Annotated in this window: 51 protein-coding genes, 1 tRNA gene and 1 other annotated feature (1 of these 53 running past the window's edge); of the genes, 41 read left to right on the top strand and 11 right to left on the bottom strand. The window is 29.5% G+C overall.

The annotated features are described in order from the left end of the window. Positions 1 to 389: 389 nt before the first annotated feature. Complete coding sequence (locus tag GOQ27_RS11785) at positions 390 to 2,288, top strand: LTA synthase family protein (protein WP_203367071.1); 1,899 nt, start codon at positions 390 to 392, stop codon at positions 2,286 to 2,288. Here the strand turns inward: GOQ27_RS11785 and GOQ27_RS11790 are convergent. Further along, on the bottom strand, positions 2,285 to 2,779 hold the full coding sequence (locus GOQ27_RS11790; protein ID WP_203367072.1) for a hypothetical protein: 495 nt from the start codon (positions 2,777 to 2,779) through the stop codon (positions 2,285 to 2,287). The genes GOQ27_RS11785 and GOQ27_RS11790 overlap by 4 nt on opposite strands. 106 nt (positions 2,780 to 2,885) lie before the next feature. Here GOQ27_RS11790 and GOQ27_RS11795 point away from each other — a divergent pair, with 106 nt between their 5' ends. The 5 genes from GOQ27_RS11795 (at position 2,886) to GOQ27_RS11815 (ending at position 8,363) form a co-directional block, all read left to right on the top strand. After that, positions 2,886 to 3,140, top strand: coding sequence for a hypothetical protein (locus GOQ27_RS11795; RefSeq protein WP_203367073.1), 255 nt, complete (start codon positions 2,886 to 2,888; stop codon positions 3,138 to 3,140). A gap of 149 nt (positions 3,141 to 3,289) precedes the next feature. Continuing rightward, positions 3,290 to 3,703, top strand: coding sequence for a hypothetical protein (locus tag GOQ27_RS11800; protein WP_203367074.1), 414 nt, complete (start codon positions 3,290 to 3,292; stop codon positions 3,701 to 3,703). Positions 3,704 to 3,809: 106 nt separating this feature from the next. After that, the gene (locus GOQ27_RS11805) at positions 3,810 to 4,325 is read left to right on the top strand and encodes a transcription repressor NadR (protein ID WP_203367075.1); all 516 of its coding nucleotides are present in this window, start codon (positions 3,810 to 3,812) and stop codon (positions 4,323 to 4,325) included. Positions 4,326 to 4,423: 98 nt separating this feature from the next. Continuing rightward, positions 4,424 to 5,446, top strand: coding sequence for a PTS sugar transporter subunit IIC (locus GOQ27_RS11810; protein WP_203367076.1), 1,023 nt, complete (start codon positions 4,424 to 4,426; stop codon positions 5,444 to 5,446). Positions 5,447 to 5,525: 79 nt separating this feature from the next. Further along, on the top strand, positions 5,526 to 8,363 hold the full coding sequence (locus tag GOQ27_RS11815; protein WP_203367077.1) for a UPF0182 family membrane protein: 2,838 nt from the start codon (positions 5,526 to 5,528) through the stop codon (positions 8,361 to 8,363). Between the two features lie 24 nt (positions 8,364 to 8,387). On the opposite strand, the gene GOQ27_RS11820 is transcribed toward GOQ27_RS11815, so the two are convergent. Further along, positions 8,388 to 8,585, bottom strand: a complete 198-nt coding sequence (locus GOQ27_RS11820; RefSeq protein WP_203367078.1) for a hypothetical protein — start codon at positions 8,583 to 8,585, stop codon at positions 8,388 to 8,390. A gap of 236 nt (positions 8,586 to 8,821) precedes the next feature. Then, positions 8,822 to 9,031: a binding site (T-box leader), on the top strand. A 58-nt stretch (positions 9,032 to 9,089) separates the two neighbouring features. Here GOQ27_RS11820 and serS point away from each other — a divergent pair. The 8 genes from serS (at position 9,090) to queG (ending at position 17,443) form a co-directional block, all read left to right on the top strand. After that, the gene (gene serS, locus GOQ27_RS11825; protein WP_203367079.1) at positions 9,090 to 10,367 is read left to right on the top strand and encodes a serine--tRNA ligase; all 1,278 of its coding nucleotides are present in this window, start codon (positions 9,090 to 9,092) and stop codon (positions 10,365 to 10,367) included. A gap of 178 nt (positions 10,368 to 10,545) precedes the next feature. Further along, the gene (locus GOQ27_RS17525; RefSeq protein WP_203367080.1) at positions 10,546 to 12,069 is read left to right on the top strand and encodes a M1 family metallopeptidase; all 1,524 of its coding nucleotides are present in this window, start codon (positions 10,546 to 10,548) and stop codon (positions 12,067 to 12,069) included. A gap of 154 nt (positions 12,070 to 12,223) precedes the next feature. Beyond that, positions 12,224 to 13,753, top strand: a complete 1,530-nt coding sequence (locus GOQ27_RS17530) for a M1 family metallopeptidase (RefSeq protein WP_350445914.1) — start codon at positions 12,224 to 12,226, stop codon at positions 13,751 to 13,753. Positions 13,754 to 13,773: 20 nt separating this feature from the next. After that, positions 13,774 to 14,910 (top strand): D-alanyl-D-alanine carboxypeptidase family protein, encoded by a 1,137-nt coding sequence (locus GOQ27_RS11840; protein WP_203367081.1) that lies wholly within the window; start codon positions 13,774 to 13,776, stop codon positions 14,908 to 14,910. Positions 14,911 to 14,975: 65 nt separating this feature from the next. After that, positions 14,976 to 15,052: transfer RNA gene (locus GOQ27_RS11845), tRNA-Arg, on the top strand. Between the two features lie 87 nt (positions 15,053 to 15,139). Then, complete coding sequence (gene tadA / locus GOQ27_RS11850) at positions 15,140 to 15,592, top strand: tRNA adenosine(34) deaminase TadA (RefSeq protein ID WP_203367082.1); 453 nt, start codon at positions 15,140 to 15,142, stop codon at positions 15,590 to 15,592. Positions 15,593 to 15,712: 120 nt separating this feature from the next. Further along, the gene (locus tag GOQ27_RS11855) at positions 15,713 to 16,510 is read left to right on the top strand and encodes a Cof-type HAD-IIB family hydrolase (RefSeq protein ID WP_203367083.1); all 798 of its coding nucleotides are present in this window, start codon (positions 15,713 to 15,715) and stop codon (positions 16,508 to 16,510) included. A 27-nt stretch (positions 16,511 to 16,537) separates the two neighbouring features. After that, on the top strand, positions 16,538 to 17,443 hold the full coding sequence (queG, locus tag GOQ27_RS11860; RefSeq protein WP_203367084.1) for a tRNA epoxyqueuosine(34) reductase QueG: 906 nt from the start codon (positions 16,538 to 16,540) through the stop codon (positions 17,441 to 17,443). A gap of 9 nt (positions 17,444 to 17,452) precedes the next feature. Here queG and GOQ27_RS11865 read toward each other — a convergent pair whose 3' ends face one another. Next, positions 17,453 to 18,973, bottom strand: a complete 1,521-nt coding sequence (locus GOQ27_RS11865) for an FAD-dependent oxidoreductase (RefSeq protein WP_203367085.1) — start codon at positions 18,971 to 18,973, stop codon at positions 17,453 to 17,455. 133 nt (positions 18,974 to 19,106) lie between these two features. Between GOQ27_RS11865 and nfsA the strand changes: the two genes are divergently transcribed. Then, positions 19,107 to 19,844 (top strand): oxygen-insensitive NADPH nitroreductase, encoded by a 738-nt coding sequence (gene nfsA, locus GOQ27_RS11870; RefSeq protein WP_203367086.1) that lies wholly within the window; start codon positions 19,107 to 19,109, stop codon positions 19,842 to 19,844. Between the two features lie 23 nt (positions 19,845 to 19,867). Here nfsA and GOQ27_RS11875 read toward each other — a convergent pair whose 3' ends face one another. After that, positions 19,868 to 21,178, bottom strand: a complete 1,311-nt coding sequence (locus GOQ27_RS11875; RefSeq protein ID WP_203367087.1) for a helix-turn-helix transcriptional regulator — start codon at positions 21,176 to 21,178, stop codon at positions 19,868 to 19,870. Positions 21,179 to 21,912: 734 nt separating this feature from the next. Between GOQ27_RS11875 and GOQ27_RS11880 the strand changes: the two genes are divergently transcribed. Beyond that, positions 21,913 to 23,241 carry an MFS transporter gene (locus tag GOQ27_RS11880; protein ID WP_203367088.1) on the top strand — a complete coding sequence of 443 codons (1,329 nt, stop codon included), beginning with the start codon at positions 21,913 to 21,915 and terminating at the stop codon, positions 23,239 to 23,241. 15 nt (positions 23,242 to 23,256) lie between these two features. After that, complete coding sequence (locus tag GOQ27_RS11885) at positions 23,257 to 24,243, top strand: phosphotransferase enzyme family protein (protein WP_203367089.1); 987 nt, start codon at positions 23,257 to 23,259, stop codon at positions 24,241 to 24,243. Between the two features lie 9 nt (positions 24,244 to 24,252). Here the strand turns inward: GOQ27_RS11885 and GOQ27_RS11890 are convergent, their stop codons facing one another. Further along, a complete protein-coding gene (locus tag GOQ27_RS11890; protein WP_203367090.1) occupies positions 24,253 to 24,837 on the bottom strand; it encodes a hypothetical protein in 585 nt (194 codons plus the stop codon). 131 nt (positions 24,838 to 24,968) lie between these two features. Then, positions 24,969 to 25,340, bottom strand: coding sequence for a LysM peptidoglycan-binding domain-containing protein (locus tag GOQ27_RS11895; RefSeq protein WP_203367091.1), 372 nt, complete (start codon positions 25,338 to 25,340; stop codon positions 24,969 to 24,971). Between the two features lie 418 nt (positions 25,341 to 25,758). Between GOQ27_RS11895 and GOQ27_RS11900 the strand changes: the two genes are divergently transcribed. The 4 genes from GOQ27_RS11900 (at position 25,759) to msrB (ending at position 29,067) form a co-directional block, all read left to right on the top strand. Then, positions 25,759 to 26,100, top strand: a complete 342-nt coding sequence (locus tag GOQ27_RS11900; RefSeq protein WP_203367092.1) for a hypothetical protein — start codon at positions 25,759 to 25,761, stop codon at positions 26,098 to 26,100. A 138-nt stretch (positions 26,101 to 26,238) separates the two neighbouring features. Beyond that, entirely contained in the window at positions 26,239 to 27,114 is an 876-nt protein-coding gene (locus GOQ27_RS11905; RefSeq protein WP_203367093.1) for a GGDEF domain-containing protein, read from the top strand. A gap of 180 nt (positions 27,115 to 27,294) precedes the next feature. Beyond that, complete coding sequence (locus tag GOQ27_RS11910) at positions 27,295 to 28,599, top strand: cyanophycinase (RefSeq protein ID WP_203367094.1); 1,305 nt, start codon at positions 27,295 to 27,297, stop codon at positions 28,597 to 28,599. An 18-nt stretch (positions 28,600 to 28,617) separates the two neighbouring features. Further along, a complete protein-coding gene (gene msrB, locus GOQ27_RS11915) occupies positions 28,618 to 29,067 on the top strand; it encodes a peptide-methionine (R)-S-oxide reductase MsrB (protein WP_203367095.1) in 450 nt (149 codons plus the stop codon). Between the two features lie 28 nt (positions 29,068 to 29,095). Here msrB and recQ read toward each other — a convergent pair whose 3' ends face one another. Further along, positions 29,096 to 31,231 (bottom strand): DNA helicase RecQ, encoded by a 2,136-nt coding sequence (gene recQ, locus GOQ27_RS11920; RefSeq protein ID WP_203367096.1) that lies wholly within the window; start codon positions 31,229 to 31,231, stop codon positions 29,096 to 29,098. Positions 31,232 to 31,369: 138 nt separating this feature from the next. Between recQ and GOQ27_RS11925 the strand changes: the two genes are divergently transcribed. The 7 genes from GOQ27_RS11925 to GOQ27_RS11955 all read left to right on the top strand — a co-directional run bounded on the left by GOQ27_RS11925 (position 31,370) and on the right by GOQ27_RS11955 (position 40,019). Further along, positions 31,370 to 32,455 carry an NAD(P)-binding protein gene (locus tag GOQ27_RS11925; protein WP_203367097.1) on the top strand — a complete coding sequence of 362 codons (1,086 nt, stop codon included), beginning with the start codon at positions 31,370 to 31,372 and terminating at the stop codon, positions 32,453 to 32,455. Positions 32,456 to 32,663: 208 nt separating this feature from the next. Next, positions 32,664 to 33,257, top strand: a complete 594-nt coding sequence (locus GOQ27_RS11930) for a rhomboid family intramembrane serine protease (RefSeq protein WP_203367098.1) — start codon at positions 32,664 to 32,666, stop codon at positions 33,255 to 33,257. A gap of 161 nt (positions 33,258 to 33,418) precedes the next feature. After that, the gene (locus tag GOQ27_RS11935; protein WP_203367099.1) at positions 33,419 to 34,666 is read left to right on the top strand and encodes a hypothetical protein; all 1,248 of its coding nucleotides are present in this window, start codon (positions 33,419 to 33,421) and stop codon (positions 34,664 to 34,666) included. 114 nt (positions 34,667 to 34,780) lie between these two features. After that, a complete protein-coding gene (locus GOQ27_RS11940) occupies positions 34,781 to 36,397 on the top strand; it encodes a putative manganese-dependent inorganic diphosphatase (protein ID WP_252187826.1) in 1,617 nt (538 codons plus the stop codon). Between the two features lie 44 nt (positions 36,398 to 36,441). Further along, positions 36,442 to 37,329 carry a diacylglycerol/lipid kinase family protein gene (locus GOQ27_RS11945; protein WP_203367100.1) on the top strand — a complete coding sequence of 296 codons (888 nt, stop codon included), beginning with the start codon at positions 36,442 to 36,444 and terminating at the stop codon, positions 37,327 to 37,329. A 93-nt stretch (positions 37,330 to 37,422) separates the two neighbouring features. Next, complete coding sequence (locus GOQ27_RS11950) at positions 37,423 to 38,589, top strand: TraB/GumN family protein (protein WP_203367101.1); 1,167 nt, start codon at positions 37,423 to 37,425, stop codon at positions 38,587 to 38,589. Positions 38,590 to 38,798: 209 nt separating this feature from the next. Next, the gene (locus GOQ27_RS11955; protein ID WP_203367102.1) at positions 38,799 to 40,019 is read left to right on the top strand and encodes a NupC/NupG family nucleoside CNT transporter; all 1,221 of its coding nucleotides are present in this window, start codon (positions 38,799 to 38,801) and stop codon (positions 40,017 to 40,019) included. Positions 40,020 to 40,156: 137 nt separating this feature from the next. Here the strand turns inward: GOQ27_RS11955 and GOQ27_RS11960 are convergent, their stop codons facing one another. Continuing rightward, on the bottom strand, positions 40,157 to 42,517 hold the full coding sequence (locus tag GOQ27_RS11960) for a heavy metal translocating P-type ATPase (protein ID WP_350445915.1): 2,361 nt from the start codon (positions 42,515 to 42,517) through the stop codon (positions 40,157 to 40,159). Positions 42,518 to 42,539: 22 nt separating this feature from the next. Beyond that, a complete protein-coding gene (locus GOQ27_RS11965; RefSeq protein WP_203367103.1) occupies positions 42,540 to 42,902 on the bottom strand; it encodes an ArsR/SmtB family transcription factor in 363 nt (120 codons plus the stop codon). A gap of 131 nt (positions 42,903 to 43,033) precedes the next feature. Here GOQ27_RS11965 and GOQ27_RS11970 point away from each other — a divergent pair, with 131 nt between their 5' ends. The 6 genes from GOQ27_RS11970 to GOQ27_RS17355 all read left to right on the top strand — a co-directional run bounded on the left by GOQ27_RS11970 (position 43,034) and on the right by GOQ27_RS17355 (position 50,658). Further along, positions 43,034 to 45,370 (top strand): ATP-dependent DNA helicase, encoded by a 2,337-nt coding sequence (locus GOQ27_RS11970; RefSeq protein WP_203367104.1) that lies wholly within the window; start codon positions 43,034 to 43,036, stop codon positions 45,368 to 45,370. Positions 45,371 to 45,666: 296 nt separating this feature from the next. Further along, positions 45,667 to 46,578: a thioredoxin domain-containing protein gene (locus tag GOQ27_RS11975; RefSeq protein ID WP_203367105.1), complete on the top strand. Its 912-nt coding sequence runs from the start codon at positions 45,667 to 45,669 to the stop codon at positions 46,576 to 46,578. A 349-nt stretch (positions 46,579 to 46,927) separates the two neighbouring features. Then, complete coding sequence (locus GOQ27_RS11980; protein WP_203367106.1) at positions 46,928 to 47,116, top strand: hypothetical protein; 189 nt, start codon at positions 46,928 to 46,930, stop codon at positions 47,114 to 47,116. Between the two features lie 652 nt (positions 47,117 to 47,768). Further along, complete coding sequence (locus GOQ27_RS11985; protein ID WP_203367107.1) at positions 47,769 to 49,811, top strand: M4 family metallopeptidase; 2,043 nt, start codon at positions 47,769 to 47,771, stop codon at positions 49,809 to 49,811. Between the two features lie 101 nt (positions 49,812 to 49,912). After that, positions 49,913 to 50,047: a hypothetical protein gene (locus tag GOQ27_RS17350; RefSeq protein ID WP_286673030.1), complete on the top strand. Its 135-nt coding sequence runs from the start codon at positions 49,913 to 49,915 to the stop codon at positions 50,045 to 50,047. A 488-nt stretch (positions 50,048 to 50,535) separates the two neighbouring features. After that, positions 50,536 to 50,658 (top strand): hypothetical protein, encoded by a 123-nt coding sequence (locus tag GOQ27_RS17355; protein WP_286673031.1) that lies wholly within the window; start codon positions 50,536 to 50,538, stop codon positions 50,656 to 50,658. A gap of 62 nt (positions 50,659 to 50,720) precedes the next feature. Here the strand turns inward: GOQ27_RS17355 and GOQ27_RS11990 are convergent, their stop codons facing one another. Next, a complete protein-coding gene (locus tag GOQ27_RS11990; protein ID WP_203367108.1) occupies positions 50,721 to 51,572 on the bottom strand; it encodes a hypothetical protein in 852 nt (283 codons plus the stop codon). A gap of 298 nt (positions 51,573 to 51,870) precedes the next feature. Between GOQ27_RS11990 and pyrB the strand changes: the two genes are divergently transcribed. The 7 genes from pyrB to pyrE all read left to right on the top strand — a co-directional run bounded on the left by pyrB (position 51,871) and on the right by pyrE (position 57,545). Beyond that, positions 51,871 to 52,794: an aspartate carbamoyltransferase gene (pyrB, locus tag GOQ27_RS11995; RefSeq protein ID WP_203367109.1), complete on the top strand. Its 924-nt coding sequence runs from the start codon at positions 51,871 to 51,873 to the stop codon at positions 52,792 to 52,794. After that, positions 52,787 to 53,209 (top strand): aspartate carbamoyltransferase regulatory subunit, encoded by a 423-nt coding sequence (locus tag GOQ27_RS12000; RefSeq protein ID WP_203367110.1) that lies wholly within the window; start codon positions 52,787 to 52,789, stop codon positions 53,207 to 53,209. Before pyrB ends, GOQ27_RS12000 begins: the two co-directional genes overlap by 8 nt. A 10-nt stretch (positions 53,210 to 53,219) precedes the next feature. After that, entirely contained in the window at positions 53,220 to 54,368 is a 1,149-nt protein-coding gene (locus tag GOQ27_RS12005; protein WP_203367111.1) for a dihydroorotase, read from the top strand. Positions 54,369 to 54,526: 158 nt separating this feature from the next. Further along, the gene (gene pyrF / locus GOQ27_RS12010; protein WP_203367112.1) at positions 54,527 to 55,384 is read left to right on the top strand and encodes an orotidine-5'-phosphate decarboxylase; all 858 of its coding nucleotides are present in this window, start codon (positions 54,527 to 54,529) and stop codon (positions 55,382 to 55,384) included. Then, positions 55,372 to 56,070, top strand: coding sequence for a dihydroorotate dehydrogenase electron transfer subunit (locus GOQ27_RS12015; RefSeq protein ID WP_203367113.1), 699 nt, complete (start codon positions 55,372 to 55,374; stop codon positions 56,068 to 56,070). Before pyrF ends, GOQ27_RS12015 begins: the two co-directional genes overlap by 13 nt. Beyond that, on the top strand, positions 56,063 to 56,965 hold the full coding sequence (locus GOQ27_RS12020; protein WP_203367114.1) for a dihydroorotate dehydrogenase: 903 nt from the start codon (positions 56,063 to 56,065) through the stop codon (positions 56,963 to 56,965). Before GOQ27_RS12015 ends, GOQ27_RS12020 begins: the two co-directional genes overlap by 8 nt. Positions 56,966 to 56,978: 13 nt before the next feature. Further along, on the top strand, positions 56,979 to 57,545 hold the full coding sequence (gene pyrE / locus GOQ27_RS12025) for an orotate phosphoribosyltransferase (protein WP_203367115.1): 567 nt from the start codon (positions 56,979 to 56,981) through the stop codon (positions 57,543 to 57,545). Positions 57,546 to 57,578: 33 nt separating this feature from the next. Here pyrE and GOQ27_RS12030 read toward each other — a convergent pair whose 3' ends face one another. Continuing rightward, positions 57,579 to 57,671 carry the end of a YitT family protein gene (locus GOQ27_RS12030; RefSeq protein WP_252187831.1) on the bottom strand. It continues 759 nt past the right edge of the window, so the window shows 93 of its 852 coding nt (coding positions 760-852); the start codon falls outside the window, past its right edge — the gene reads right to left on this strand; the stop codon is at positions 57,579 to 57,581.

Consider the following 57,671-nt stretch of genomic DNA (forward strand, 5'->3'; position numbering starts at 1 on the left):
TCAGCGCTGATGGTACTTGGTGGGAGACTGCCTGGGAGAGTAGGACGTTGCTGGTTTTTTTATTTATAAAATAATCCCTTTGCAATATTGCAAAGGGATTATTTTATTTATTAGTAGAAGTCTTATTAATAGAAATTAAGTCATTATATCATAAAGTTGTAACATACTTGTTAAAGTGTAAACGAAATTTAATCTAATATAATTATAAAGTGTTATATAATTATATGGTGGAATTTTTTGAAATTTAAGAATTATAAGGAATATACATATGCTAGGTTACTGAGTAAACCCTAGTAATTGGGGTATTTTTTAATTATAGTAAATTGATTTAAATAATAACTGACTAAACATCAAATACTTTAGCTACAGTAATAAAGGAGAAAAATATTATGTTTAATTTCAAAACTCGATATAATAAAGAAATGAAATCACTATATAAAATAATAAGGGTAATGTTAATTATATCTCTAATAAAAGTATTATTATTGTATAGTTTTACCCATGAAAAAAATATTGTGGTAGCTTTTTTACGGACTGTTCCATGGATTTTATTATTCTATAGTCCATTAATTTTTTTAAAGCAAAAAAAACTAAAGATCTTTAGTTTTTTTATACATGCTTTAGTAGGCATAATACTATTTGTAGACTTAGTATATTATCAATATTATGGATTCCTTCCCTCAGTTACAATGTTACTTTTTGTTGGTAATGTACCTACGGTATGGAAAAGTATATTCTTTATTTTAAGGCCTATATATTTTGCAATGATATTAGATTTGATTCCAATAGGAATACTATTAAACAAAGAATATATAAACTACTCTTTATTTAATAGTAAACATAAAAAGTTATTTAAAATTATAATACCGTTATTAATTATAATTTTGATATTACCTATTATATATATAAAGGGTAATACCACATATGCTTATAATAATTATGGAATATTTACCTATCATATATATGATGCATATACTCAAATAACCAATAAAGAAGAAGATGTTATTGCAGAGGAAGAAATAAATAATGAAGTTGAAAAAATCACCAATAATGATAAAAATGAAGAAGAGCCTCATAAAAAATACGAAGGAATAGCAGAGGGAAAAAATATTATAGTAGTTCAATTTGAATCTTTACAAAATTTTCTTATTAATGATGAATATAATGGTCAGATACTTACACCAAATTTAAATAAATTTATGACTAAAGATAGTATATATTTTAATAATTTTTATCAGCAGGTGGGGCCGGGGAATACTTCAGATGCAGAATTTGTAAGTCATACTTCTTTATATCCCACAAATAATTTATCTATATTTAATCATTATAATGAAAATTACTATTATACTTTTCCTAAAATACTTAAAAACAAAGGATACTCAACTTACTCTTTCCATGGTAATAATGAGGATTTTTGGGGAAGAAATAAGATGTATCCTAAATTAGGAATTGATAATTTTATTAGTTTAGAAGATTTTGATTATGATGAAAAAGAGGATATTATAGATTTAGGATTAAATGATATGGATTTTTACAAGCAAACTGTTGGTTATCTTAAAGAAGCACCAAAACCTTTTTATTCTATGGTTATATCAATAACAAGTCATCATCCTTATGATATGCCTGAAGAATTAAGGAATATAGAACTTAAAGAAGAACATGAAGGAACAATTTTTGGCAACTATATTCAAAGTATAAACTATGCAGATAGGGCCTTTGGTGAATTCATTGAAGGACTAAAAAAAGAAGGATTATATGAAGATTCAATAATAGTAGTATATGGAGATCATGCAGGATTATATCCAGCTAGGGCAGAGAATGAAAAAATAATGACTGAATATCTAGGGAAAGAATATAGGTTTGATGAATTTATGAACATACCTTTAATATTCCATATACCTGGATTCCAAATGAAAGAAACAAATGAAATAGTAGGAGGAGAAATAGATTTATTTCCCACTATGCTAAATCTAGTAGGAATTAAGGATAATAAAGGAAAAAGATTTGGTAAGGACTTATTTAATTCGAAAGAAGGTTTTGTGGCTAATCAATACTATGTTCCAATAGGGTCATTTATAGATGATGAAAAAGTATTTGAGATGTCTAAGGATGGTATATTTGAAAATAGTAAAGCATGGGATAGAAAGACTAAAGAGCCTATAGATATAGAAGAATGTAGAGAAGGATATGAAAGAGCTATATCAGAATTAAAGGAATCAAAGATTATTTTAGATAATGATTTAATAGATGATATTATAGGAGAGCAAAAGAAAAACCAAGATAATTAATTATCTTGGTTTTCTATCTTTTCTATACTTTTTACAGTCATGATAGGAACATTGGTTGTATGACCATGGTCCTCATGAGTTTCTTCAAAAGAATCTTTTATAGATCCCGTTACTTGTACTTTATCAAAATCTTCTAGACCTTCTGGAATTGATCCATCTTCTGTTTGGGCCAATAGTTCAAAGAACTTTTCTTCTCCATTATCTAAAGTAGCAGTAACTCCTAGAGAAAAAATATCTTTATATTCTTCTGACCCCTCTAACGATACGAAGTGTAATTCCATTGACAACTCTTTGCCAATATATTCATTGAGGTTTCTATAAATATCTATTATTTTTAAAGCTGTTTCATCATCGATTTGCTTTGTTATATCTCTTTCTACTGTAGAAGGTGCCATAGCACTGATCACTAAGGATAATACTGGTGAAAGAATCATAACTCCTACTATAATTAAAGCTATTATAGTATATTTCTTCTTGTTTGGTCTTCGCAATATTAAGTCCTCCCTTTAAAAAACATCTATTATAGTATATCATTTTATATATATATATTCTAGTATAGTAATAGGAATATTATTACCATAAAAAGGAGTGATACTAATGGAAAAAAACAAACATGAAGAATTGGAAACATTAGAGCTTCTTCTACATATGTTAAATGAAGAAAATGAGTTTGTTTCAGAAAAAGGAGAAGAAGTTCACTATTTATCATTGAATGATTTAGAAGATAATGGGAAAAATTATATATATATAAATACATTCGATGAAAAAGTAGTCTATTTTAATAACAGTGAGGATATAATAGATAAAATAAAAGATCTTAATTTAGATTTTAAAGAGCAAAAGAAAGGGTAATAAAAAATTAAAGGGTTTTTAATATTAATATAGAATAATATTAATAAGCTTTATTTACTTAAATGAAATACGACTAAAACTAATATGAGCATATTAATAATCACTGATTTCTTTAAATTTTAAAAAAATAAAATGGGAGGCAGATAAAAATGGTTAATTTTATTTGTGGAAAAAAAGGTTCAGGAAAAACTAAGAAGCTCATAAGTATGGCTAATGATGATATTAATAATGTTAATGGAGATATCGTATTTATTGAATCAAAAAAAAGACATACATTAGATTTAAATCATAAAATAAGGTATATTAGTGCCATGGATTTCAATATCAGGAATATTGAGACTTTCCATGGTTTTTTATGTGGAATTATAGCTGAAGATTATGATATTGAAAAAATCTATATTGATGGACTCTACAAAATAGTCGAATTAGACTTTTACTTACTAGAAAAACTAATAGATGATTTAGAGACTATAGAAAAAGATTATAAAATGGAATTTATTATTTCTATGGAATGTTCAGAAGAGGAAGTCCCAAATAAAATGAAAAAATATTTAATGGCATAAAAAATAAGTCAAGGACTAGTCCTTGACTTATTTTAATAGTATATAATATTAAATTGTTATTGTATGATATAATTTTTATAGATAGAATAAAGTAGAGGTGATATATATGGATGGAAATAGAAGGAAAAATAATATTATAAGTATTTTAACTAAAAGTACAACTCCGATAAAAGGAGCTGATATTGCTAAAAGATTCGATGTCAGTAGACAGGTTATAGTACAAGATATAGCAATATTAAGAGCTCAGGGTAATGATATAATAGCTACCCCTAATGGTTATATGATACTAAGCAATATATCCTCAGGTATAAAGAAAACTATAGTATCTCAACATCAAGGACATGATAATATTGAAGAGGAATTGAATACTATTGTGGACTTAGGAGGAAGAATATTAGATGTAATAGTAGAACATCCTATATATGGAGAAATAAAAGGCCATTTGATGATTTCATCAAGAAGAGATGTTGAGGAATTTATAAAAAGATTAAATAAAAATAATGCAGAGCCATTATCTACACTTACTGATGGTGTTCATATTCATACGATTGAAGTACCAAATGAAGATGTATTTAAAAAGATAAAAGATGAATTAATAATAAAAAAATACTTGATTGAATAATAATATCGTGTTATATTTTTAATGATAGGCATTTGCCTATATTTTTTTTAGGACAAGTGACAAGACAGGAGTCTATACAAAATAGATCGGAGGAAAAAATGAAAAAGGAAAATAGTTTCTCTATAAAGGATTATATAATAAAAGTATTAAATGGAATGGCTTTGGGATTATTTTCATCCTTAATAATTGGACTTATATTAAAACAGATAGGAACATTACTAAATATTGATATATTAATTAATATGGGACAAATAGCTCAATATATGATGGGGCCTGCTATAGGAGCAGGGGTAGCTTATAGCATTAATGCTCCAGCATTAGGAATTTTTGCATCTATAATTACTGGTGCTTTAGGAGCAGGAACTGTAAAAATGGTTGATGCTAGTGCTATTATAACAATAGGTGAGCCAGTAGGAGCTTTAGTAGCTTCGTTAATTGGAGCTGAAATTTCTAAGATAATTAAAGGAAAAACAAAAGTAGATATTGTTCTAGTACCAGCTTTAACTATACTATTAGGAGGAATGGCCGGTGTATATATAGCTCCTATAGTATCTAGTATAATGACAGGATTAGGAGAATTGATAAATTTAGCTACAGAACAAGAACCCATACCTATGGGGATATTAGTATCTGTATTAATGGGTGTAATATTAACATTACCAATTAGTAGTGCTGCATTAGCTATATCCTTAGGTCTATCTGGGTTAGCGGCAGGAGCTGCTACGGTTGGATGTGCTACTCAAATGATAGGCTTTGCAGTAGCTAGTTTTAGAGAAAATGGTATTGGAGGACTGATTTCCCAAGGATTAGGAACAAGTATGTTACAAATACCCAATATAGTTAAGAATCCTAGAATTTGGATCCCTCCAATTATAACATCAGCTATATTAGGTCCTATAGCTACTGTAATATTTAGAATGGAAAACAATAAACTGGGGGCAGGAATGGGCACTAGTGGTCTTGTAGGGCAGTTTGGAACTTTAGATGTAATGGGTAGAGAAGGATTAGTAGGTATAGTATTATTACATTTTGTATTACCAGCTATCCTTACATTAATAATCTCAGAAATAATGAGAAGAAAAGGTTGGATTAAAGAAGGAGATATGAAAATAGAAGGTTAATAAATTGATTAATGCATAAATGGGTAGTATAATGGTATAAACATTATACTACTTATTTTTTTTGAAAGGGGTTGTTATTTTGAGAGATAGAACAAAGTTTATACTATTTTTAGTTATAGCTATATTGTTAGTATTATTTAGTTCTTTTACTAGCATTGTAGGGTTTATAACAGACTACAAATGGTTTGATGAGCTAGGCTATACAGAAACGTTTCTGACTAAATTATCCACTCAAGTAAAGATCGGAGTACCTTTATTTATAATTTTATTTGGACTGATATATTTTTATTTTATATCATCTAAGAGAAATTACTATAAAGAAGCAAATATTACACCACCAAAACCGGGAGAAAAGAGATTTAATATAATACTGGCTGTGATATCTGCATTTATATCATTATTAGTATCATCCATATTTGCTGGAGGACTATGGCTGACAACATTAGAATTTATGAATGCATCCTCCTTTGGATTAAAAGATCCAATATTCAATAATGATATAGGATTATATGTATTTAAAATACCATTATTTAAAGAAATAATATCTTTAATCTTATTTTTACTATTTGTACTAATTATAGCAACAGCAGTATTTTATTTATTATTGTTATCTATAAGAAGACCTAATATTGAAAGACCGGAAAACGTATTGGATATGAATAGATTTAAAGATAAGAAAAATATAGTAGAATTATTAAACAAGGAGATATTTAAGAAAGCCATATTTAAAATTGGGATATTTGCTTTTTTTGGATTCTTACTGATAGCAATTAATTATTATTTAAAGACCTTTGATCTTTTATATTCACCTCGAGGAGTAGCTTATGGTGCAAGTTATACAGATGTAACTGTTACTCTATGGGGATATAGAATAATGGCAATATTAGCAATATTATCTGCAATTACTGCTTTAGTAGGTGCATATAAAAGAAATCTTAAAACAGCATTATCAGGACCAGCACTACTGGTTGCAGTGGGAATATTAAGTGCAGTAGGAGCAGGTTTAATTCAACAATTTATAGTAGAGCCAGACGAAATTTCAAAGGAAAGGGAGTTTATTCAATATAATATTGATATGACTCAAGAAGCCTATGGGTTAAATAATATTATCGAGAAGGAATTTCCTGTGGATCAAAAATTAACAAAAGAAGATATATTAAATAATGAAGAAACTATAGAGAATATTAGAATAAATGACTATAGACCTTTAAAACAAGTATATAATGAGCTACAGGGTATAAGATATTACTATAAATTTAACGATGTAGATACTGACAGATATATGATAGATGGGGAATATACTCAAGTGTTTTTATCTGCTAGAGAAATGGATTCTTCTAAGTTAAAAACAAAGACTTGGATAAATGAACATCTTAAATATACCCATGGATATGGATTTGTTTTATCTCCAGTTAACTCAGTAGCCCCTAACGGCCAACCCGAATTATTAGTAAGGAGTATTCCACCAACTACTGATACTGATTTAAGAGTAGATAGACCAGAAATATATTTTGGTGAGATAACAAATAATTATATAGTGGTAAATACAGATGAGACAGAGTTTGACTATCCTCAAGGGTCAGATAATGTAGAGGTAAAATATGAAGGTACAGCAGGTGTCCCTCTTAATGGTTTTAATAAAATATTATTTGCCATTAGAGAAAGGAATTTAAAAATACTTATATCTGGTAATGTTAATTCAGATAGTAAAATTATAATAAATCGTAATATAGTTGATAGAGTTAATAAAATAGCTCCATTTTTAGAATATGATAAAGACCCTTATATAGTTTCCAATCAAGAAAATGGGAAATTATACTGGATAATAGATGCATATACTACTACTAATGCATATCCATATTCTCAACCATATAGTGAAGAAACAAGTACAAACTATATAAGAAACTCAGTTAAAGTTGTTGTAGATGCTTATAATGGAGAAACAAATTTTTATATCTTTGATGAAGAAGATCCTATGGTAAATACTTATAGCAAGATATTCCCGGATTTATTTAAATCTTCCGATAAGATGCCTGAAGGATTATTTAATCATGTAAGGTATCCACAGACATTATTTAGTATCCAATCAAAGGTATATGAAATATATCATATGGATAATCCAGTAGTATTCTATAATTCTGAAGATGCATGGAATGTGGGTAATGAAATATATATGGGAGAAGAGGTTCCAATTGAACCTAATTATATGATGTTCAAGCTTCCCGATTCAGAAAAAGCAGAATTTCTATTAACCCTACCATATACTCCAGCTACAAAACCTAATATGAGCAGTTTATTTGTTGCAAGAAATGATGGAGAAGAATATGGTAATCTATATCTCTATAGATTCCCTAAGGGTATAACGGTAAATGGTCCAATGTTGGTAGAGTCAAAGATAGATCAAGATTCAGATATATCTCCTCAGCTTACTTTATGGAGTCAGGAAGGATCTAATGTATTAAGAGGTAATATACTTACAATACCAATAGAGAATTCATTACTATATGTAGAACCAGTATATATTCAAGCATCAAATAAAAATAACATCCCTGAAATGAAGAGAGTAATAGTGGCATATAAAAATCAGATAGTAATGGAACAAAACCTAGATACAGCCTTATCTAAGATCTTTGGGCAGTTAAATAGACAGAAGAATGAAGATGGGGTAGTTACAGATGTAGAAGATGGAGAAACTTCTAAAAAAATAGAAGGAACCATCCAAAATGCTAACGAAATATTTAAAAAGGCAAAAGAAGCCTCTCAAAAAGGTGACTGGGCAAAATATGGAGAATATATTGAAGAATTAGAAGGTATATTAAATGAATTAAATAAAGAATTAGATATAGAAACAGAAGAAACAACAGATGAATTAGAAACTGAAGATACTGAAACAGAAGAAACAACTGAAGAAGAATAAAAATAGGTTCCCTTTAAAGGGAACCTATTTTTTACTTAATCTCAGTATTCTAAGGTCTTCTAAACTCATAGAATCTAGAACACGAGATTTCTTTGAAATATCATTTCTTTGTATAATACCTTTTTCAACTAAAACTTCAATAATACTTGCAATAGCTAAAGTGTTTTTATAATCTACTTCCTTAAGCTCAGATAGTTTACTATATACATCAATCTCATTCATATGATAGCCCCCTTATAAAAGTATCTATAAGGATTATTGACTGAAGTATAAAAAATATACAATTTTTTAAAAATGTACCTTGAAATAAAAAGTTATATATGCTACAATTAACGATAATATAAAGTAAGACTCAGTCAGATGTATTTCTGATGCGAAGTCGTCTTATCCAGGGACTTTTCAATTCTTTACTCCAGCCTTGAGAGGATGGATTATTAGAATTGTTAGTCATCGGAAAAATATATGCATTGAAGAGAAATAGTAAATAATCTAATTTCTAAAGAGAGTCGATGGTTGGTGTAAATCGATGCTATTAGTTATTGAATCCATCTCTGAGCATTCTACCGAAATAAGGTAGAACCGAGCACCGGTTATAGTGTACCAAGGGGATTATTTATAAATAATCAACTAGGGTGGCAACGCGGGAATTTAAACCTCTCGTCCCTATTTAAATAGGGACGAGAGGTTTTTTATTGTCTAATTAGTATAAAAAAAGGAGTGATAATGATGTTAGATTTAAAAATGATTAGAAATGATTTAGAGAAAGTAAAAAAAGCTCTAAGTACTAGAAAAGGAAACTTTGATGTAGATTCAGTATATAATCTAGATGAAAGAAGAAGAGAAATACTACAGATAGTAGAAGAAATGAAAGCTAGGCAAAATAGTGTCTCTAAAGAGATACCTAAGCTGAAAAAAGAAGGTAAAGATATATCTGAAGTATTAAAAGAGATGAAGGATTTATCAGCAAAAATTAAGGATATAGATGGTGAACTGAAAGAGGTTGAAGAAGAACTAAATAATAGGATATTAGAATTACCTAATCTTCCAAACCTTAACGTAGTTATAGGTGAAAGTGAAGAAGATAATAAAGAAATAAGAAAAAATTTAGAACCTACAAAGTTTGACTTTGAAGCTAAAGCTCATTGGGATATTGGTACAGAGCTTGATATACTAGATTTTGAGAGGGCTACTAAAATAGCAGGAGCAAGATTTACTCTATATAAAGGATTAGGAGCTAGTCTTGAAAGAGCTTTAATAAATTTCATGTTAAATACTCACATCCATGAGGGAGATTATTCTGAAGTAATTCCTCCATTTTTAGTTAATAGAGATAGCATGACAGGGACAGGACAACTTCCTAAATTTGAAGAGGATGCATTTAATATTCCATCTAAAGATTTTTTCTTGGCACCTACAGCAGAGGTACCAGTTACTAATATTCACAGAGATGAAATATTAAATGAAGATGAATTACCGATTAAATATACAGCCTATACCCCTTGTTTTAGACAAGAAGCGGGATCAGCTGGAAGAGATACTAGGGGACTTATAAGAAATCACCAGTTTAATAAGGTTGAGTTAGTTAAATTTGTAAAGCCTGAGGATTCTTATGAGGAATTAGAAAAACTTACAAGGGATGCAGAAAAAATACTTCAACTTCTTAAACTACCTTATAGGGTAGTAGAGCTTTGTACAGGAGATTTAGGATTTTCTTCAGCTAAAACCTATGATCTAGAAGTATGGATGCCTAGTTATGGAAGATATGTAGAGATATCTTCTTGTAGTAACTTTGAAGATTTCCAAGCAAGAAGAGCTAATATTAGATATAGAAATAATGATACAAATAAGCCAGAATTTCTTCATACCTTAAATGGATCTGGTTTAGCTTTGGGAAGAACAACAGCTGCAATACTTGAAAATTACCAACAAGAGGATGGATCAGTAATAATTCCTGAAGTATTAAGACCATTTTTAGGTGGAATAGAAAAAATAGAAAAGAAATAGTCCTATTGGAGAGCAGTTTATCTGCTCTCTTTTTAAATAAAGAATAGAAATAAACTTGTAATATAAACCATCAGGATGTAAAGGATATTTAATCTAATGTAAGATAAATGTATTATATAATAATCAATAACAAGGATTATTAATGTTTAAAAACAGGATAAATCTTAGGAGGGGTTAGGTGAAAAATAAAAGAAAAATTCTGAATATTCTTACTATATTTACTTTAATTTTAAGTTTAACAGCATGTAACGAGAATATTACAGAAACATTAAAAGGAAATGAACAAAAAGACTATGGAACGTTAATAACAGAGGATTATAATGGAATTGACTTAGATAAAGTTAATGAATATAATATTGAAGTTGATTTAAATCTAGAAAATAAGACTTATACTGGAAAACAACAGGTAAAATACATAAATAATGAAGATATAGAGTTAGAAGAAATTTACTTTCATTTATATCCTAACGCTTATAAGGAAAAAGAAACAGCACCAGCCACATTAGGTGATTTTAACTCAATATACCTTAGAGGTTTTGATCCAGGATATATTGAAATGGAAAATATTAAAGTTAATAAAAAAGAAGTAAAACATATCATATCAGGAGAAGGAAATACTATATTAAAAATAGAACTTCCAACAAAAATAAAACCAGGCAAAAAAATAGACATTGAAATGGAATATACAGTAAAAATTCCAGAAGCCAAAGATAGATTTGGATGGGGATATAAGTCTTTAAACTTTGGAAATTGGTATCCAGTGGTAGCAGTATATGATGATGGATGGAATCTTGACCCTTATTATAAGGTAGGAGATCCATTTTATAGTGATGTAAGTAATTATAATGTAACAATTAATGCTCCAAAGGAGATAGAAATAGCTTCCTCAGGAAATATAATATCTGAAAAGACTAAAGGAAATAATAAAGTTTGGAAAATAGAAGCAAAACTTATGAGAGATTTTGCTTGGGTTGGTAGTGAATTTTTCGAAAAGGTAGTAGAGACTCATGATGGTATCGATATAAATCTATACTTTCTAAAGGGAATAGATGAAAAAGTAAAAGAGAAAACAATTGAGTATGCAATAAACTCAATGAACCATTTTAATAATACATTTGGAAAATATCCTTACGGTCAATATAGTATAGTTGAAACTGGTTTTCCTTCTGGAATGGAGTATCCAGGTATAGTTTTTATTGGTGAAAGATATTATGATATTAGTGTATTACATCACTTAGAGCATGTTTTAGTTCATGAGACCGCTCATCAGTGGTGGTATGGAGTAGTAGGCAATGATGAGATAGATGAAGCATGGTTAGATGAGTCTCTTGCCACCTATTCAGAAGTAGTATATACATCAGAACAGTATGGTGAATCTAGAGGTGAATATTATTATGATACTAATATTAAACAAAAATATGAAAGAGATAAAGATACTATAAAGGACGGAAGAATAGTAAAATCTTTAAGTAAGTTTGGTGGATGGGATGATTATTCAGCATTAGCCTATTGGAAAGGAGCTATGATGCTTTATGAAATAGAGAAGGAATATGGTAGAGAAAAACTATATGAAATATTACATCACTATTATAAAGAAAATAAATTCAAGAATGCTACCACAGAAGATTTTATATCTATAGCAGAAGAAGTAACAGGGGAAGAACTTGATTCTTTTATGGATGAATGGTTATATTCTAAGTAAAATAAGTTATAGAAAAAAGAGATAAAGCATACATTTTTAGAGAGCAGTTTATCTGCTCTCTTTTATTATTGGTAAAAATATAAGTTGAAGGGTTATTTTCTATTCTATTTTAATATAAAATAGAAGGAGAGATAAATATTGGGAGGGATTTTGAGTGAGGATAAGAAGAAATATTTTCATCATAATTATTATTCTTCTATTAGCTAGCGGATTAATAGGATGTAAAGAACATCCTATCAAACAAATGGTTGAGACTGAGGAAGAAAAAGATTTTGGTACCCTGATAATAGATGATTATAATGATGTAAGCTTAAATGAAATAAATGAATACAATATTGAAGTTAGCTTCAATCCAGATGAGAAAACTTATAATGGCAAACAACTAGTTAAGTATATTAATAATGAAGAAATAGATTTAGAAAATATATATTTTCATATATACCCTAATACTTTTAGACAGAAGGATACAGCTCCCTTTTTATTTGATAGTTTCGAGTCAGCATATCCAGAGGGGTTTAGTCCAGGGTATATTGACATAGAGAGCATCAAAATTAGTGGAAAGAAAATTAATTATAAAATATTGGGTAAAGGAAACACTGTACTAAGATTAGATCTTGAAAATAAGTTAGAGCAAGGAGAAAAAATAGATATTGAAATGCAATATACAGTTAAGCTTCCTTCTGCTCAAGATAGATTTGGTTATGGAGATAAAACTTATAATTTCGGGAATTGGTATCCAGTAGCGGCAGTATATGATGGTGATGGTTGGAATCTTGATCCATACTATAGTATTGGAGACCCATTTTATAGTGATGTAGGTAATTATAATGTGACTATTAATGCTCCAAAGGAGATAGAAATAGCTTCCTCAGGAAATATACTATCTGAAAAAGTTAAGGGAGAAAATAAAATTTGGAAAATAGAATCAAAGCTTATGAGAGACTTTGCTTGGGTTGCTAGTGAATACTTTGAGAAGATAGTAAAAAATCATGATGGAACTACTGTAAAGCTATATTTTTTAGATGATGTAAAGGATAGTGTAAAAAGGGCTGCTATGGACTATTCTGTAAACTCAATAAAGCATTACAATAATATATATGGAAAATATCCTTATGGTCAGTACAGTGTGGTTCAGACTAGTTTTCCTAGTGGTATGGAATACCCAGGGATTGTATATATAGGAGATAAATATTATACTGACAGTACTTTAGGAACATTAGAAATTATTATAACTCATGAGACAGCTCATCAATGGTGGTATGGGTTAGTTGGAAATAATCAGATAGATGAAGCCTGGTTAGATGAATCTTTAGCAACTTATTCTGAATTTTTATATGCAACAGAACAATATGATGAAGATACTGCAGAGGACTACTATGAGAGAAGTATAAAGAATAATTATGAATATTCGAAAGATAGTATAGAAGATAATACTGTAATAAGATCTTTAGATAAATTTGTTGGATGGGAAGATTATGGTCCTTTAGTATATGCAAAAGGAGCTATGATGATATATGATATTCAAAATCAGTATGGAAAAGAAACGTTATATAGTATATTACAACAATATTTTGATGAATATAGGTTTAAAAATGCAACTACCTCAGATTTTATTAAAGTGGTAGAAGACGTAACGGGAAATAATATAGAAGATACTGTAGATAAATGGTTATATGATAATTAGAGTATTGCAAGGGGGATAAAATGAAGAAAACAGTCATACTTACTTTGATTTTGATAATATGCTTTAGTTCTTTAGTATGGGGAGAAGATTTTGATGAGGATGTTTTTGGAGTATTATTATCAGATTATGAAACAGGAGAAATACTTTATAGTAAAAATACAGATGAAAAGTTAAATATTGCAAGCATAACGAAGCTTATGACTTATCTTATAAGTATGGATGCAATAAGAGAAGGGAAAGTATACTACGAAGATATAGTAACAATAGGTGATAACCCACCCAAGGAATGGGGATCTACTTTTTATTTAAAAAAAGGTGAAATGTTCAAGTTTCATACTCTTTTAGAGGCTATAATGATAGCTTCAGCTAATGATGCCTGTGTAGCTATAGCCGAACATGTAGCTGGTACAGAAAAAGAATTCGTGAAAATGATGAATGATAAAGCTAGAGAATTGGGATTGGTAAATACTAAATACGTGAATACTAATGGACTCCCAGAAGATGATGGTACAGAAAATATCATGACTATAAGAGAAATAAATGAGTTATCCAGTTATATATTAAAAACCTATCCAGAAGTTTTAAAGATAACGGATAAAAGAAGTATTGAAGTATCAACTAGAAACTATAAAGTAAATACTAATCCTTTGCTAAGGGATATGCCATTGGTAGATGGGCTTAAAACTGGGCATACAGATGGAGCTGGCTATTGTCTAGTATCTACTATCAACATACCCAAAGATGAAGAAAACGATAAGAATATGAGACTTGTAGGAATAATTATGGGAACAGCTTCAGAAAAGGAAAGAAAAGAAAAAAGTGAAGCTCTATTAAATTATGGTATTGATAATTTTAAATCTGAAAAAGTAATAACTAGGGAAGAAGGAATATATGTAAAACTTAATGAAGCTAAGGCTCCTAATATTAAGTTAGTACCAAATAAAGATAAATATATAGTAATAAATAAAAAAAACAAAGTGAATACAAAGATTATTTTAAATGGTAATAGAGATTTTCCAGTGAAAAAAGGAGAAAAAATGGGAGTATTAGAAGTATATAAAAATGGAGTTAAAAAAGATACAATAGATCTTTTTGCTGATGAAGAAATAAAAAGAGCAAATATTTTTGTTAGATTATATCGATGGTTAATGAGTTAAATACATTATTTCACAAGTTGACAAAAAAAGTAAAATACTATACAATAATAAAAGGTTTAATGTATGCTCTCGTAGCTCAGTAGGATAGAGCAACGCCCTCCTAAGGCGTGTGTCAGGGGTTCGATTCCTCTCGGGAGCACCATTGGTCTTTTCAAAAAATATAATTTAGAATATTATTGAGCTCTTTGGGGGAACCAAAGGGCTTTTATAGTGGAATAGGAGAAAATATATGGATAGATACTTTATGAAAAGAGCTCTTAGGGAAGCTCAAAATGCTTATAATTTAGCAGAGGTGCCAATAGGATGTATAATAGTTAAGGATAATAAAATAATAGCCTCAGCTCATAACCTTAGAGAAGAATTAAAAGATCCTACTGCTCATGCAGAAATAATGGCTATTCAAGATGCAGCAGACTTTCTAGGAGGATGGAGATTATCAGGATGTACTATGTATGTAACAATCGAACCCTGTCCTATGTGTGCTGGAGCTATAGTCAACTCTAGAATAGAGAAATTAGTAATAGGAGCTCCTGATTTAAAAGGTGGAGGCTGTGGTTCTATAGTGAATATAGTAGAAAATAATAGATTAAATCATCAGGTGGATGTAACTTGGGGAATATTAGAAGAAGAATGTTCTACAATAATGAAGGATTTTTTTAAGAATTTAAGAAAAAGCAAATAAATGTACTGAAATAACAAATATAAATTATTTTTGTATGCAAACCTTTGCCCCTATTGATTTAAATATTAAATATTATATACTTAAAATATCGACATTTTAAATTAGCTAGGAGAGGATAAAATGAAATATAAAGCTATAATATCTGATTTAGATGGAACGCTTTTAAATAGTAACCATAGAGTAAGTGAATATACAAAAAGTATTGTAAGAAAAGTTATAGATAGAGGTATACACTTCTTTATTGCCACTGGAAGGCATCATAAAGACATAGACTATATTAGAAATGATTTAAAATTAGATTCTATATTTATTACATCTAATGGTTGTAGAGTCCATGATTCTAATAAAAACAAATTATTAGGATATGATATTGAGGAGGATATTGTAAAAGGGCTATTAGATTTAAAAGTAGATGAAAATATTCATAAGAACTTTTATCAGGAAGATAAATGGTTTGTGGAGAAAGAAAATAGATGGTTAGATGAGTTTACTAAGGAATCAAATTTTTTATATGAAATAGTAGATTTTAATAACTTTGAAAATCTTATTGCAACTAAATTCTTCTTTTTAAGTGAAGATCATGAAAGTTTAGTTAAGCTACAAGACAGGATAGAAAAGATGTATCCTAATAGACTAAATGTGGCATTTTCTTTAATAAATTGCTTAGAGATAATGCCTAAAGGTATATCTAAAGGCCATGCTATTGAGAAGGTATTAGAAAAACATAATATTAAACCCCAAGAAGCAATAGCCTTTGGAGATGGATTAAATGATTTAGAAATGTTAAAAACAGTAGGTAAAGGATATATAATGGGAAATGCTCATGATAAATTAATCCATGCATTACCTGATCATGATATTATAAAACCTAACACGGAAGAAGGTTTGGCAAAGAAATTAGAAGAATTATTTTTATAAGTACAGAATACTAGAGGAATGATTTAAATGAAGGATATACTGATAAAGTACGGTAATAGTATAGGTATAGAAAAAATAGGTATAGCTGATATAGGTCCCTATGAGGACTTAGAAAAGATACTGATAAATAGGGAAAAAAAAGGACATCTTACTGGCTTAGAAGATACAAATATAAAAAGAAGAATTGATCCAAAAGTATCAATGGAAGATGCAAAGTCAATTATAGTATGCCTATTTCCTTATCATGTAAAACAAGAAAAGAGATCAAATATATCTAACTATACCTATTCAAAAGATTATCACCTTATTGCACAAAAAAAATTAAATTTAATAGGTGAATATCTTAATAAGCATATAAATGACTTTAAATATCATGCCCATGTTGATACAGGACCTTTAGTAGATCGATATCTAGGACATAGAGCAGGTTTAGGATTCTATGGAATAAATGCACATCTTATTAATGACGACTATGGAACATATTTTTTTATTGGGTATATTCTCAATAATTATCCCTTTGAAGCAGATAATACTATGGATAGGACCTGTTATCAATGTATGAAATGTGTATATTCTTGCCCTGGTAAAATTATATTAGGAAATTTCGATATAAATCCATTAAGATGTAAATCCTTTATAACACAGAAAAAAAGAGATATTGATCAGTTAGATAAGGATATTATAAAAAAGGATAACATAGTATTTGGTTGTGATATATGTCAACAGGTATGTCCCCATAATGATGGAATAGAGATAACCCATATGGAAGAATTTAAAGAGGATTTAGTATATAGATTAGATTATGATGAAATAAAAGAAATGTCCAACAAAGGGTTCAAAAGAAAGTATGGAGATAGAGCCTTTGCCTGGAGAGGAAGAAAAGTTATTAAAAGAAACTATGAAATAATTCATAATATAAAAACTGAGGATTAGAGCAAAGCTCTAATCCTCTATTATTGTTACATCTAATTCTTTTAATGCAGGGCCTTCAATGATTTTACCATCATAAGAAAATCTAGAGCCATGACAAGGACAATCCCAAGATTTTTCTGCTTTATTCCACTGTAGTTCACAACCTAAATGTGTACATGTAGTATCAACAATATAGGTTTTCCCATCAGTATTCCTATAGAACCCTACTCTTTTTCCTTTAAAATCTACTACCTTACCTTCTCCAGTAGTGATTTCAGTATCATTATCTTCTAAGTTTAATTTTCCTTTTATAAATTCATAACCTACATTTAGATTCTCTTTTATAAAAGTTCCTATACCTCCCTTTATATCAGATCTAGAAGGATCAAAAACTTCACTATGGGTGCTATATCCTTCTGTAATTATATCTGATAAAATCATGGCTGATGCTGTACTATTAGTCATTCCCCATTTTTTAAATCCTGTAGCTACATATATACCTTTAGTATTAGAGGTAATATGACCTATGAAGGGAATATCGTCCATAGTCATACAATCTTGAGTTGACCATCTATAGGGGATATCTTTAATTGTGAAATTATCTTCAGCAAATTGTTTAAGACTATTATAATGCACCTCTGTGCTCTTTCCTTGCCCTGTCTTATGATTTTCTCCTGCAATTAGTATCATTTGTCCATCTTTATATCTTTGTCTTCTTAAAGACCTTGTAGGGCTTTCAGCATTAATGTACATTCCCTCTGGAAAGTTCTCTTCTGCTAAAACTCCTATTATGTATGCTCTTTCTGTATATATTCTAGAAAAATATAAACCTTTAAGGTTTTCCATAGGATAATGGGAGGCAATTATAACTTTATTTGCTTTAACAGTATAGCCATTTTCAATTATAACTTCATTAGGTGTATTTTCTTTTACATCTAATACCTTAGTGTTTTCAAATATATGACTTCCTTCTCCTGGTATTTCTTTAGCTAACTCTAATAAATATTTTCTTGGATGAAATTGAGCTTGATTTTCAAATCTTACTGCTCCTTTAATAGGAAAAGGTAAATGAGTGTCACTAACAAAAGAAGCATCAATTCCTAGTCTAGATGCTGCCTCTACTTCTTTTTTAATTTTTTCTACATAAGAATCATCTTGAGTATAAACATAGGCAGGCATAATAGAGAAATCACAATCTATACCTTTTTCTTCTATTATACTTTGAATAAATTCCTTTGCTGATTCATTTGCATCTGCATATTGTCTAGCTTTTTCTTCTCCCACATTATTTATTAAATTATCGTAGAATAATCCATGTTGAGAAGTTATTTTAGCTGTGGTTTTAGCTGTAGTTCCTTCTAGTATTCTATCTACTTCTAGAACAGCTACCTTTAAGCCTCTCCTTTTTAAAATAAACCCAGCCGTTATTCCTGCCATTCCTCCTCCTATTATTGCTACATCTACTTCCATATCTTTATCTAAAGAAGGATAATTAGTTTTCTCAGTAGAATCTAGCCAATAGGACTCAGGTAAATTATTGAAGTTATTCATATAATTCCTCCTAAATAGTTTTATTAATAATAAATATACCCAGGAGGAATTATAAATATTATAAATGTATATTAGTTTTGAAAAATATCTTAAGGGTACTATTAGTATAATAGAAATTTTAAGGAGGAATATAATGAACGAAACGATCAATCTTATCCATAAGCATAGATCCATAAGAAAATATCAAAATAAACCAATAGAAGAAGATAAATTTAAAGCTATAATAGAAGCGGGACAGATGTCTCCCTCATCTAGTTTTATACAAGGATATACAATAATTAGAGTAAAGGATAAAGACAATAGAATAAAAATAGCTAAATTAGGAGGAGATCAACCCTATATAGAACAAGCTCCTGAGTTTCTTGTATTTTGTGGAGATATAAATAGACTTAGTTTAGCCTGTGATATGAACGGAGTTGATATGAAGGAGGGGTATACTGAGGGACTTTTATTAGCTACAGTGGATACAGCTATAATGGCACAAAATATTATGATAGCAGCAGAATCCTTAGGTATAGGAGGAGTATATATAGGCGGAATAAGAAATAATCCAAAAGAGATATCTAAGATATTAGAACTACCTAAAAATGTTTACCCTATATTTGGAATATGTCTAGGATATCCAGCTCAAGACCCTATACTAAGGCCAAGACTTCCTTATGAAGTAATATTAAAGGAAGACAGATATAATATTGAAGGGGATAAAGAAAAACTTAAAGAATATGATGAAGTTATGAAAGAATACTACATAGAAAGAACAAAGGGAAAGATAAAAAATGGATGGACAGATCAAATATCTAAAAAAATGGGAAATGAATTGCGGCCCCATATGAAAGAATTTTTAAAAGAACAAGGATTTGATATGAAATAAGCAAGGGATATATCCCTTGCCTATCATAATGGATTTCCATTTAATTCTTTTGTTATTTCTTCCGATTTTTTTAAAGTTTTAAATGCTTTTTCATAATCATTTAATTTGGAGTATATATCACTTAATTTTTTATATGCAAAAGCTAGATGCTTGGAATTACCTCTTTTACTCATCATTTCTATTCCTTTATATATAGATTCCAAAGCTTTGTCACTTTCTCCTAAGTTAAATAATATTAAACCTTCATAAACTTTACCTGACCACATAAATACATAGTCAAATTTATGATATACTACATCACTATATTTAGTTTTTATTATTTCTTCTAGAGCTTTTTTGTATTCACCCATCTTATAATAACAGATTGCTAAGTCAATATAGTATAAATGTTTTAAATGCTTATTTGAGTCTGGAAAAATTTCTAGTGATTTCTTTAGGTATTCTATGGCCTTTTTAGGTTCATCAATCTCACAATAATAATTTCCATAATTAAAGATAACTTGTGATAACTTAAATTTATTGTCTGTAAACTCGGCAAATTGCATTGCTTTCTCTAGATAATATAATACATTTCCATAATCCTCCATCACAATGCCTAAATTTCCTCTCATTCTATAAAACTCTCCAGTATTATAATAAACTCCAGATTCTTTTGAGATTTCTATAGCTTTATCTACTAATTCATAAGTCTCATTCATTCTTCCTAAAGTGGATAAAACTAATGATTTATTAAATAAATACTCTAAGTGAAAAGTTATATCCTCAGTTGTAGATTGTAAATAGATTTCATAAGCTTCATCTAATATCTTTAAAGACTTCTCAAAATCTTGAGTCTGCCAAAAAGGGCCCATTAACTCTATATAGGCTTTGGCAGCGTTTGAATATAAATTGTTTGCTTTGTATATTTCCACAGCTTCTCTAAGACATTTCTCTCCAATTTCAAATTCATTTAAAGGGAATTTCCATATACCATTTTTATATAAAATATCTGCATATAATTTGCTTTTTTCATTTATATTATAATCTTGTAAAATTCCATCTAAAATTTCCACAACCTTTTCTTTTTCATACCTTTTAGCATACTCATCAGCTTTTCTCATCTTTCTTTTGATTTCATCTACTGGTATATCTTCATTTAATGTGTCTTCGTCTAAAAAATAAGAAATGGGCCTTCCTAGTTTATTAGCAAGATATCTTAAATTCTTCATTGAAGGCATAGCATTGTTATTTTCAATTTGACTTAACATGCTTTTAGTCATCTCTTCTCCAGCTAACTGAGATTGAGTTAATTTCAATTCTTTTCTTAAGGTTTTAATCTTTTCTCCTGTAGTCATAATCTAACCTCCATAATATATTTCTAATTATAGTATAGTACAAAAAAATTAAACCTGCAATAGAAAATCAAAAAAAGTTAAATAAAATTAAACAAAACTGTTGACAAAATTAATTCTCAGGAATATACTTATAGTAGAAGTTAAATAAAATTAAACTTAAGTACTGGAGGGAAAGTAATGAAGAAATATAGTAGAAAAGATAATAAAGTTTTAAAAGACAGTAAAAAGCCTAAAGAAACCCTTGACATAATAATTGATAGAATGATGATTTATTAATAAGAAGCAGAAAATAAGTTAAATTAAATTTAATTTAGATCAGGAGATTATATTATGATGATCGATAGAAACGACAATGAAGATAAATATAACCTAAAAGATAACGTAGACACAATATTGAACTTATTAAAAGTATATTAGTATTTAAATAAAAGCTGAATTAAATTTAATTCCATAGAATAGGAGGTTATATAATGAGAGATTATAACAAGTTTATAAAAAGGTCATATAACCCAAAAAATAATATTAGCATAATATTAGAAGAGATAAGAATATATTAATTTAGTCTTTAACTACAAATAAATGTACTAGGTAAAAGGAGGAATTTCAGTGAAAAAGTATAATAAGAAAGATAATAAAAGAATTAAAGATATTAATAAGGATATTGAAACTATAGATATAAGTCTTATGAAAATAAGAACACATTATTAAATAAATTATAATTAGGAGGGAGATTTATGGAAAATATGAATGAAAAGATTGATGGAAAGGATAATGGAGATCCTAAGGAAAATATAAATATTATATTATACCTGGCAGGGAAAATAGTATCTCTGCTGGGTACCCATATATATACCTTTGCAATATCACTATATATATTAAGGACTACTGGTTCCGGACTCTCGTTTGCCCTCAGTGTATTATTGGGAATGGTACCTAGAGTATTATTGAGTCCAGTAGCAGGATCCTTAGCTGATAAAAGAGATAGAAAGAAAATGGTTGTAGGGTTAGATATATTGAGTGGTATTATAGTATTAGGGCTAGTAGTTATATCATCTATTTATGGTTTGAGATTAATATTTATTTATGCTACAACCTTGTTTCTAGCGGTAGTTAATACCTTCTTTGATGTATCTATAGGAGCAGCTATACCAAACCTAGTTTCTGATAAAAATTTAGTTAAAATTAATTCTTATACCCAAGCTTCTACATCTTTGGCGGCTATAATGGGACCTGTTTTAGGAGGTCTAATATATGGATTAGTTCCTATAAAACTTTTCTTAATTATTAATGGCATATCCTTTTTGATATCAGGATTTTCAGAATCTTTTATAAACTTTAAATATAATATGAGAGATAGTAAAGAAAAAGAAGAATTAGCTGCAGAACTAGCTACAGAATCACCAATTCAAGTAGATGAAAAAGGTATTAAAGCTTTATTAAAGGATATCAAGGAAGGTTTAGATTTTATAAAAGAATTAAAACCAATTTATGCTCTTATGAAATTTGCATTATTATACAATCTTTTAATAAATGCTACCTTAGCTGTTATTATGCCTTTTATAATAAATGATACTTTGAAAATGTCCTCAACTCAATTTGGTGTTATTGAAGGGTCATTTTCTGTAGGAGTTTTAATAACATCTATAGTTATTGGTAAACTTCCTGAAAGAGAAAAAAATCTTAAAATATTAGTGATAGGAACAGTAATAATGGGATTAATGGTTGCTTTTATTGGAATACCTGCAATAGGAAGTCTACAAAATTTAAACACGAGCATACACTTCATATACTTTATTTTAGTAATGATAATATTCTCAGCATGCATGATATTTGTAAATATCCCTATATCAGTTGCCATGCAAAGAATGACTCCCGATAAAATGATGGGAAGAGTAATGGGAACTATGGGAACATTAGCTGGTGGGATTGCTCCATTAGGAATAATAGTATCAGGTTTACTCTTAGATGTGTTACCACCATTTATTATACCTATAATATCGGGAATTTTAATTATTATAGCAGCATTAGTTATGAGTAGGGATAAAAATTTAAGAGATTTTTAAAAAGAGGTGATATATTTGGATAAAAATATAAGAGAAAAATTTAATGAGGAGATACTTGGTTTAATTGCAAAAAGGTATGGAGTTTCATTAAAAGAACTAGATAACATAGGGGGCTTTGAGAATTTTGTTTATGAATTTAATAGAAAAGATAAAGATTATATATTAAGAATATCTCATAGTAAAAGAAGAAGTATGAATATGATTGAAGGAGAAGTGGATTGGCTTAATTATTTATATAATAATGGTTTATCTGTTTCTCCTGCAATATCATCAAAAGAAGGAAATTTTGTTGAGAGAGTTCAAAGTAAGGATGTGGATTTTCTAGGTGTAGTATTTGAGAAAGCTGAAGGCAGACATGTGGAATATAAGGATTTAAAGCCTGAAATATTCATTGAATGGGGTAAAGTAATAGGAAAAATTCACAGATTAACAAAATATTATATACCAAAAAAATCAGACATTAAAAGATTCAATTGGCTAGATGATTATAGAGAAGTAGAGAGTTATATACCTAAGAATCAACCTATTATAAAAGAAAAATATAGAAATATAGTAAAATATATAAATGAACTTCCCAAAGATAGAGATAGCTATGGTCTTATTCATACGGATGCTCATAGTGGGAATTTCTTTGTCAAGGATAATAAAATCACACTTTTTGATTTTGATGACTCCTGTTATAAATGGTTTATAAGTGATATAGCTATACCATTATTCTATTATGGAATGTATGAAAATGTTGGCTTTGATAATATTGAAAAATCAAAGGAATTTATACATTATTTCTTAGAAGGGTATGACAAGGAAAATAACTTAGACAGTAAATGGTTGAAAGAAATTCCTGTATTTTTAAAGCTTCGAGAAATTGTACTCTACTCTGTAATATATAGGAGCTTAGATGTGAATAATTTACAGGGATCAGCTAAGAGATTTATGGATAAGAGAAGTGAAAGAATAGAAAATGATATACGGTTTTTAAATATAGATTTTACAAAAATATAGGTAGAGGAATTAGTTTCTCCACCAATAAGATATTCTATTATTATGTATTTTATAGTCTATACCCTTATCTTCAAGTATAGATATAAGTTCTTCATTCATTTTTTTAGTTATAGTATTATATTCATTTATATATAGATTAGATTCACGAATGAAAGCGTCCTTATCTTCTTTATTCAACACTATTGATGCACTTAATGTAGAGGAAATTATAGATTTAGAAGTATTTAAATATTGTATAGTTAGCCTTTTATAATCTCTCAATTCTTTTGGGGGATTTTTTTGTGATATATATACAATAATATTCTCTATATCCTTTTGATAGATCTTTAAATTATCTATATATTCTTTGTTGCTTGTATATACCCCTCCTTGAATGTTTTCCCTTCTATATTCCATATACCTTCTAATGTCTTTAAGTTTATATTCTGCATCATCAATGAAATCAGCTATATTCTTATGTCTATAAGCGAGAATAGGTACTTTTGATGATATATTATTAGGATTAACTATAAAAATAATCCATATAAATATAAGGATAGACAGAATTAGGATAGATATTATTCTTATTTTATCAATATTATTATAACTTTTCATATATAGTATCTCCTTATTAAAATTCCATTGTTTATAATATAGTTATACAATATATATAGAAAATCCTTTTTAAATATAAAATTTTTAAAAAAGTTATAAGGAATAAGGGTCAAGTGATTTGCACTCAACCCTTATTCCTTATAGGGAACACATATCTGTTGACCCACATAAATTAAATTGGGATTTATAAAAGGATTTCTTTGGATAATTTTATCTAAACTAATACCATAAGCTTTAGCTATCTTGTATAAAGTATCTCCATCCTGAACAGTATAAAATTCTCCATCAGTGCAAGGTAAAAGTGAAGGAACTGGTACACAAACTTCTTGGCCTATTTTTAATCTTTCAGGATTAATCTCAGGATTTAATTCTTTCAATTCATCAATAGTAGTATTAAATAACCTACTTAGTTTATAGAATGTATCTGTGGGAGCTATAACATACTTATCTGTACCCATGGGACAAACCTTTATATTTTGATTATTATAATCTGTTATATTCATGTATTCACCTCCGTAAAATACCCTAATATATAATATTAAATTCTTGGAGTTAATGTTCACTTCCATTAAGGATATAATAAAGTTAATTTAAAACAATAAATTTACTTTTCAGTCAAGAGTTAAAGGAAAAGTTACCTTATCTATATAATTTATAAAATAAATTATATAGGAGGTGATTAAAATGAAGTAGTTATTTAAATTGTTGGTGTTACGATACTGCCAGAAGGGGTGAAAATATGAGAATAGATACTTATGGTGAATATAAGGAATGGGACTTTTCTAGTAGGAGAATATAGAAAAGTTTGCTACAATTTTTGAAAACATCACTCATATTCAAAAGAAGAATATTACTGTTGAAATTTCAACATCTCATATGAATACCTATATCTACTGTAATGAAGAAGGTTTATATAATTCTATGCATTGTGTTAGTTGGTGGACTCCTTTTATAGGATATGGATTAACTGGATTTACTCATTGGAAAAATATAACTTTTGAATATTCCTATAAAATCGTAGATGAAAAACCTAGATTTGTATCTGTAGATAATGTTGTATCATATTTTACTGGATTAAACATAGCGGTATCGTGGAATCAAATAGCAAAATCCACAAACTTCATAAAAAAGTATAATGAAAAGGATACAATAGTTATAGATATAGCTGGATATTATGAATTAGGAACTAGTATTAATGGTTTTTCCCTAGGAGCAACCAAAAATGATAAATGGGAAACTGTAGTATTTACTTTAGTTCCATAAAAAGAAAACTCCCTAGGGAGTTTTCTTTTTATGGATAAAAAAGTGAAAAAACTGGAAAAAAGTTGACTGAAAATTCCATTAAGTGTATTATAGGACTATAGGCCTAATTATAATTAAAGAAGAGGGAGGGGAGATGCGATGATAAAAGAAGCTCTCTCAAAGGAAGATAGTATTGTTATTATATTTGATGAAGAAGGTAACCTAGAATATTCTAGTATAGATACTGATAATTTCAAAAATATTATAGGTGATAAAGATAAGATAAAAAAAGAGCTTATAGATGATAGAATAGTGGTATTAAAAGATTATATCGTAAAGATTGAAGTATTAGATTTAGGATTTAAAAAGCATTTTATAGCTAGCCTATACTATATATCTTCTAAAGAAAATAACAATTTATTAAGTTTAGCCTATACTGATAAATATACTGGATTATATAATAGAAATCTATGGTACAAAATCGAGGAAACTATCATGAATCCTCTTCAGTCTGATAAGTATTGTATGATTGTGATAGACATTGATAGTCTAAATAAAATAAATGATATAAAAGGGTCCTCCCAAGGAGATAAAGTAATACAAGATATTGCTATAGCTATAAAAGAAACCACTGGAGTTTCAGATATAGCAATAAGATACGGAGGGGATGAATTTATAATCATTTTGACAAACAGTGATGAGCATAAAGCTATATATATATTAAATACCATAAGGGATAAGATAAAAAGTATCGAATATATGGATATAGATATAAGTGGGGGAGTATCTTATAGTCAAGGAAATGACAGTTTTAAGGAGCTATTTATTAAATCTAATAAAAATATGATTTCAGAAAAAGACTATAAGAAAAACCAAATCATATCTAAGTTAGATGATTACAATTTAATTAAATTTCATTTAATGAATATTTTAGATATATCAGAAAATGCTATTGAAAACAAAGATATACAGAATAATATAGAACAAGAGATAAATACCATATTATCATTGATATATAAAAAGATGTATAAATAGAAAATAAGGATAACCTTTCTCAAAGGTTATCCTTATTTTGGTTAACCAAATAAAAAAAGAAAAACCAAAACAATAGAAGTTAAACCAATTAATATTATAATTTTGGGTAAAAGATGATTATGAGAATGTTGGAATAAAAATTGCATCCATATATATTTAAAATATAAGGAGGTATAGGAAATGAAAAAATTTATTAGCATTTTACTTATTACAATCATGATTTTAAGTATGACTTCATTTGGTTTCTCTGACAATGAAAAAGGATCTTTAGTAATAATAGGGGGAGCATTAGATCCTGAGAATGAGGCTATCTACAACAAGATGATAGAATTAGCAGGAGATAAGAATGATATTAAAATTGCAATAATACCTGCAGCAAGTAGTACTCCTTCTAAAAGTGGAGGATTATATAAAGGTGACTTCGTAGACTTATATAATGTACCAAAGGAAAATGTTAAAGTATTTCCTATAGCAATAAATGATGATAGTTCTACAGAGGATATAGATGAGTCTACTTGGGATAAAAACGGATTTAATGAAGAATTAGCCCAAGAAATGTTAAATTATGATCTAGTATTTTTTACTGGTGGGAATCAATTAGACATAGTAAAAGTTTTAGTACAGGAAGATGGTACAGATGGACCGGTATTGGAATCAATAAAAGAAATATATGATAATGGAGGAGTTTTAGCTGGAAGTAGTGCAGGAGCGGCTATAATGACAGATCCTATGATTGGAGCAGGTTCAAGCTTTGGAGCTTTAACTCAAGGTACTACTGATACAGATAATTACGATGACCCTGATGATAATAGAGTATTTCTAACTAAAGGATTAGGATTCTTAGAAAACTCTATAACTGATCAACACTTTTTAGCTAGAGGAAGATTTGGCAGACTTATCACAGCTCTGATTGATAGAGAAATAAATATGGGATATGGAATTGATGAAAATACTGCTTTAGTTCTGACTGGAGACGAGTTGGAGGTCATTGGTGAGTCAGGAGTTATGATTATAGATACTGCTGGAGCTACTTATAAAAACTATGGATCTCGTTTATCTGCCAATGATATAAGATTACATTATCTTGAAACTGGAGATAAATATAATAAAAAGACTCAAGAATTTACTATCAATTCTGATAAAGAGACTACTTTAGGTTATGAGTATTACTCAGGAAATGAATTAAACACCAATATTTTTGGAGAAAATAGTGTCATACCAACTATTACTAAGGATTTAGTTGATAATACAGAAAAAGAATCAATGGGGTTATCATTTGATACAGATGGAAATGGAGTAAAATTGATATTTAATCAAAAAGAAGATACACAAGGTTATTGGGGAAAAATTGATGGGAGAGAGTCTTATGCTGCTACTAATGTATATTTAGATATTCTTCCTATAAAAGTTCAGATAAAAGAAATGAAGCCTCCAAAGGAAGCCAAGGAAAAGAAAATAGAAAAAACCAATAATAAAGTTAAATAATTAATAAAGGATGATTAAATGAATAAGAAATACACAAAACCAACTAAAGAAGAAATTAAAAAGAAGTTAACTAAGGAGCAGTATAGGGTCACTCAGGAAAATGGTACAGAAAGACCCTTCGAAAATGAATACTTTGAGCATAAAGAAGAAGGAATATATGTTGATGTGGTAACTGGGGAGCCTTTATTTACTTCTAAGGATAAGTATGACTCAGGATGTGGCTGGCCAAGTTTTACTAACCCTATTACTAGTGAGTCAGTAGATGAAAAAAAGGATTTAAGTCATGGAATGGTTAGAAAAGAAATAAGAAGCAAAACTGGTGATTCTCATTTAGGCCATGTGTTTCCTGATGGACCTAAGGATAGAGGTGGTCTTAGATACTGCATAAATAGTGCTGCTCTTAAGTTTATACCAGTGAAAGATTTAGAAAAAGAAGGTTACGAAGAGTACAAAAAAATATTTGAATAAAAATAAAGCCCTGCAATATTGCAGGGCTTTATTTTGCATAATTCTTTTTATATATAACACATTTTATATCATAATAGCTAATGTTAGCAGGTAAAATTTCTTTAATTGGCTTTAAAAACTCAGAACCTACTTCATCCATAGCTTCTAATACTTGTTTTTCTACATCGGCCTGAACTACACTATCCCAATTAATACTCAAACCCTCTTCTTCACATTTAACAAAATGGGTTAATATAGTATCCTTTTTTACATCTCTAATCTTAGCTATTTCTTCGATACTGTTACCTTCTTTATATAGATTGTAACTTGCAATATGAGTTTTTACTTTAGGTTCTATAGATTTTTTGGTTATACTTGAAGCTAACTCTGAAATAGGCTTAGCATCATTTTCATCTATATATCTATTTATTAAATCCATAAATATAACTCCATAAGTTTGATACTTTTTATCTCCTACACCTTTAATATTTAGAAAATGTTCTTTATTACTAGGTAAAATAGAAGCCATTTCTTTCAAAGAAGTATCTGGAAATATTACATAAGGTGGAATGTTTTTTTCTAAAGCTAGATTTCTTCTTAGAGACTTTAATTCTTCAAATAAATCCTTATAGTAATTATCAGAACTTGAAGTGTTTTCTTTAAATATGTCAACTGCCATATATACTTTTTCATTACCCTTTAATACTTTTTTTGAAGTAGGAGTCAGTCTAACTACAGGGAACTTACTCTCTGTTAGCGATAAATATCCTTGGGATATCAACATTGCAATAATATTTTTTATGTCTTTCTCAGTATAATTATCCATTAGTCCGTAGGTGGATAAATTATCCAAGTTAAAGTTCAATACCTTTTTGTTTTTTGACCCATTTAATACTTGAGCAACAACTGTGGTACCAAATTTTTCATTCATTCGATATACACAGGATAATATTTTTTGAGCTTCTATCGTTACATCTTTAAGCTCTCTTTCTATAGTACAATTACTACAATTATCACATTTATCTATTACATCAACCTCACCAAAATATTCTAATATCTTACCCCTTAAACAATCATGACTATAGCAATAGTCCACTAAATATTGGAGGTTTTTATAGGCTATTGAAGCTCTTTCAGGATTAACATGACTTTCTCCTATAAGAAACTTCTGTTTCACAACATCTTGAGGAGAGAATAATAGTATACATTCACTATCTTCCCCATCTCTACCAGCTCTTCCGGCCTCTTGATAGTAGGCTTCCATGCTTTGAGGAATATTATAATGAATTACATATCTAACATTTGATTTATCTATCCCCATACCAAAGGCATTTGTTGCAACCATTATAGGAGATTCATCATATATGAATGAATGTTGAGCCTTTTCTCTATCTTCTTTGTTCATTCCACCATGATAGATACTTGCATGGTACCTCTTATCATTTAAAAAACTACCTAAAGACTCTACTTCTTTTCTAGTAGAACAGTATATTATTCCTGATTCATCATTTCTTTTCTTTATATAATTAAGTATAAATGATCTCTTATCTATATTATTTTCTACTTTAAAGAATAGATTTTCTCTGTCAAATCCTGTTATTACCTCTTTAGGCTCTTGAAGATTTAGAAGATCCTTTATATCTTCTATTATTTCTTCGGTGGCAGTTGCTGTATATGCGCCTATAACCGGTCTAGTCTCTAGATTGCTTATGAATTTGGGAATTTCTCTATAACTAGGTCTGAAATCATGACCCCATTTACTGATACAGTGAGATTCATCAATTGCGATAAATGGGATATCAATATTTTTAATTAAATTTATGAATCCTTGATGATTAAGTCTTTCTGGAGCTATATATATAAGTTCATATTTATCCTCTTTAATATTTTGCAGTCTTTCATTGAGCTGAAGAGATGTTAAAGTACTATTAATGTAAGTGGCAGATATCCCCACTTCTGTTAATGCATCCACTTGATCCTTCATAAGAGATATTAAAGGAGATATAACTAATGTGGTTCCTTTAGTAACTAAAGATGGTATTTGATAGCATAAAGATTTACCACCACTTGTAGGCATAATACCTAAAACATCATTGCCATCAATAACTCCTTGGATCAATTCTTCTTGTCCTCTTCTAAAACTATCGTAGCCGAAATATTCTTTTAATACATTATTTATATTCATAAATATCCTCCAATCTCTATGAATATTGTATATTTTTATTAGAATTATTTCAATCCATATACAATTTTAAGAGGTATTTTACCTTCATTTTTGGCAAATACTAATTGGATAATATCTTAAAGAAAAGGAAGATTATTTATGGATGTAGGAATAATTGGTGCTGGATTATCAGGGTTATGCTGTGCTATAACCTTAGAAAAACATGGAATAAATCCAATAGTTTATGAAAGTAGAGAAGAAGTTTGTGATAGATTTATTAATTGTGAAATTTTCATGCATGTACAAACTCATCCCATAAAGGATGTATTTAAATTTTTTTCGGAAGAACTGGATATATTTCTTCAACCTATATCTAAATTAGATGAATTAGTCATACACTCTCCTAATAATAAATCTAAATTAACTGGAGATATTGGTTTTTCATCGGTGAGGGGAAGACATAATTTAGCTCTATCAAAACAGCTAGAGAAACAATATAAAGGAAAGATTATATTTAATTCTAAATATAGCTATGAGGAGATACAAGAAAGACATACCCATATTATAGTTGCCCCGGGAGATGGGAAGTATAGTGAGAAGCTAAACAATTATACTACAGATTTAACAGTTTCTCTTAAAGGGGCCATAGTAGAAGGCAATTTTAATAAAAATACTACAGTAGCTTGGTTAAATAATGATTTTGCACCGAAAGGGTATGGATATTTTATACCTTTATCTGATGATAAAGCAAATATAGTATTAGCTTATCCAGAGTATGACGAAAATAAAGAATTAAATATGGATGAATTATGGAATGTATTTATTAAGAGAGCTAGAAAAGATCTTAATCAGTCCTTAAAGAAAATAGATGGTTTTCAGATAAGAAACTATTATTTAGGAAAATGTATTAAACCAAGGGTAGGTAATACTTTTTTTGTAGGAAACTGTTTTGGTATAATGCCTTTTTTAGGCTTTGGCCAATTCACTTCTATACTTACAGGAGTGTATGCAGCTTATGATATATTAGGTATAGGAAACTATGAAAAACTAGTAAAGGACTTAGAGAAAAGCTATAAAAACTCACTAGTTCTTAGACGGGGATTAGAAAAATTAGATAATAAAAAATTAGATACCCTTGTTAATTCAATAGATGGAAAAGTAGGAAAAATTATATTTAACAATAAAATAGATTATCTATCTGTTTTTTCAAATATATTAAAACCAATCATAGATGAAAGAGGATAAGTAGTTGACTATTTTATCCTCCGATTCTTTTGATTTTTTAAAGATAATAAATATAACATACATAAAAATAAAATTATATTCAATTAGAGTATCCCTATATGGGTAAAAGTTTAATGATTTATTAAAATAGTCTAGTTATAATGTAAAGGAAAATAGTTAATAAATATAGAATATATAGTATAAGAATTTTAAGGATAAGGATGATTTCATGGATAGATTAGGAAGAATACATTATAATGCACCAGTTACTTTAACCTTTACATTTTCAGCCTTAGGAGTATTGTTACTAAAAGAAGTATATGGAGATATATTTGTAAGATATCTTTTTACTAATTTTAGGACATCTTTAAGTGATCCTATGCAGTATGTAAGACTATTTAGCTATATATTAGGTCATGCAAATTGGCAGCATTTTTCTAGTAATTTTCTAATAATACTCTTATTAGGACCAATGATTGAAGAAAAATATGGTTCAAATGAACTTATAAAAATGATATTAATTACGGCTTTGATAACAGGAGTGATAAACACATTACTTTTTGATACAGGTCTTATAGGTGCCAGTGGAATAGTTTTTATGATGATCTTATTGAGTTCCTTTGCTAATGTAAGGGCAGGTCATATACCCCTTACTTTAATAATTGTGGGAGCAATATTTATAGGTAAAGAATTAGTTGATGCAGTAACTGTAAAGGATAGTATATCTCAAATGGCTCATATAGTAGGGGGGATATCTGGAGCAGTACTAGGTAATGCAACAATTAATAAAGGAAGAAAAAATGTTAAAAATCATAAAGTATAGTAATAAAGTCATAGAATATTAATATATATTAAAGTTAATTTATATAATAATTTATGATACTATAATAGTAACAATATTCTGAAAACGGACAAAGTATTTTAGAGAGGAGGTAAGTACCTATCTAATTTTTAATCTTTTATTAAAAGGAAGGGGAAGATTTAATGAAAAAAGTATTATCACTATTCTTATGTTTATCTTTACTACTATCCTTTATCCCATTACAATCTAATACAGTCCATGCACAGCCTGATGACTTTAATACAGCTAGATATGGAGATGTAATTGACATAGGTACTAAGCTTAGAAATCTACAACAGAATGAAGATTTTATAGAGGAAGCTAGAGAGAAAATAAAAAAGAACTCAAAAGAAATCAATTTTGCTGAAATGGAAGCTTTAGTATCACAAAATAATGATAGTTACTTTACATATGATGGAGGAACTAAATATTTTTTAAATAGGGATTTAGACTTTAAGACCTTTACTCTAAGAAGTGAAGGTAAACATGTAGAAATTTGGGTGGCTAATGATTTATCTTATGGTCATGGAGAGAAGCCTGAAGATATAGTAACTCAAGAGCAAGTTGATAAATTAGCTAATGTATTTGATGAGACTATTTATCCTAAAGATACAGACTTCTTTGGAACTCCTAATTTCCATGATGGAAGTAATTCTCCATTACCAGAAATGGTTGGGCTACCTGAGGGATACTATAATTCTGAAAATGGAAAAATAATTATGTTAGTAGATAACATTATTGATGAATCATATAATGACCCATCTTATCCATTCTTTGTATCAGGATTTTACTGGGGTACATTAGAAAGTTATATAGATAGAAATATTATTACAATAGATACAAATAGTATGGAAACGAGATTAGAAGAAACCTATTTTAGAACAGTAGCTCACGAGTTCCAACATTTAATTCATGATGATAATGATCCAATGGAAGAAGCATGGATTAATGAGGGAATGTCTGATTTTGCAGAATATCTTTGTTTTGGAACTCACCCTATGGGCCATGTGAATTTCTTCTTAGATAATTCAGAAAATTCATTAGTAGATTGGGATGAACATTATAATGTTGAGAGGGGACCAGAGAATTTAGCTGATTATGGGCAAGCCTATTTGTTACAACTATACTTAAAAGATCATTATGGTCAAGGTTTTATTAGAGCATTAGCAAAGGATAAGGATTATGGAATAGAGAGTGTTAATAAGATGTTAGAAGGATTTAATACTGGGATAGATTTTGAAGAGCTATTTAGAAGATTTACCATAGCAGCAGCTATTGATAATGAAGAGCCAGGAGATGGAGTATATAATTTTGATAGCATTGATTTAAATGTTAATTTTGAACAAGATATAGAATATGATAAACATGGATATTCTAATTTAGGCTTTTGAAGAAAATTATAACGATAATAAAAGACGCCTTTAAAGGCGTCTTTTATTATAGATTAATAGGTGATATACTTTGGTATAATAAACATAGGAGAGTTTAATTTGGAGGTGAATATATTGATATATATTTTTGGGCATAAAAATCCGGATACAGATTCAGTTATGTCAGCCATAGCTTTATCTAAACTGAAGAATCAACTTAGATTAAATACTACTCCCTTTATCTTAGGGGAGATAAATAAAGAAACAGAATTTATACTAGAGTATTTTAATATAGAAAAGCCTAGAGTTTTAGACAATGTAAAAACACAAATAAAAGATTTGAATTATGATGAAGTCCCTTCTATATCAACATCACAAACAATTCTTAAAGGTTACAGAATGATGGATAGTAAAGATATAAGAACCTTATCGATACTAGATGAGAAAGGTAGATTGTCTGGAATAGTGACAATGAAGGATATAGCAATGTCTTCTATAAAGGGAGACTTTTATTATCTTAAAACAGATTTTAAAAGTATAATAGAGGATTTAGGAGGAAAGATTTTGACTGGAGAAGATAGAGAAGTAAAAGGAAGGATATCAGTCATATCTTATTATCCTGATACAATAAAAGAAGAAAAAATATTAAATGAAAACAGTATTGTAATAGTAGGGGATAGATACGATGTTATAGAATATTCTATAGATATTGGAGTGGAACTTATAATAATTAGTGGGGGTAGAAAACTTCCATCTAAATATATAAATAAAGCAAAGGATAAGAATATATCAATAATAACAGTAGAAACCGACACCTATACTACATCAAAATTAATAAATCAGTGCAATTATATAACATCAATTATGAGAAATGAAGATATAATAAAATTCCATGAAGAAGATTATTTAGATGACGTAAGGGAGATTATGGCTACAAATAGACATTCTAATTATCCAGTAGTAGGAGATGAAAATAGGTTTCTTGGATTTATAGGTAGGAGACATATATTAAATCCTAATAGAAAGAATGTTATATTAGTTGATCATAATGAATATGGTCAAAGTATAAATGGACTCGAGGAAGCAAATATATTAGAAATAGTAGATCACCATAAAATTGGAGATATATCTACCAACACACCTATAAGCTTTAGAAATACTCCTGTAGGGAGTACTTGCACTATTGTATTTAATATGTTCAATGAGTTTAATGTAGATTTAGATATAAAAACCGCAGGTATTCTTATTTCTGGTATTATATCAGATACTTTATATCTTAAATCTCCCACAACCACTGAAATAGACAAAAGAGCTGTAAAGGAATTAAATAAAATACTAAATATGGATATAGATAAATATGCTATGAATATGTTTAAAGAAGGAACTTCCTTAGAAGGACAGAGTATAGAGGATATAGTATTTAAAGATTTTAAGGACTTTAATCTCTATGGAAATAAAGTAGGAGTAGGGCAAGTGTTTACTTTGGATATTGATAAGATATTCAGCAGGAAAGATGAATTCTTAGAATTTATTAGTACTATACATAATAATAGGGGATATTCTCTTACCTTAATATTGATAACAGATATTTTAAAGGAAGGGTCATATCTACTATATAGTAGTGACATAAACAATCTTATATCTACTGCTTTTGAGGTATCAAAAGAACAAGGGGTATTTGTAGAAGGCATAGTATCTAGAAAAAAACAAATTATTCCTAGGATAATAGAGGCAATAAATATATTGGGATAATAAGGGTATAAAAAATAAGATTTTAAATTATAGGAGATGAATTTATGTATAAAAAAGGATTATTAATATACAATGGAAATGCTGGGCAAACAGAATCTAATGAGAAGCTAAGTGAAGTTGTAGGAATCCTTAGTGAAGGCATAGATGAGCTTACACTTATTAAAACAAAAAATCCTGGGGATGCAGAAGAAATTACTAAAGAAAAGGGAGAAGAGTATGAAATAGTAATGTTTCTAGGGGGAGATGGTACAGTACATGAAGGAATAAATGGAATTGCCCATTTACAAAACCCTCCTATTGTAGGAATAATTCCTGGAGGCACTTGTAATGATTTTGCTAGAGGATTAAATGTACCATTAAAACTAAGTCAATCACCAAAAGCTATATTAAAGGGAAAAACTAAAGAAGTAGATATAGGAAAAGTAAATGATAGGTATTTTACTAATTTTACAGGAGTAGGTCTAATCACAGAGATATCAGAAAATGTGAATCCTACCACTAAAAATATTATGGGAAGAATAAGCTATTATAGTAGTACCATAAGAAGCATGGGAGAAAATGACAATTTTAAATTTACATTAAAGACTGAAAATGAAAAAATTGAAGATGAAGCAGGAATGGTTATTATAGTAAATGGAAACCATGTAGGAAGTATAAAAGTTCCGAATAAATCTATATCTATGAACGATGGATTATTTGATATATTTATTGTATATAATGCAGGGATTTCCTTATTAGTTAAATATTTAACTCAAAAGGATACATTTGAAGATAAAGTATCTGAAGAGGAGATAAAACATTTACAAGCTAGAAAAATTTCCTTGAGAACAGAAGAAAATATGAGCACAGATACAGATGGGGAGGTATATTTACAAACACCTTTAGAGATTGAAGTCAAAAAGAAAAAACTGAAATTTATAGTAGGAGAATAATCAATATATTTAGTATATTGAAAGTTGTTATAAAGATTTCATAAGTATATAATAGATATATGAGTTTAAGAAATAGAAAAAGAGAGGTATTATATGTCTGAAGAGAATATTACGCGATTAAATATAGATGATAAAGAAATAATTCTTATTGGAACAGCTCATGTATCTAAAAGAAGTGCAGAGCAAGTAAAAGAGATAATAGAAAGAGAAAATCCAGATACAGTATGTATAGAGTTAGATGCTCAGAGATATAAATCTGTTACTGAAGGACAAAAGTGGAAGGATATGGACATAATATCTGTAATAAAACAAAAGAAAGCTACATTACTTTTGGTAAATCTGATGATGTCATCATTCCAAAAGAGGATGGCAAAGCAATTTGGTATAAATCCTGGACAAGAGATGGTTCAGGCAATAAATTCAGCTAAGGATATAGATGCGGAGATCGTATTAGCAGATAGAGATATTCAAATTACTTTCCAAAGGATCTGGAGAGGAATCGGCTTATGGGGAAAAATGAAATTAATGACAGAGCTTGTTTATAGTATGTTCACTGATGAGGAAATTTCTGAAGAAGAATTGGAAAAATTAAAATCTGAGGATATTCTCTCTTCTATGTTAAATGAATTAAAGGATTCTTTTCCTAAATTGAAGAATGCATTAATAGATGAGAGAGATAAATATCTTTCCCATAAAATTAAAAACGCTCCGGGTGAAAAAATAGTTGCAGTATTAGGAGCAGGACATGTATCGGGGATTAAAGAAGAAATACATAAAGAACAAGATATAAAGAAACTATCAACTATACCTCCTAAATCTAAAGTAGGTAAGTCAGTTCAATGGGTTATACCAGCTATTATAATAGCTATAATACTTTTTACATTTTATAACAATAGAGGAATGGCTCTAGATCAAATGGTTGGATGGATACTTTGGAATGGATCCCTGTCAGCGTTAGGAGCTGTAATAGCTTTCGCTCATCCATTATCTATAGCTACGGCATTTTTAGTTGCTCCTATAAGTTCACTAAATCCATTATTGGCTGCTGGTTGGTTTGTAGGATTAGTAGAAACTTTTATGAAAAAACCTAGGGTACAGGATTTTGAGAATTTATCTGACGATATAAACAGTTTAAAAGGTTTTTGGAGAAATAAAATTACCCATATTCTTCTAGTAGTTGTATTAGCTAATATAGGTAGTGTAGTAGGTACTATGATTGGTGGAGCAGAGGTTATTAGAATATTTTTAGATTTATTTTAATTAGATTTATAAAAAATGATATATTAATGAAATTAGAGGAACCCTAATATAAAAGGGTTCTTTTTTATATGTGTAAAATCCAATAAATTACATTATCCCCATATAAATAACATTTATATGGGGATAATGTTTTGTTATAATCTTTAAAGTAACTAAAAATACAAGAAAAACGTTATCATCTTATACTTATATTAGAAGGGAAGATATAAATGGAAAAAATAATTAGTTTTGTAGGGATTATTGTTTTACTTTTCATTGCTTTTTTAATCTCTGAAAACAAAAAGAAAATAAATTGGAGGTTAGTTGCTATAGGAATAAGTATGCAGCTAGTATTTGCATTACTAATATTAAAGTTTCCTCCAGGACAAAAAGCTTTTATTATAGCCAGTGATTTAATAACTAAGGTATTAGATTTTACTAAGGAAGGTACAGTATTTTTATTTGGTGATTTAATGAACACTGAGAGCTTTGGGTATATATTTGCGTTGCAGGTATTGCCTACAATAATATTCTTCTCATCATTAATGACAATACTTTACCATATAGGAGTAATGCAATTAATAGTATCAGTATTAGCTAAAATAATGCTTAAGCTATTAGGAACTAGTGGAGCAGAATCACTATCTGCTGCTGCTAATATATTTGTAGGTCAAACAGAGGCTCCATTAGTTGTTAAGCCATATATAAAGACAATGACTAAATCTGAGTTATTAACTGTTATGACCGGAGGAATGGCTACCGTTGCTGGTGGAGTTATGGCAGGATATGTATCTATGGGAGTAGATGCAGGACACTTAATTGCTGCAAGTATAATGTCAGCCCCAGCCAGTTTAATTATAGCTAAAATAATAGTACCAGAGACAGAAACACCAGTTACTAAAGGAAAAGTTGATGTTGAATTAGAGGAATTAGATGCAAATGTTATTGATGCAGCAGCAAGGGGAGCAGGAGAAGGTCTAAGTCTAGCATTAAATGTTGCTGCTATGCTATTAGCCTTTATAGCTATTACGGCTCTATTTAATAGTTTATTAGGTGGTATAGGTTCATTAATAGGATTAGATTTTCTATCCTTAGAATGGGTACTAGGTAAACTATTTGCACCATTAGCATTTATAATGGGGGTACCTATGGGAGATATAACACAAGCAGCTAATTTACTCGGACAAAAAATAGTCATAAATGAATTCTTCGCTTATGCGAACCTTTCTACATTAATAAATGAGGGAGCATTATCAGAGAGAACTATTACAATATTAACTTATGCTTTATGTGGATTTGCTAACTTCAGTTCTATCGGTATCCAAATAGGTGGTATTGGAGGTTTAGCTCCAGAAAGACGTAGTGATGTAGCTAGACTAGGAATTAAAGCTCTTATTGGAGGATCATTAGCTGCCTTTATGACAGCAACTATAGCAGGAATATTAATATAATAGACATAATAAAAAACTGGGTATCCCATGACTAAGCTTTGGAAAGTGTCACTCTGAGCTCGTCGAAGAGTCTTAAAAGATAAGATCCTTCGACGAGCTCAGAGTGACATAAAGCATCTTGGTATTTATCCAGTTTTTTATATTTTAGTTTTTAATACTCTTAATGAATTCAGTACTGCCAGTAATGCTACGCCCACATCAGCAAATACTGCTGCCCACATAGAAGCTAATCCTATAGCTCCTAAGGCTAAAACAAACACTTTTATACCTAATGCAAAGATAATATTTTGATAAACTATTTTTCTAGTTCTTTTAGCTATTTTTATAGCATCTACTAATTTCTTTGGTTCATCTGTCATTAATACCACATCGGCAGCCTCTATCGCTGCATCTGAGCCTAAACCACCCATTGCAATACCGATATCAGCTCTAGCTAATACTGGAGCATCATTTATTCCATCTCCTACAAATACTAATTTACCTTTATTTCTTTTTTGCCTATCTAAAGCTTCTAGTTTTTCTACCTTACCATCGGGAAGTAAATCTGCATATACTTCATCTAATCCTAGTTTATTTCCAATTCTTTCACCAATAGATTTATTGTCACCGGTTAGCATTACTGTCTTATTTATACCTAATGATTTAAGAGCTTTTAATGTGTCTTTAGAATCTTCCTTAATCTCATCTGATATTATTATATGACCCATATACTTATGATCTACCGCTACATAAATAATTGTACCGATAGTATCTGATTCTTTTACTGATAAATTATATTTATCCATTAACTTCTTATTTCCAATTAGAATTTCTTTATTTTCATACTTCACACTTATACCATGACCGGATATTTCATTATAATTGGATATTTTATTTTTATCTATATCTTTTTCATAGGCCCATAGTATAGCTTCAGCTATAGGGTGAGTGGAGAAAACTTCACCGTATGCAGCATACTCTAATATATCTTTCTCTGTATGATTTTCCTCGGGGATAATTTCAGTTACTTTAAATACACCCTTAGTCAGAGTTCCTGTTTTATCAAACACAGCTATATCTACATCATTTAATGCTTCAAGATAATTTCCACCCTTAACCAATATTCCATTTCTTGAGGCTGATCCTATACCTCCAAAAAATCCTAGAGGAATAGATACAACTAAAGCACAAGGACAAGATATAACTAAGAATATTAATCCTCTATATAGCCAGTCAGTAAATGATGCCCCGGGCAATAATAGGGGAGGGAGTATGGCTAGAGCTAAAGCAGAAAATACTACTACAGGAGTATAATATCTTGAGAACTTAGTTATAAATTGCTCTGTGGGAGCCTTTTTACTGCTGGCATTTTCAACTAAATCTAGAACTTTAGCCACTGTGGATTCACCAAATGACTTAGTAACTTCTATAATTAGTACACCATTTTTATTTATAAATCCTGCTAAAACTTCTTTATCCTTTTTAACAGACCTAGGAACAGATTCTCCAGTTAGAGCAGAAGTATCTACCATAGATTCTCCCTCCAATACAATACCATCTAGAGGAATCTTTTCTCCTGGTTTAACTAATATTCTATCCCCAATATTTACTTCTTCTGGAGATACCTTTTCACTATCATTATCTACTACTAGGTTTGCATAATCAGGACGGATATCCATAAGGGACTTTATTGAGTTTCTAGATTTATTTACCGCTATATCTTGGAACATTTCTCCTACTTCATAAAATAGCATAACAGCTACAGCCTCTGGAAACTCCCTTATAGCAAAGGCACCTAATGTAGCAATCGACATCAAGAAGTTTTCATCAAACACTTGTCCTCTGGATATGTTTTTAAGGGATTTTAATAATACATCCCCTCCTATAAGTATATAACTCAGTATAAATAATCCTAATTCCATAGAGAAAGCAAAGTCACCAATTATTGCTATGAAAAATATAAGAATTCCTATTGATAATTTCCATAATTTCTTTTTACCTATAGTATCTATTATTCTATGATCATTTTTTACCTGTGTATCTACAGGCTTAGTACCCTCTTCTTCTACTATGACTTCTACTCCAGGTTCTAGTTTGTTTACTATAGCAATAGATTCATCCAACACTTCTTTAACTTTATTCTTATTATTAATCTCTATTTCAAGTTTTCCATTAGAGAAGTTGATATTAGCACTATCTACATACTCTAGTTCATTTATTTTTCTTTCTATTTTTGCACCACAGTTAGTACATACAACCCCTTTTAAAATAAGTTTTCTTTTTATATTTTCATTTTTATTTACTACTACCACATGGGGTTCATGCTTATTTACTATTTTCTTTATATTATAAATAACTTCAGTAATACTATTATCCTCTGTTTCTACTTTTAAAGTCTTAGTTACAAAATTAAGTGTAGCCATCTTTACTTTATCTAGATTTATTATTTCATTTTCTATCTTACCAGCACAGCTAGCACAGTCTAATCCTTCTAATATTAATTCTGCTTTATTTCTCACTGCTAGTCCCCCTTTCGCTAAATTATTTTTTATGACAAATATGAGTAAATCCTTGATTTAAAATTTCAGATATATGATCATCATCTAAGGAGTAGTAAACTACTCTTCCTTCTCTTCTGTATTTTACTACACCATGATTTTTTAATGTTCTTAATTGATGGGATATGGCTGATTGGCTCATGTTTAATAGTTCAGCTATATCACAAACACACATCTCTGATTGTAAGAGAGCATAGATTATTTTAATTCTAGTTGAGTCTCCAAAAACCTTAAAGAAATCTGCTAAATCAAATAAGCATTCATCCTTTGGAAGGTTAGTCTTTGCCTCACTTATAATATTTTCATGTACTTCATTACAGTTACAAACTTCAATTTCCTTAGCCATAAAATCTCCCCTTAATATATTATATGAATATATGAGCAATTGTTCATATATAATTATATACCACTTTAAAATATATTTCAATGGATAATATTAATATACTTCTTATGTTAAAATAGAGGAAGGTGATTAATATGAATAATATAAAGATATCCATAAGAAATTTAGTAGAATTTATTCTTCGATCAGGAGATATAGTATCTGGTTATGTAGGAAGAAATAGAGCAGTGGAAGGTACTAGAATACATAGTATGATACAAAAAGAAATGGATGATAACTATACTCCAGAGGTGACATTAAAGACTGATGTTCATTTTGATGATTTAACTGTAACGGTACAGGGAAGAGCCGATGGAATAATAGAAGAAGATGACAATATAATAATAGATGAGATAAAATCTACCACTAGACCTCTAGAGAAAATAGATGAGGATTTTAATCCTCTACACTGGGCTCAGGCAAAATGTTATGGGTATATTTATTGTATTCAAAATGATTTAGCAGAAATAGATATTCAGCTCACCTATTATCAAATAGATACAGAGGAAATAAAACGATTAATCAAGACTTATAAGTTAGAAGAGCTTACAGAGTTCTTTAATGATTTAATGGATAGATACTATATATGGGCTAACTTTACGAGAAAATGGATGAACACTCGGGATATCTCCATAAAAGAATTAGAATTTCCCTTTGGTAGTTATAGAAAAGGGCAAAGGAGATTAGCCGTAGGAGTGTATAGAACAATAGATGAAAATAAAAAAATATTTGCAGAGGCCCCCACTGGGATAGGTAAGACCATATCAACAGTATTTCCCTCCGTGAAAGCTATAGGAGAGAATAAAGGAGAAAAGATATTTTATCTTACAGCTAAGACTATCACTAGAAGTGTAGCCCAAGATACCTTTAAAATATTAAAGGATACTGGACTTAGGTTTAAAACAGTGACACTAACTGCAAAGGATAAAATTTGTTTTTGTAAAGAATCCTCATGTAATCCAGAAGAATGTGAATATGCCAAGGGACATTTTGATAGAGTAAATGATTCAATGTATGAATTGCTTAATAATGAGGATATGATTACAAGGGAAGTAATAGAAGAATATGCTAAGAAGTATACTGTATGTCCCTTTGAGTTTTCCTTAGATTTATCCCTCTGGGCGGATGCCATAATATGTGACTATAATTATGTATTTGATCCTAGGGCACAATTAAAGAGATTTTTCTTAGATGCAGAAAAAAAATATCTATTTTTAATAGATGAAGCCCATAACCTAGTGGATAGATCTAGAGAGATGTTTTCAGCGGTACTACATAAGGATATACTTTTAGCTTTAAGAAGAGTGTTTAAGGAGAAGGATCCCAGAATAGCTAAGGCACTATCTAAGATTAATTCCTTCATGCTAAAAGTCAAAAAGGAATGTAATGATGAAGGCTACCATATACAAAAGGGAGAACCAGAGGATATATACTATCCTTTAAAGAAGTTTGTAAAGGAAGCTGATGAATGGTTACAAGAGCATCAAAAGGAAGAAGGGCATCAAGAATTACTAGAACTATACTTTGAAGTATTAGCATTTTTAAGAGTAGCAGAGGATTATGATGAACGTTATGTGACCTATGTAGAAACTAATGGGAATAATGTAAGTATCAAGCTATTTTGTTTAGATCCATCTTATTTACTATCTAAGACATTAGAACAGGGAAAAGCATCAATATTTTTCTCTGCCACATTAAGTCCCCTAGAATATTACAAGGATATATTAGGAGGAAAGAAAGAGGATAATACTATGTCTCTTACATCCCCTTTTGATAAAGATAATCTAATGCTAATGGTGGCAGATAGAGTGTCTACTAAATATAGAAATAGAGAGTTTAGCTATGAAAGTATAGCAGATATAGTCTACTCTACAGTGAAGAATAAAAAGGGAAACTATATGGTATTCTTTCCTTCATATAAATATATGAACGATGTATATGAGACATTTATAGATAAATATCCTGAGGTAAGGACAATGATACAAGAGATAGGTATGTCCGAGGAAGAGCGAGAGGATTTCCTATATTCCTTTAAAGAAAATCCAGAAGAAACCCTAGTAACCTTTGCAGTAATGGGAGGAATATATTCAGAGGGTATAGACTTAAAAGGAGATAGACTATCAGGAGCAATAGTGGTAGGAGTAGGGCTACCAATGGTATGTCTAGAGAGAAATATCATAAGGGACTATTTCAATGAAAAGAACAATTTAGGCTATGAATATTCCTATATGTATCCAGGAATGAACAAAGTCCTACAAGCAGCAGGAAGAGTAATTCGTACAGAAAAAGATAAAGGGGTAGTATGCCTAATAGACGAAAGATTCTCCTACAGTGGCTATAAAAAGATATTTCCAGCCCATTTGAGGAGTAATGTAAAGATAAGAAGAATCGATGATATGAATAGAATATTAGATTTATTTTGGAAGGAATAATCCATCTTGAAGGAGACTTTGGGGTGGATTATATTTATATGGGTAAAAATGCCTATTTAAGTAAAAATATTTATTTTTATATTGACAAAATATTCACATAAATATATAATCAATACTAACAAAAGAAAATATTGGAAAATATACATAAACTAGTTATGATTTAATGGACAAGCTAGTCACCATATATATAAGAGTTATATATTATTAAGATATCAAAATATAAATTTTTATTTAGTAAGCCGGCGACTAAAGAGTAAATTTTATATTTGATATAAAAAAATAAAAGGAGGAAAAAGATGAAAAGGTTAAAAAGTATATTTTTAGCTGTAACTTTAATTATAAGTATTTTTAGTGGTAATCTTATAGTATATGCAGAAGTTGATAATACAAAGGGTCCAGAGAATCATAAGAATTCGTATAGTATTAATGAATATGAAATGTTAAAAAATATGACTTTTGAGAAAGGAACAATTGACATCGAAGATAATAATGAAATACCTGATACTACAGAAGTATCAAAAAATCGAGATAATAAAAAAATGGAAAAAGAAATGAAAGAGTTGTCAAAAAAATTATCAAAAGAAGATTTAATCAAAGAGTATAAAGACAAAATTTATTCTTTGAAGGAATGGAAAGTAAAAGAATTAAAGTCAGTTGGATACACAGACAAACAAATTGATGCAATTAAAAATTTTGATGGTAGCGAAGAAATGATGATTGCAGCAGCTACAACAGTAGATGTAAACATTGGTCTTAGAAACATTAATTCTAGTTACCAAGGTACAACAGTTGATGTAATTGCTGATTTCAATAGCCAAGGGATACAATCCAATTGGTTTATGGATATTTTTGCAGTAACATGGTCATCACCATTAACAGTAGTATCTAATACTGGTACTGTTAGGTATGTAAACTCAAATGGGAATAGTAAATACTATACACATACCCCTGTACCGGCTGATTCACTCTATGCAAGACAAATGAAATTTTATAAGTATAAAGATGAAGGATATCCAGCATATTATGTACATAGTGGTTCAATGATAATAAAACTAAAATCTAATACTAAAGTATACGATATAGCTGCTTATGCTGCATATGGATATAATTCAATTAGTGTCAATCCTTATGTTTCAGTTAAGGGAGATGTAGGTTTATCTTTCTCCACTGGAGTTAGTAATGTTGGATGGGATTATACTTCAAATTAATATTTTAGGCTATTACTAATTAAATTTTATAAAAGCGTTGGATGCATGATAAAAAATGTATTCCAACACTTTTATATGTAAATGTATTTAAAAGAGTAATAATAAAATATCCAAGATGATAGTTATTTGTAATAGCTGTTATCTTGGATATTTGAATAAGTAATGAAATTCTATTTAAAGTTATTAGAAAATTATATTTATGGTTTTAATGATATAAATACCTAAGTATTTTATTTTAAAAAATTTACTTTTTAAAATTGATTAAAGTAATAGTAATTTGATATTTAAGTATAATTATTTTATGACTAGAATTAGTAATAAAAACTAATTTTAAGGAGTGTTAGTTAAGATGAAATTTATAGCATATGTAATTATTGGTTTTATTATTTTTATTATTGTAAATTTTTTATCTATTAATATAGGAAGTATAATTGGTGTGGGTTCTTATGAGTCTGGGATAGTTGTATCTGCAATCTCATTTCTCTGTTCAATAGTTGTTATATGCACATTGGTAATTATAGATGCCATTAAGAAATAGTATTAATGAACATATAAAGTAAAGAATTAAATGAATATGAATAGTATATTGGGACAAAAGTCATATATTTTGTTAATTTTAACATAGATTTGAAATTTATAATCAAAAGATCATTATAGATGTTTTCTATTAGTTCAACTTAATTATACAATCAAGCTTATTTTTTACGTAATAATGATGTCAATTAAATTTTTCAAAAAAACTATTGTAACGAATGGCAAGCAATGATATGATATGTTCAACAAATAAAAAGTAATTAAATTTACCTGTGATTTAAATGTACTAAGTGAAATTTAATAGGAGGTGATTAAAGTATGATTTGACTTTACAAAAGTTCTTTTACTCTACAAAAGCTGAAATTTTTTTAAATTGAACTTTAAAGTGAGATAAAAAATATTAAAACAAAGTATCAATAAATCATATAAAAACATTTGTCACTCTATAAATCCGTAGATGTAATAATAAAGTGACTATATCTCACCTAGAATGATTTAAGAAAATAGGGGGAAAAGAATCATCCTTCGCTAATTATTCTATAAGTATATTTTAGCACTAGGATATCTCGAATGAAAATTGTATTTTTAAAAAAATAATATGAATAGAGCATCTAAAAAAGTAACTCTAAACATATTATACGAGGGGAGAAATGAAAGTGAAAAAGACAATTGTAATTTTATTAAGTATCATATTAGTACTAGGCTCTTTCTCATCAAGTTTCGCTAGTACTATACCAAAAACAGATAAAGAAAAGCAGATGAAAATAATTGAAAAATGGGAAATGAAAAACAAAAAGAAACAAGAAAAGTTATCCATAAAGTGGGACAACCAAAAAGGCGTTCCGAGTTTTATTCGAGGTAAATTATCAGAAAATTCTGTGAATGACACTAAAGACATCCAAGCTTTCTTGAAGTCAAATAAAGATGTATTCAAACTAAAGTCTAATGAATTTAAAGTAAAAGATACTGTTACTGATAAGCTTGGTATGAAACATTACAGGACTCAATACATTGTTGATACTATTCCTGTATATGGAGCTGAAATGATGGTTCATGTTGACGAAAATGGAAGTGTTTACGCATTAAATGGTGAAGTTGAACCAAGTATAGAAGCAAAAAAGTTTAAGAACTCCGTTAAACTTTCAAAAAATGATGCTTTAAAAGCTGCTGAAAAGGCAATTGATGTTCAACTTAAGCCATACGTAGATTCCAAAGAATTAACTGAAGAAAGTATAAACGAAGATAGATATTCGAGTGAGCCTATCGCTGAGTTATATTTGTATCCAGTGAAAAAACAATGGAAACCTGTATACATCGTTAAACTCTCTTTTATAAATCCTTATCCAGCTTACTGGCATATATATATAGATGCTAAGACTGGTAAAATTATTAAGAAAAACAATGAATTGAGATATGATGAACCTACAATAGGTTCAGGCGTGGGGGTTAATGGACAAACAAAATCCCTTAACACTTATTTATCAAATGGTAATTACTACTTATATGACACTACCAAAGCTATGAATAACCAAATCAGAACTTATACATCTAACAATGGAACTTATTTACCAGGAAATTACATGACTGATACAAACAATAACTTCAATGCATCAGATCAAGCTGCCGGTGTAGATGCCCATTACTATGCAGGACTTACTTATGACTATTTCTATAATAATCATAATAGAAATAGTTTTGATGGCAATGGGGCTACTATAGCTTCAACAGTACATTATCAATCAAACTATAATAACGCTTTCTGGAATGGGTCACAGATGGTATATGGAGATGGAGACGGAAGAACATTTATCGAATTGAGTGGAGCATTAGATATAGTTGCTCACGAGATTACACATGCTGTTACTACCTATAGTGCAGACTTGGCGTATCACAATCAATCAGGTGCATTAAATGAATCATTCTCAGATGTATTTGCTATAATAGTTGAGGGAGATACAAATGATTGGTTATTAGGAGAAGATGTATATACTCCAGGAATTTATGGAGATGCTTTAAGAAGTATGTCAAATCCAGAACAATATAATCAACCAGCTCATATGGATGATTATTATCACTCACCAGATACTAAAGATGGTGACTGGGGTGGAGTTCATACTAACAGTGGTATACCTAATAAAGCCTTCTATCATGTAGCATCAGATATAGGATTTGAAAAAAGTGGAGATATATATTATAAAGCTCTTACACAATACTTAACATCAACTTCAGATTTTGAAGATGCAAGAGTAGCACTAGAACAAAGTGCTATTGACTTATATGGATCAGGATCAGAACTACAAGCAATAAAAAATGGTTTTGATTTGGTAGGTATCGGAACATCTGGTGGAGGTTCCGATGATACTTATGAACCAAACGACACGATGAATGAAGCTAAAGGTTCTTTAGATAATGGAACAACTTACCAATCATATATTTCAACAACATCAGACGTAGACTGGTTTTTCATAAACAAGTCAAACACAGGGAATTTAAACATTACTTTAAATAACTTGCCAGGAGACTATGATCTGTATCTATATAACTCAGATGGAAATCAATTAGATTATTCGTATAATGGTGGGACTAGCAGTGAATCCATATCTTACTATAGTGGTTCAGGAACATACTATATTAAAATAGTAGGATATAATGGAGCTCACAGTACATCAACTCCATATAATTTAACTGCAACCTACTAAAACAATAAAATAAATTTAATCATATAAAAAAGGCGGACTAGAAACTAAAGTGCACCCCAAAAGTTAGACAAAAAATCTAATTTTTGGAGGTGTATTTTTTTATGAAGTATAACTTAGATGATAAAAAGAAATATATTGAATTAATAGAGTTAGGAAAATATTCTTTAAGGTCAGCCGCTCTTGAATGTATCTATTGGGTTAGTATCTATTATTTGTGGCATAGGAATTTTTGCTAATAATAAGCCCTTATATAAATTAAGTCTTGGCTTTAATATAGTATTTCTTATTTATTGGTAGTGTAAATAGTTTATTTATACTATTAAATGACATTTATATGACTGCTATAATTTTTCATATAATATATGAGGATAAAGTATATAATTTAGAAATGAAAAAAGTTTCAGGATATTCATTTCTTTTCATAGAGGGAAATATTAATCTAACATAGACAAAGGACAATCAAAACAGTATGAACGACATTTTATGTTAGTTATACCTCTAAGAATGTCGTTTGTCCATTTGAATTGAAAATTATAATTTCATGAGTTAAAGAAATATGGTCATATAAATATTATGATACAATATAGTTAATTAGAATATATTACCATATAAAAGGTGATTTATATGAAAAGTTGAAGGATATAGAATATACTATGTTGAAAGTGATAGCAAAGGATATGTAGGAGATAAAGATACTATAGATGTTTATACCTTTGAAGCAAAGGTGTTTTCTACTATTATAGCTATTAAGCAGTTAGGTTATTATACTTTAGGGGAGTTATTATATGAGCAAAACATAGATGGTAAGAATCTATATGAAGTTATACTGGAGAAATATAAAAATTAAAGATATTAATCTAAAAGTCCCTATCTAAACCAGATAGGGACCTTATATAGAAAATACTATACTTATTTATTAAAATAATCTCTATTCTCTATAAAAAAGAATGAATCGAAATTCCCTAGTTCAAACCCCTCTTCATGGATATAAATCAGATTATTCCTATAGGTCATAGAACTACCTACCATTTCTTTTTTCATTATTATATTATTTTTCATATCATCAAATAGAAGAATTATATTAAATAATTTTTTGTTTTTACTAAACAGTCCATTTTTAGAATAAGCTGTTATATAGACTTGATTGTCAGTAGAATTATCTATCCTGTAATTAAATCTTCTGCTTTCTTCTAGTTTACCTTCCTTTTTGATAAAATGTATTAGCTCATTATTAGTAAATTCTATTCCTGTATTGTCATCATCATATTTCCATAGACCTAATAAAGCATCTTTTATAGGTAATTCTTTTCTATTTTCTTTTATTAATTTTGATTTTTTTCTGTTCTTATCCATGTTTTCCTTAGATTCTATACTTTCATATAGACTTTCTATACTAGTGTCCAGCTTATACCATTTATCTTCATAGAGCATTTTGTCACCTATAAAAGAAATTGATTTAAGGTCTTTATCATTATTATATTTAGATTCTATCTTATAGGCTGTACCTTGGAAATCATCCTGTGTAAGGGAAGAAGTATCTAGACTTTCCCCTTCTAGAGATTTTAATTTAGATATAAACCCTTCTATATCACTATCTTTAACTTCTTTATAATATACGTCCTTATAAATGACTATTGTATTTAATTCTTCAAAAAATCCTCTTTTGATAACGCCTTGAGATGTATCAGTATCATCACATCCTGATAGAAATATTAAGATAATTAGCATAAGTACTGCATATATTTTTTTTGTTTTAAACATATTCATCCTCCAATGGATTAGATATTACTACCAAGTATATTATATCAAAGACAAATATATTAACAATATAAACCCATTGACAAAGTAGAAAAATAATAGTAAACTTAGTTCAAGTGTAAAGGTATCTTTAAACTGATCCAGAGAGGTCAGGAAGGTAGACGTATAAGGATGAGTGTATAATTTTGCGGAATTACTATGCTTATTTACCTTCTTAAAGATTTCTTTAAGAAGGTTTTTTTATGCCTAGATACCTAACACCTTTAAAATAGTCCAGAGAGGCTAAAAAGGAGGAATATAAATGTTAAAAGGACGACATCTTATTGAACCAAGGGATTTTTCATTAGAGGAACTAGACCAAATATTTTCTCTATCAGAAGAAATTATTAAAGATCAACAAGCCTATTTAGATGTATGCAAAGGTAAATTATTAGCATCTCTATTCTATGAACCATCTACAAGAACTAGGTTTAGTTTTGAAGCTGCTATGCTGAGGCTAGGAGGGCAAGTGATAGGGTTTTCTGAAGCTAATTCTTCTTCAGTATCAAAGGGAGAAAGTATAGGAGATACTATTAAAACCGTCGGTTGCTATGCTGATATAGCCGTAATGAGACACCCTAAAGAGGGGGCACCATTACTTGCATCAAAGAAATCATATATCCCTGTTATAAATGCTGGGGATGGAGGTCATCAACATCCTACCCAAACTCTTACAGATTTACTAACTATAAAAATTCTTAAAAAAGACTTATCAAATCATACTATTGGACTATGCGGAGACCTCAAATTCGGAAGAACAGTCCATTCTCTAGTAAAAGCAATGAAAAGATATCTAAATATCAATTTTGTATTTATCTCACCTGAAGAGCTACAGATTCCCGATTATATTAAAGATGAATTAGAAGAAAATCAATACTATGAAACTGCCAGTCTAGATGAAGTCATAGATAAGCTAGATATACTTTATATGACCAGAGTACAAAAAGAAAGGTTCTTTAATGAAGAAGATTATCTAAGACTAAAGGATAGCTATATCTTAACTAATGATAAATTAAGTGCAGCAAAAGAGGATCTTATAATAATGCATCCCCTACCAAGGGTAAATGAAATATCAGTAGAGGTAGATGAAGATCCTAGAGCTGTATATTTTCAGCAAGCCAAATTTGGGATGTTTGTTAGGATGGCTTTAATAATGAAATTATTGGGGGTAGATAAGAATGCTTAAAATAGACAGTATTAATAAAGGTATAGTAATTGATCATATCAAGGCTAATTGTGGATATAAGATTTTCAAAGAGCTAGGACTTCATAAGGTAGACTATAGAGTAGCTCTTATAAGAAATGTTCCCTCCAAGAAATTAGAAAGAAAAGACCTTATTAAAATAGAGAATAAAATAGATTTAGATTTGAATATTCTTGGGATAATGGATCCGGGGATAACTGTAAATATAGTAGAGGGAGAAGATATAAAAGAAAAAATTAAGCTTTCTTTACCTAAAAGAGTTAATGGAATATTAAATTGTAAAAATCCTAGATGTGTAACAACAGTAGAGGATATTCAAGATATAGAGTTTATTCTTGTGGATAAAGAAAAGAAAGAATATAAATGTGAGTATTGTGACACTAAAACATCCCTATAGAGGTGATATTGTGGATTATATAATAAAAAACATTAAAATTGTGGATAAAAGAAAAACCCTTAAAGGAGACCTGTGGATAAAAGATGGGATTATAAAAAAGATATCTAATCACATAGATGCTGGGGATAAAAGTGTAATTAATGGCAAGGGATTAACTCTTATGCCTTCATTCATTGATTTACATGTCCATTTAAGAGATCCAGGATATTTGTATAAAGAAGATCTATATACAGGGCAAAGGGCTGCCTTAAAGGGTGGATTTACACATATTTGTGCCATGGCAAATACTAATCCAGTCTGTGACAACAAAAAAACCATGGAATATATTCTTAATAAACATAAGAAGAACAACCATTGTAATCTCACTCAGATTTCTTCAATAACTAAAGGGCTACAAGGAAAAGAATTAATAGACTTAGAAGAGATGCTAAAATACACTAAATTATTTTCTGATGATGGTGTAAATGTTGATAATGAAGAGTTATTTGAAGAAGTACTAAAGCTTTCTAAAGAGATGTACTTTACTATCTTAACCCATTGTGAGCCAGAGGCAGAGGTGATTAAAAGGGACTTAGAATTACTAGAGAATACAGAAGGAAATCTCCATATATGTCATATAAGTCTAAAGAAAAGTTTAAATTTAATAAAAAAATATAAGGATAAGGGGATAAATTTCACTTGTGAAGTAACACCCCATCATCTATTTCATTGGAATGATAAATATAGAGTGAATCCTTCCTTTGGCAAAAAAGAAGATGTGAATGCAATGATAAAAGGGATAAAGGAAGGATATATTGATATAATTGCCACAGATCATGCTCCCCATAGTGAAGAGGATAAACTAAAGGGCTCCCCTGGAATATCAGGGATAGAGGTAGCATTTTCTAAAGTCTATACAGTATTCAAGGAAAATAATATTTCACTAAACAAATTGAGTGAGATGATGTCTTACAATCCTTCTAGAATATTAGAATTAGAAGAAGCGCTAGTAGAAGAAGGTAAAAGAGCGGATTTAGTATTAGTAGATTTAAATCAAAGCTACTCAGTTGATTCATCTACTTTTATATCTAAGGGAAAAAATACACCCTTCAATGGCAGGAGAGTATGGGGCAAAGTGATGATGACCATAAGAGATGGAGAGATAGTGTATAAGGATTAGTCAGTCATCCTCAAGGGAGCAAGAGCCAAAGACTCTTCGACAGGTTCACAGGGACAACATGGTATGTCATCCTGAACGTAGTGAAGGATCTTGTCTTTAAGACTCTTCGACAAGCTCAGAGTGACAACATGCCAATTTAAAAAGGGAGTGTGATTATAGTGATTATAGATCGTTTATATAGAGAAGCAGTAGAGAAAAGTCCTATATGTGTGGGATTAGACACTAAGTTAGAGTATTTACCCAAATATCTATTAGAATCGGATAAAAGTATAGAAGAGAAAATATTTGAATTTAATAAACAAATAATAGATAATACCTTTGATTTAGTAGCCTGCTATAAGGTACAAATTGCTTTTTATGAAAGCTTGGGATTAGAAGGATTAAAAGCTTATTCAAGAACATTAAAGTATATAAAGGAAAAAGGAAAAATTTCTATAGCTGATATTAAAAGGGGAGATATATCTTCTACGGCCGAAGCCTACGGTAAAGCCCATTTTCAAGGGGATTTTGAGGCGGATTTTATAACAATAAATCCTTATATGGGAATAGATTCAGTAAGTCCTTACTTTGAATATATGGATAATGAAGAAAAAGGAATATTCATGCTTATAAGAACATCTAATAAAGGCTCAGAAGATTTTCAAGAACTTTTGATAGAAGATAAACCAGTGTTTATGAAGGTGGCAGAGAAAGCAAATAAATGGGGTAAAAGCTTTATAGGAAAAGAAGGATTTAGTTCCTTAGGGGGAGTGGTAGGATTAACTTACCCTGAAGAGTTCTTACAAATTAAGAATAATAACCCTAATACCTTTTTTTTAATCCCTGGGTATGGTGCTCAAGGGGGTAAGGGAGAGGATATAAAAGAAATATTCAAGGATGGCATCTGTGGAGTAATAAATTCCTCAAGAGGAATTATTACAGCTCATAAGGGAAAAACAGAAGATAAAAGCTTTGTAAATTTCATAAGACAAAATACCCTAAATATGAAGGAGGACATTGAAAATTGGCAAAGATAATATGCAATGAAAAATTATCTGAAGATATGTTCCTTATCACTATAGAAGGAGATTTTCCTGGAGAAATGGGACAGTTTTATATGATAAGAGGTTGGGAAGATTATCCATTATTATCGAGACCTCTAAGTATCCATGAAATAAATGATGGAAGCATAAGTTTTATATATAAGGTCTTAGGGGAAGGAACTTTAAGGCTTAGTAAATTGCAAAAGGATGATAATATTACTCTCCATGGGCCCTATGGTAATGGGTTCCCTAAAGCAGAAGGTAGAGTAGCCTTGGTAGGAGGTGGAATGGGAATAGCTCCTCTGTTATATACAGCTAAGAAACTCCATAAAACAGTTGATATTTTAGATATATATATGGGATTTAGAGATGAAGCTCTATTAGTAGATAAATATAAACAATATGCTGATGAGTCCTATATTAGCATAGGATCTAACATTACTGACCAATTAGATATAAGTAAGTATGATTATATTCTCACCTGTGGCCCAGAACCAATGATAAAAAGGATAGTAGAGATGAAAGAGGATAATCACACAAAGATATATGTATCTATGGAGAAACATATGGCTTGTGGAATAGGAGCTTGTCTTGTATGTAGTTGTGAGAGTAAAAATGGAATGACTAGAGTATGTAAGGATGGTCCAGTATATTTAGGGGAGGAGATTTTCTATGAGTAATACCAAGGTAAATTTCGGATCAGTAGAATTTAAAAACCCAGTTATAACGGCCTCAGGAACCTTTGGATTTGGAAGAGAATATAATGAAATTTTTGATATAAGCTCTTTAGGAGGAATATCAACTAAAGGACTTACATTAAATAAAAGAAAAGGGAATAAGGGCATGAGGGTATGGGAAACTCCTTCTGGAATGATGAATAGTGTAGGATTAGAAAATCCAGGAGTAGAGGACTTTATAAATAAAGAGGTGCCATTTTTGCAAGATCTAAATACAAATATAATTGCAAATATAGGAGGCTCTACCTTAGATGAATATATAGAGGCAGTTGAGAGAATATCAAAAGAAAAAGTAGATATGATTGAACTGAATATATCCTGTCCAAATGTAAAAGAAGGTGGTATGGCCTTCGGAATAAAGACTGATACTGCTAGGAATATAGTAAGAGAAATCAGAAAGGTGACCAACCTACCATTGATTATAAAACTATCTCCTAATGCAGAGGATATAGTAGCTATTGCAAAGGCTTGTGAAGAAGAGGGAGCAGATGGCATATCTTTAGTAAATACCTTTAAAGGGTTAGCAATAGACATAGATAAAAGAAGACCAGTATTTGATAATGTATATGCAGGATTATCAGGACCAGCTATAAAACCTATGGCTCTACGAATGGTGAATGAAGTCTACAAACAAGTATCGATTCCTATCATGGGAATGGGAGGAATAATGAATTGGAAAGATGCCATAGAGTTTATGATGGCAGGTTCTACATGTATTCAAGTAGGTACAGCTAATTTTATAAATCCAAAAGTATCCCTAGAAATAGTTAAAGGAATAGAAAATTTTATGGATAGAGAGAATATTAAATCTTTAGAAGAAATTATAGGAATAATATAAGGAGGAATAGATAATGAAAAGTATTATTGATATATTAAAAGACACAGAAGCTTTATTAGAGGGACACTTTCTTTTATCATCTGGAAAGCATAGTAAGGAGTATGTGCAATGTGCTAAAGTATTAAGTCATCCTCAATACGCAGAACAAGTATTAAATCCTGTAGTAGATAAAGTAAAGAGTTTAGATATAGATATATTAGTTGGTCCTGCCATGGGAGGAATAATTGTAGCCTATGAAATGGGAAGGCAATTAGAAAAACAAGCTATATTTACAGAAAGAAAAGATAATGAAATGACTTTAAGGAGAGGTTTTCAAATAGAAAAGGGACAACGAGTACTTATCACCGAGGATGTGGTAACCACGGGAAAATCTACTATGGAAACTAAGAAAGTAATAGAAAGTCTTGGAGGAATTGTAATAGGGGTAGCCTCTATAGTTGACAGAACTGGAGGAAAATCAGAATTAGATATACCTTTATATAGTGCCATAAGTCTTCAAATAGATACCTATGATAATGAAAATTGTCCTATGTGTAAAGAGGGTAAAGAAGCAGTTAAGCCAGGAAGTAGAAAATTATAAAAATAAAAAGGAAGGGTAATTCAATTACCCTTCCTAAAATACTGGTTTATTAAATCCACTACCGTGTATCTCTGCCGTATCCATAACTGTCATAAATGCATCTGGATCAATATCTGATACTACGTT

It is taken from the genome of Anaeromonas frigoriresistens, assembly GCF_016820655.1.
GTDB lineage: Bacteria > Bacillota > Clostridia > Tissierellales > SIT17 > Anaeromonas > Anaeromonas frigoriresistens.

Excerpts from the sequence above, each read along its gene's own strand:
- GOQ27_RS11785 (WP_203367071.1), top strand. The coding sequence starts at position 390 with ATGTTTAATTTCAAAACTCGATATAATAAAGAAATGAAATCACTATAT.
- GOQ27_RS11795 (WP_203367073.1), top strand. The coding sequence starts at position 2,886 with ATGGAAAAAAACAAACATGAAGAATTGGAAACATTAGAGCTTCTTCTA.
- GOQ27_RS11800 (WP_203367074.1), top strand. The coding sequence starts at position 3,290 with ATGGTTAATTTTATTTGTGGAAAAAAAGGTTCAGGAAAAACTAAGAAG.
- GOQ27_RS11805 (WP_203367075.1), top strand. The coding sequence starts at position 3,810 with ATGGATGGAAATAGAAGGAAAAATAATATTATAAGTATTTTAACTAAA.
- GOQ27_RS11810 (WP_203367076.1), top strand. The coding sequence starts at position 4,424 with ATGAAAAAGGAAAATAGTTTCTCTATAAAGGATTATATAATAAAAGTA.
- GOQ27_RS11820 (WP_203367078.1), bottom strand. The coding sequence starts at position 8,585 with ATGAATGAGATTGATGTATATAGTAAACTATCTGAGCTTAAGGAAGTA.
- serS (WP_203367079.1), top strand. The coding sequence starts at position 9,090 with ATGTTAGATTTAAAAATGATTAGAAATGATTTAGAGAAAGTAAAAAAA.
- GOQ27_RS11840 (WP_203367081.1), top strand. The coding sequence starts at position 13,774 with ATGAAGAAAACAGTCATACTTACTTTGATTTTGATAATATGCTTTAGT.
- tadA (WP_203367082.1), top strand. The coding sequence starts at position 15,140 with ATGGATAGATACTTTATGAAAAGAGCTCTTAGGGAAGCTCAAAATGCT.
- GOQ27_RS11855 (WP_203367083.1), top strand. The coding sequence starts at position 15,713 with ATGAAATATAAAGCTATAATATCTGATTTAGATGGAACGCTTTTAAAT.
- queG (WP_203367084.1), top strand. The coding sequence starts at position 16,538 with ATGAAGGATATACTGATAAAGTACGGTAATAGTATAGGTATAGAAAAA.
- GOQ27_RS11865 (WP_203367085.1), bottom strand. The coding sequence starts at position 18,973 with ATGAATAACTTCAATAATTTACCTGAGTCCTATTGGCTAGATTCTACT.
- nfsA (WP_203367086.1), top strand. The coding sequence starts at position 19,107 with ATGAACGAAACGATCAATCTTATCCATAAGCATAGATCCATAAGAAAA.
- GOQ27_RS11875 (WP_203367087.1), bottom strand. The coding sequence starts at position 21,178 with ATGACTACAGGAGAAAAGATTAAAACCTTAAGAAAAGAATTGAAATTA.
- GOQ27_RS11880 (WP_203367088.1), top strand. The coding sequence starts at position 21,913 with ATGGAAAATATGAATGAAAAGATTGATGGAAAGGATAATGGAGATCCT.
- GOQ27_RS11890 (WP_203367090.1), bottom strand. The coding sequence starts at position 24,837 with ATGAAAAGTTATAATAATATTGATAAAATAAGAATAATATCTATCCTA.
- GOQ27_RS11895 (WP_203367091.1), bottom strand. The coding sequence starts at position 25,340 with ATGAATATAACAGATTATAATAATCAAAATATAAAGGTTTGTCCCATG.
- GOQ27_RS11900 (WP_203367092.1), top strand. The coding sequence starts at position 25,759 with ATGCATTGTGTTAGTTGGTGGACTCCTTTTATAGGATATGGATTAACT.
- GOQ27_RS11905 (WP_203367093.1), top strand. The coding sequence starts at position 26,239 with ATGATAAAAGAAGCTCTCTCAAAGGAAGATAGTATTGTTATTATATTT.
- GOQ27_RS11910 (WP_203367094.1), top strand. The coding sequence starts at position 27,295 with ATGAAAAAATTTATTAGCATTTTACTTATTACAATCATGATTTTAAGT.
- msrB (WP_203367095.1), top strand. The coding sequence starts at position 28,618 with ATGAATAAGAAATACACAAAACCAACTAAAGAAGAAATTAAAAAGAAG.
- recQ (WP_203367096.1), bottom strand. The coding sequence starts at position 31,231 with ATGAATATAAATAATGTATTAAAAGAATATTTCGGCTACGATAGTTTT.
- GOQ27_RS11925 (WP_203367097.1), top strand. The coding sequence starts at position 31,370 with ATGGATGTAGGAATAATTGGTGCTGGATTATCAGGGTTATGCTGTGCT.
- GOQ27_RS11930 (WP_203367098.1), top strand. The coding sequence starts at position 32,664 with ATGGATAGATTAGGAAGAATACATTATAATGCACCAGTTACTTTAACC.
- GOQ27_RS11935 (WP_203367099.1), top strand. The coding sequence starts at position 33,419 with ATGAAAAAAGTATTATCACTATTCTTATGTTTATCTTTACTACTATCC.
- GOQ27_RS11945 (WP_203367100.1), top strand. The coding sequence starts at position 36,442 with ATGTATAAAAAAGGATTATTAATATACAATGGAAATGCTGGGCAAACA.
- GOQ27_RS11950 (WP_203367101.1), top strand. The coding sequence starts at position 37,423 with ATGTCTGAAGAGAATATTACGCGATTAAATATAGATGATAAAGAAATA.
- GOQ27_RS11955 (WP_203367102.1), top strand. The coding sequence starts at position 38,799 with ATGGAAAAAATAATTAGTTTTGTAGGGATTATTGTTTTACTTTTCATT.
- GOQ27_RS11965 (WP_203367103.1), bottom strand. The coding sequence starts at position 42,902 with ATGGCTAAGGAAATTGAAGTTTGTAACTGTAATGAAGTACATGAAAAT.
- GOQ27_RS11970 (WP_203367104.1), top strand. The coding sequence starts at position 43,034 with ATGAATAATATAAAGATATCCATAAGAAATTTAGTAGAATTTATTCTT.
- GOQ27_RS11975 (WP_203367105.1), top strand. The coding sequence starts at position 45,667 with ATGAAAAGGTTAAAAAGTATATTTTTAGCTGTAACTTTAATTATAAGT.
- GOQ27_RS11980 (WP_203367106.1), top strand. The coding sequence starts at position 46,928 with ATGAAATTTATAGCATATGTAATTATTGGTTTTATTATTTTTATTATT.
- GOQ27_RS17350 (WP_286673030.1), top strand. The coding sequence starts at position 49,913 with ATGAAGTATAACTTAGATGATAAAAAGAAATATATTGAATTAATAGAG.
- GOQ27_RS11990 (WP_203367108.1), bottom strand. The coding sequence starts at position 51,572 with ATGTTTAAAACAAAAAAAATATATGCAGTACTTATGCTAATTATCTTA.
- pyrB (WP_203367109.1), top strand. The coding sequence starts at position 51,871 with ATGTTAAAAGGACGACATCTTATTGAACCAAGGGATTTTTCATTAGAG.
- GOQ27_RS12000 (WP_203367110.1), top strand. The coding sequence starts at position 52,787 with ATGCTTAAAATAGACAGTATTAATAAAGGTATAGTAATTGATCATATC.
- GOQ27_RS12020 (WP_203367114.1), top strand. The coding sequence starts at position 56,063 with ATGAGTAATACCAAGGTAAATTTCGGATCAGTAGAATTTAAAAACCCA.
- pyrE (WP_203367115.1), top strand. The coding sequence starts at position 56,979 with ATGAAAAGTATTATTGATATATTAAAAGACACAGAAGCTTTATTAGAG.